55 protein-coding genes, 1 tRNA gene and 1 pseudogene (1 of these 57 running past the window's edge) are annotated in these 54,314 nt (G+C 72.1%); 27 read left to right on the top strand and 30 right to left on the bottom strand.

Translation table 11 applies throughout. The features are described from left to right. Both AV521_RS04420 and AV521_RS49080 read left to right on the top strand, forming a co-directional pair. A protein-coding gene (locus AV521_RS04420) for a phosphotriesterase (protein WP_076084671.1) crosses the window boundary here: on the top strand, window positions 1-866 show its 3' portion. It extends 43 nt beyond the left edge of the window; only the last 866 of its 909 coding nucleotides appear in the window; the start codon falls outside the window, past its left edge; it ends in the stop codon at window positions 864-866. A 141-nt stretch (window positions 867-1,007) separates the two neighbouring features. Further along, window positions 1,008-1,105: transfer RNA gene (locus AV521_RS49080), tRNA-Arg, on the top strand. Window positions 1,106-1,235: 130 nt separating this feature from the next. Here the strand turns inward: AV521_RS49080 and AV521_RS04415 are convergent. Beyond that, complete coding sequence (locus AV521_RS04415) at window positions 1,236-2,705, bottom strand: ketol-acid reductoisomerase (protein WP_076083724.1); 1,470 nt, start codon at window positions 2,703-2,705, stop codon at window positions 1,236-1,238. 88 nt (window positions 2,706-2,793) lie between these two features. On the opposite strand from AV521_RS04415, the gene ilvY reads away from it, so the two are divergent. Next, the gene (ilvY, locus tag AV521_RS04410) at window positions 2,794-3,654 is read left to right on the top strand and encodes an HTH-type transcriptional activator IlvY (protein WP_076083721.1); all 861 of its coding nucleotides are present in this window, start codon (window positions 2,794-2,796) and stop codon (window positions 3,652-3,654) included. Here ilvY and AV521_RS04405 read toward each other — a convergent pair. Genes AV521_RS04405 through AV521_RS04395 form a run of 3 tightly spaced genes read right to left on the bottom strand, consistent with a single transcriptional unit; the run spans window position 3,639 to window position 6,289 of the window. Beyond that, window positions 3,639-4,364 (bottom strand): NUDIX hydrolase, encoded by a 726-nt coding sequence (locus tag AV521_RS04405; protein ID WP_076083718.1) that lies wholly within the window; start codon window positions 4,362-4,364, stop codon window positions 3,639-3,641. The two genes, ilvY and AV521_RS04405, sit on opposite strands and share 16 nt — an antisense overlap. Further along, entirely contained in the window at window positions 4,361-5,596 is a 1,236-nt protein-coding gene (locus AV521_RS04400) for an ROK family protein (RefSeq protein WP_076083715.1), read from the bottom strand. The genes AV521_RS04405 and AV521_RS04400 overlap by 4 nt, the downstream gene beginning before the upstream one ends. A 48-nt stretch (window positions 5,597-5,644) precedes the next feature. Next, window positions 5,645-6,289, bottom strand: a complete 645-nt coding sequence (locus AV521_RS04395; RefSeq protein ID WP_076083712.1) for an alpha-ketoglutarate-dependent dioxygenase AlkB — start codon at window positions 6,287-6,289, stop codon at window positions 5,645-5,647. 80 nt (window positions 6,290-6,369) lie between these two features. Here AV521_RS04395 and AV521_RS04390 point away from each other — a divergent pair, with 80 nt between their 5' ends. After that, window positions 6,370-7,503 (top strand): methyltransferase, encoded by a 1,134-nt coding sequence (locus tag AV521_RS04390; RefSeq protein WP_076083709.1) that lies wholly within the window; start codon window positions 6,370-6,372, stop codon window positions 7,501-7,503. Window positions 7,504-7,620: 117 nt separating this feature from the next. On the opposite strand, the gene AV521_RS04385 is transcribed toward AV521_RS04390, so the two are convergent. Together AV521_RS04385 and AV521_RS04380 are read right to left on the bottom strand one after the other, a co-directional pair. After that, entirely contained in the window at window positions 7,621-8,478 is an 858-nt protein-coding gene (locus AV521_RS04385; RefSeq protein ID WP_076083706.1) for a class II fructose-bisphosphate aldolase, read from the bottom strand. 26 nt (window positions 8,479-8,504) lie between these two features. Further along, the gene (locus AV521_RS04380; protein WP_076083703.1) at window positions 8,505-9,386 is read right to left on the bottom strand and encodes an SIS domain-containing protein; all 882 of its coding nucleotides are present in this window, start codon (window positions 9,384-9,386) and stop codon (window positions 8,505-8,507) included. Window positions 9,387-9,551: 165 nt separating this feature from the next. On the opposite strand from AV521_RS04380, the gene AV521_RS04375 reads away from it, so the two are divergent. Beyond that, entirely contained in the window at window positions 9,552-10,331 is a 780-nt protein-coding gene (locus AV521_RS04375) for a DeoR/GlpR family DNA-binding transcription regulator (protein WP_076083700.1), read from the top strand. A 100-nt stretch (window positions 10,332-10,431) separates the two neighbouring features. On the opposite strand, the gene AV521_RS04370 is transcribed toward AV521_RS04375, so the two are convergent. Further along, window positions 10,432-10,827 (bottom strand): luciferase family protein, encoded by a 396-nt coding sequence (locus AV521_RS04370; protein ID WP_179022835.1) that lies wholly within the window; start codon window positions 10,825-10,827, stop codon window positions 10,432-10,434. Window positions 10,828-11,204: 377 nt separating this feature from the next. Here AV521_RS04370 and AV521_RS04365 point away from each other — a divergent pair, with 377 nt between their 5' ends. Both AV521_RS04365 and AV521_RS04360 read left to right on the top strand, forming a co-directional pair. Beyond that, a complete protein-coding gene (locus tag AV521_RS04365) occupies window positions 11,205-12,404 on the top strand; it encodes an MFS transporter (RefSeq protein WP_076083697.1) in 1,200 nt (399 codons plus the stop codon). A 29-nt stretch (window positions 12,405-12,433) separates the two neighbouring features. Next, window positions 12,434-13,168 (top strand): maleylpyruvate isomerase family mycothiol-dependent enzyme, encoded by a 735-nt coding sequence (locus AV521_RS04360; RefSeq protein ID WP_076083694.1) that lies wholly within the window; start codon window positions 12,434-12,436, stop codon window positions 13,166-13,168. 15 nt (window positions 13,169-13,183) lie between these two features. Here AV521_RS04360 and AV521_RS04355 read toward each other — a convergent pair whose 3' ends face one another. Beyond that, entirely contained in the window at window positions 13,184-13,582 is a 399-nt protein-coding gene (locus AV521_RS04355) for a MarR family winged helix-turn-helix transcriptional regulator (RefSeq protein ID WP_076083691.1), read from the bottom strand. Window positions 13,583-13,667: 85 nt separating this feature from the next. Here AV521_RS04355 and AV521_RS04350 point away from each other — a divergent pair, with 85 nt between their 5' ends. Together AV521_RS04350 and AV521_RS04345 are read left to right on the top strand one after the other, a co-directional pair. Further along, a complete protein-coding gene (locus tag AV521_RS04350; RefSeq protein ID WP_076083688.1) occupies window positions 13,668-15,158 on the top strand; it encodes an MFS transporter in 1,491 nt (496 codons plus the stop codon). Between the two features lie 414 nt (window positions 15,159-15,572). Then, window positions 15,573-15,857: a DUF6332 family protein gene (locus tag AV521_RS04345; RefSeq protein ID WP_076083685.1), complete on the top strand. Its 285-nt coding sequence runs from the start codon at window positions 15,573-15,575 to the stop codon at window positions 15,855-15,857. On the opposite strand, the gene AV521_RS04340 is transcribed toward AV521_RS04345, so the two are convergent. The 3 genes from AV521_RS04340 to AV521_RS04330 form a co-directional block, all read right to left on the bottom strand. After that, a complete protein-coding gene (locus AV521_RS04340) occupies window positions 15,818-16,483 on the bottom strand; it encodes a response regulator transcription factor (RefSeq protein WP_076083682.1) in 666 nt (221 codons plus the stop codon). The two genes, AV521_RS04345 and AV521_RS04340, sit on opposite strands and share 40 nt — an antisense overlap. Next, the gene (locus AV521_RS04335) at window positions 16,480-17,703 is read right to left on the bottom strand and encodes a sensor histidine kinase (protein WP_107480810.1); all 1,224 of its coding nucleotides are present in this window, start codon (window positions 17,701-17,703) and stop codon (window positions 16,480-16,482) included. Before AV521_RS04335 ends, AV521_RS04340 begins: the two co-directional genes overlap by 4 nt. 116 nt (window positions 17,704-17,819) lie before the next feature. Further along, window positions 17,820-18,506 carry a TetR/AcrR family transcriptional regulator gene (locus tag AV521_RS04330; protein ID WP_076083676.1) on the bottom strand — a complete coding sequence of 229 codons (687 nt, stop codon included), beginning with the start codon at window positions 18,504-18,506 and terminating at the stop codon, window positions 17,820-17,822. A 126-nt stretch (window positions 18,507-18,632) separates the two neighbouring features. Between AV521_RS04330 and AV521_RS04325 the strand changes: the two genes are divergently transcribed. Continuing rightward, window positions 18,633-19,094 (top strand): nitroreductase family deazaflavin-dependent oxidoreductase, encoded by a 462-nt coding sequence (locus tag AV521_RS04325; protein ID WP_076084665.1) that lies wholly within the window; start codon window positions 18,633-18,635, stop codon window positions 19,092-19,094. Window positions 19,095-19,128: 34 nt separating this feature from the next. Here AV521_RS04325 and AV521_RS04320 read toward each other — a convergent pair whose 3' ends face one another. Continuing rightward, complete coding sequence (locus AV521_RS04320; protein ID WP_076083673.1) at window positions 19,129-20,370, bottom strand: geranylgeranyl reductase family protein; 1,242 nt, start codon at window positions 20,368-20,370, stop codon at window positions 19,129-19,131. A 131-nt stretch (window positions 20,371-20,501) separates the two neighbouring features. Between AV521_RS04320 and AV521_RS04315 the strand changes: the two genes are divergently transcribed. Both AV521_RS04315 and AV521_RS04310 read left to right on the top strand, forming a co-directional pair. Then, on the top strand, window positions 20,502-21,857 hold the full coding sequence (locus AV521_RS04315) for a dipeptidase (RefSeq protein ID WP_076083670.1): 1,356 nt from the start codon (window positions 20,502-20,504) through the stop codon (window positions 21,855-21,857). Window positions 21,858-21,919: 62 nt separating this feature from the next. Further along, on the top strand, window positions 21,920-22,624 hold the full coding sequence (locus AV521_RS04310) for an MBL fold metallo-hydrolase (protein WP_076083667.1): 705 nt from the start codon (window positions 21,920-21,922) through the stop codon (window positions 22,622-22,624). Window positions 22,625-22,785: 161 nt separating this feature from the next. Here the strand turns inward: AV521_RS04310 and AV521_RS04305 are convergent, their stop codons facing one another. Both AV521_RS04305 and AV521_RS04300 read right to left on the bottom strand, forming a co-directional pair. Then, window positions 22,786-23,829, bottom strand: a complete 1,044-nt coding sequence (locus AV521_RS04305; protein ID WP_076083664.1) for an NUDIX hydrolase — start codon at window positions 23,827-23,829, stop codon at window positions 22,786-22,788. Window positions 23,830-23,971: 142 nt separating this feature from the next. Beyond that, window positions 23,972-24,178: a hypothetical protein gene (locus tag AV521_RS04300; RefSeq protein WP_256725431.1), complete on the bottom strand. Its 207-nt coding sequence runs from the start codon at window positions 24,176-24,178 to the stop codon at window positions 23,972-23,974. 210 nt (window positions 24,179-24,388) lie between these two features. Here AV521_RS04300 and AV521_RS49075 point away from each other — a divergent pair, with 210 nt between their 5' ends. From AV521_RS49075 to AV521_RS04285, 4 genes are all read left to right on the top strand, one after another. Continuing rightward, window positions 24,389-24,532, top strand: coding sequence for a hypothetical protein (locus AV521_RS49075; RefSeq protein ID WP_179022833.1), 144 nt, complete (start codon window positions 24,389-24,391; stop codon window positions 24,530-24,532). Between the two features lie 194 nt (window positions 24,533-24,726). Continuing rightward, the gene (locus AV521_RS04295; protein WP_076083661.1) at window positions 24,727-25,080 is read left to right on the top strand and encodes a hypothetical protein; all 354 of its coding nucleotides are present in this window, start codon (window positions 24,727-24,729) and stop codon (window positions 25,078-25,080) included. Beyond that, entirely contained in the window at window positions 25,077-25,862 is a 786-nt protein-coding gene (locus AV521_RS04290) for a maleylpyruvate isomerase family mycothiol-dependent enzyme (RefSeq protein WP_079249145.1), read from the top strand. Before AV521_RS04295 ends, AV521_RS04290 begins: the two co-directional genes overlap by 4 nt. 260 nt (window positions 25,863-26,122) lie before the next feature. Next, window positions 26,123-28,168, top strand: a complete 2,046-nt coding sequence (locus AV521_RS04285; RefSeq protein ID WP_076083658.1) for an NPCBM/NEW2 domain-containing protein — start codon at window positions 26,123-26,125, stop codon at window positions 28,166-28,168. Between the two features lie 224 nt (window positions 28,169-28,392). Here the strand turns inward: AV521_RS04285 and AV521_RS04280 are convergent, their stop codons facing one another. Then, complete coding sequence (locus AV521_RS04280) at window positions 28,393-29,343, bottom strand: ROK family protein (protein ID WP_076083655.1); 951 nt, start codon at window positions 29,341-29,343, stop codon at window positions 28,393-28,395. Between the two features lie 227 nt (window positions 29,344-29,570). Here AV521_RS04280 and AV521_RS04275 point away from each other — a divergent pair, with 227 nt between their 5' ends. Then, complete coding sequence (locus AV521_RS04275) at window positions 29,571-30,620, top strand: LacI family DNA-binding transcriptional regulator (RefSeq protein ID WP_076083652.1); 1,050 nt, start codon at window positions 29,571-29,573, stop codon at window positions 30,618-30,620. A gap of 7 nt (window positions 30,621-30,627) precedes the next feature. Next, entirely contained in the window at window positions 30,628-31,407 is a 780-nt protein-coding gene (locus AV521_RS04270; protein WP_076083649.1) for a hypothetical protein, read from the top strand. Here the strand turns inward: AV521_RS04270 and AV521_RS04265 are convergent. After that, window positions 31,353-33,239: a serine/threonine-protein kinase gene (locus AV521_RS04265; protein WP_076083646.1), complete on the bottom strand. Its 1,887-nt coding sequence runs from the start codon at window positions 33,237-33,239 to the stop codon at window positions 31,353-31,355. The genes AV521_RS04270 and AV521_RS04265 overlap by 55 nt on opposite strands. Window positions 33,240-33,392: 153 nt before the next feature. Next, window positions 33,393-34,691, bottom strand: coding sequence for an aldolase/citrate lyase family protein (locus AV521_RS04260; RefSeq protein WP_076083643.1), 1,299 nt, complete (start codon window positions 34,689-34,691; stop codon window positions 33,393-33,395). 214 nt (window positions 34,692-34,905) lie between these two features. On the opposite strand from AV521_RS04260, the pseudogene AV521_RS04255 reads away from it, so the two are divergent. Further along, a pseudogene (locus AV521_RS04255) lies at window positions 34,906-35,811 on the top strand (endonuclease/exonuclease/phosphatase family protein). Between the two features lie 64 nt (window positions 35,812-35,875). On the opposite strand, the gene AV521_RS04250 reads toward AV521_RS04255, so the two are convergent. From AV521_RS04250 to AV521_RS04235, 5 genes are all read right to left on the bottom strand, one after another. Continuing rightward, a complete protein-coding gene (locus AV521_RS04250; protein WP_076083640.1) occupies window positions 35,876-36,838 on the bottom strand; it encodes an electron transfer flavoprotein subunit alpha/FixB family protein in 963 nt (320 codons plus the stop codon). Window positions 36,839-36,891: 53 nt separating this feature from the next. Further along, window positions 36,892-37,677, bottom strand: coding sequence for an electron transfer flavoprotein subunit beta/FixA family protein (locus AV521_RS04245; RefSeq protein ID WP_076083637.1), 786 nt, complete (start codon window positions 37,675-37,677; stop codon window positions 36,892-36,894). Window positions 37,678-37,894: 217 nt separating this feature from the next. Beyond that, a complete protein-coding gene (locus AV521_RS04240) occupies window positions 37,895-38,404 on the bottom strand; it encodes a flavin reductase family protein (RefSeq protein WP_076083634.1) in 510 nt (169 codons plus the stop codon). A 44-nt stretch (window positions 38,405-38,448) separates the two neighbouring features. Next, window positions 38,449-38,529 (bottom strand): putative leader peptide, encoded by an 81-nt coding sequence (locus tag AV521_RS52555; protein WP_351020305.1) that lies wholly within the window; start codon window positions 38,527-38,529, stop codon window positions 38,449-38,451. Between the two features lie 71 nt (window positions 38,530-38,600). Continuing rightward, window positions 38,601-39,014, bottom strand: coding sequence for a thioredoxin family protein (locus AV521_RS04235; RefSeq protein ID WP_076084656.1), 414 nt, complete (start codon window positions 39,012-39,014; stop codon window positions 38,601-38,603). A gap of 75 nt (window positions 39,015-39,089) precedes the next feature. Between AV521_RS04235 and AV521_RS04230 the strand changes: the two genes are divergently transcribed. Together AV521_RS04230 and AV521_RS04225 are read left to right on the top strand one after the other, a co-directional pair. After that, window positions 39,090-39,506, top strand: a complete 417-nt coding sequence (locus AV521_RS04230; protein WP_076083631.1) for a DUF4395 domain-containing protein — start codon at window positions 39,090-39,092, stop codon at window positions 39,504-39,506. 189 nt (window positions 39,507-39,695) lie between these two features. Then, a complete protein-coding gene (locus AV521_RS04225) occupies window positions 39,696-40,424 on the top strand; it encodes a 1-acyl-sn-glycerol-3-phosphate acyltransferase (protein WP_076083628.1) in 729 nt (242 codons plus the stop codon). Between the two features lie 577 nt (window positions 40,425-41,001). Here AV521_RS04225 and AV521_RS04215 read toward each other — a convergent pair. Genes AV521_RS04215 through AV521_RS04205 form a run of 3 tightly spaced genes read right to left on the bottom strand, consistent with a single transcriptional unit; the run spans window position 41,002 to window position 43,528 of the window. Beyond that, on the bottom strand, window positions 41,002-42,222 hold the full coding sequence (locus tag AV521_RS04215; RefSeq protein WP_076083621.1) for a beta-ketoacyl synthase: 1,221 nt from the start codon (window positions 42,220-42,222) through the stop codon (window positions 41,002-41,004). After that, window positions 42,219-42,473 carry an acyl carrier protein gene (locus AV521_RS04210; protein WP_076083618.1) on the bottom strand — a complete coding sequence of 85 codons (255 nt, stop codon included), beginning with the start codon at window positions 42,471-42,473 and terminating at the stop codon, window positions 42,219-42,221. The genes AV521_RS04215 and AV521_RS04210 overlap by 4 nt, the downstream gene beginning before the upstream one ends. Before the next feature lie 44 nt (window positions 42,474-42,517). Then, window positions 42,518-43,528, bottom strand: coding sequence for a 3-oxoacyl-ACP synthase III family protein (locus tag AV521_RS04205; RefSeq protein ID WP_076083615.1), 1,011 nt, complete (start codon window positions 43,526-43,528; stop codon window positions 42,518-42,520). Window positions 43,529-43,753: 225 nt separating this feature from the next. Between AV521_RS04205 and AV521_RS04200 the strand changes: the two genes are divergently transcribed. From AV521_RS04200 to AV521_RS04190, 3 genes are read left to right on the top strand one after another with little or no spacing between them, the layout of a single operon-like run. After that, entirely contained in the window at window positions 43,754-44,680 is a 927-nt protein-coding gene (locus tag AV521_RS04200; RefSeq protein WP_076083612.1) for an alpha/beta fold hydrolase, read from the top strand. A 3-nt stretch (window positions 44,681-44,683) separates the two neighbouring features. Beyond that, on the top strand, window positions 44,684-46,366 hold the full coding sequence (locus AV521_RS04195; protein WP_076083609.1) for an AMP-binding protein: 1,683 nt from the start codon (window positions 44,684-44,686) through the stop codon (window positions 46,364-46,366). Then, entirely contained in the window at window positions 46,363-47,340 is a 978-nt protein-coding gene (locus AV521_RS04190; RefSeq protein ID WP_076083606.1) for an NAD-dependent epimerase/dehydratase family protein, read from the top strand. The genes AV521_RS04195 and AV521_RS04190 overlap by 4 nt, the downstream gene beginning before the upstream one ends. On the opposite strand, the gene AV521_RS04185 is transcribed toward AV521_RS04190, so the two are convergent. From AV521_RS04185 to AV521_RS04170, 4 genes are all read right to left on the bottom strand, one after another. After that, window positions 47,283-47,897: a transglutaminase family protein gene (locus tag AV521_RS04185; protein WP_076083603.1), complete on the bottom strand. Its 615-nt coding sequence runs from the start codon at window positions 47,895-47,897 to the stop codon at window positions 47,283-47,285. The genes AV521_RS04190 and AV521_RS04185 overlap by 58 nt on opposite strands. Window positions 47,898-47,976: 79 nt before the next feature. After that, a complete protein-coding gene (locus tag AV521_RS04180) occupies window positions 47,977-49,047 on the bottom strand; it encodes a low specificity L-threonine aldolase (protein ID WP_076083600.1) in 1,071 nt (356 codons plus the stop codon). Further along, window positions 49,044-49,835 carry an SDR family oxidoreductase gene (locus AV521_RS04175; protein WP_076083598.1) on the bottom strand — a complete coding sequence of 264 codons (792 nt, stop codon included), beginning with the start codon at window positions 49,833-49,835 and terminating at the stop codon, window positions 49,044-49,046. The genes AV521_RS04180 and AV521_RS04175 overlap by 4 nt, the downstream gene beginning before the upstream one ends. Then, window positions 49,832-51,229, bottom strand: a complete 1,398-nt coding sequence (locus tag AV521_RS04170; RefSeq protein WP_076083595.1) for a DUF6421 family protein — start codon at window positions 51,227-51,229, stop codon at window positions 49,832-49,834. The genes AV521_RS04175 and AV521_RS04170 overlap by 4 nt, the downstream gene beginning before the upstream one ends. Window positions 51,230-51,666: 437 nt before the next feature. On the opposite strand from AV521_RS04170, the gene AV521_RS04165 reads away from it, so the two are divergent. Beyond that, window positions 51,667-52,350 carry a glycerophosphodiester phosphodiesterase family protein gene (locus tag AV521_RS04165; RefSeq protein ID WP_076083592.1) on the top strand — a complete coding sequence of 228 codons (684 nt, stop codon included), beginning with the start codon at window positions 51,667-51,669 and terminating at the stop codon, window positions 52,348-52,350. A 17-nt stretch (window positions 52,351-52,367) separates the two neighbouring features. Here the strand turns inward: AV521_RS04165 and AV521_RS04160 are convergent, their stop codons facing one another. Further along, window positions 52,368-52,907: a GNAT family N-acetyltransferase gene (locus AV521_RS04160; protein WP_076083589.1), complete on the bottom strand. Its 540-nt coding sequence runs from the start codon at window positions 52,905-52,907 to the stop codon at window positions 52,368-52,370. Window positions 52,908-52,976: 69 nt separating this feature from the next. Here AV521_RS04160 and AV521_RS04155 point away from each other — a divergent pair, with 69 nt between their 5' ends. Together AV521_RS04155 and AV521_RS04150 are read left to right on the top strand one after the other, a co-directional pair. Further along, window positions 52,977-53,369: a VOC family protein gene (locus AV521_RS04155; RefSeq protein ID WP_076083586.1), complete on the top strand. Its 393-nt coding sequence runs from the start codon at window positions 52,977-52,979 to the stop codon at window positions 53,367-53,369. Window positions 53,370-53,414: 45 nt separating this feature from the next. Beyond that, window positions 53,415-54,289 (top strand): IS5 family transposase gene (locus AV521_RS04150; protein WP_371916997.1). Its coding sequence is split into 2 segments (ribosomal slippage): window positions 53,415-53,804 and window positions 53,807-54,289, totalling 873 coding nucleotides; the frame shifts between segments, so codons are not numbered across the junction. The last annotated feature ends 25 nt before the right edge of the window (window positions 54,290-54,314 follow it).

The raw sequence follows: 54,314 nt of genomic DNA, 5'->3' as shown, positions 1-54,314 counted from the left end.
AGCTAGGGGTGTGCGACGCGCACGACCATCTCTTCCTGCGCAGCCGCCAGTTGCCGGGCCAGGAGCTGGACGACGTACCGGCGGCGCGGGACGAGCTGGCCGCGTTCCGGGCGGCGGGCGGAGCGGCCGTCGTGCAGTGGACGCCGTACGGCATGGGACGGCGGGCGGCGGACCTGCCGGAGCTGTCCCGGACCACCGGAGTGCGGCTGGTCTGCGCCACCGGGCTGCACCAAGCCGCCCACTACGAACCGGAGTTGCTCGGTTCGCTGCGCGGCCGGCTGGCCGAGGTGTTCGTGTCCGAGCTGACCGACGGCATCGGTGCGACGGGGGTGCGCGCCGGCCTGATCAAGGTGGCGGGCGGTTTTCACGCGCTCGACGGGCACGCCCGCTGGACCATGACGGCGGCGGCCGAGGCGCACCATGCCACCGGGGCGCCGGTCGCCGTGCACCTGGAGCTGGGCACCGGCGCGCTGGACGTACTCGACCTGCTGTGCGGTGAGTTGGGCGTGCCCGTTGACCGGGTGATCCTGGGCCATCTGAACCGTTTCCCCGACCCGGTCGTACAGCGGGAGGCCGCCGCGTCCGGCTGCTGGCTGGCCTTCGACGGGCCCTCCCGCGCCCAGCACGCCACCGACTGGCGGATGCCGGAAGCGGTGCGGGCCCTGGCGGAGGCGGGGTTCGGCGACCGGCTGCTGCTCGGCGGGGACACCGTGGTCGCCGGGGCCCGGTCGGTGGACGGCGGGCCGGGGATGCCGTACCTGCTGCGCCGGGTGCGGCCCAGGCTGGAAGAGGCGCTGGGCGCGGAGCTGGTGGACCGGGTCCTCAGGGAGCATCCGGGGCGGGCGTTCGCGGCCGACTGGGCGTGAGCGGGCCGTGGCGAGGTCGGTGGCGGCGCAGTATGCGATGGCCCCCCACGGCCGCCGTAAGCCGCGTGTCAGGCCCGTGTCAGTGCGGAGTGGCACCGTATTCCATGTGAACGGCGGCGCGGGAGCGGCGGCCGGGAGCGAGGAGAGGTGCCCGGAGCGGTTGATCGGGGACCAGCGAGTTCGACTCAAGGTCGGGCCCCCAGGGGCCCACGCAGGTTCGAATCCTGCCCTCTCCGCCACCACGCTGTATCGGCGGGCTCGGCCGGGCCGGAAGCCGTACCCGATGAGCGGGCGTACATGGGCTTTCGGCCGGTGCGGCGCGAGGGCGTGCCGGGCGTCGCGACGGGGCGAACGTCGCCTGTTGGGGCACTAGCCCACCGAGATGTCCACCGACGGGCGGAGCTTCACCGCCGCGGCCAGGGCCTCGTGCGCGGGGTGTTCGGTGAACGCCGTCAACAGGGCGGAGGCTGCGGGGAGTTCGGCGGCCGGGTAGGCGATCTGCTCGTATGCGGCCTGGAAGCGCGGGCCCCAGCGGCGGGCGCCGAGGCGGGCCGTGCGGGAGCAGTTGTCGACCATGTGGGCCACATCGCGGGCGTGCATGTACGGCAGCAGGGAGTCGACGGCCTCGATGACCGACTCGTTGACGATCTCGGACCAGGGGTGCCCGCGCTCGGCGAACTCGTCGATCTGGGCGGTCATGGTGGCGACGAAGACGCCCGCGGTGAACGGCTCGACGGGCAGCGGGCGTGCGGCGCGGCGGGCCCGCACCCGCTCGCCCGCCGCCCACATCGGGGAGCCGCCGATCCGGCTCATCGGCCGGGCGCCGAGCCGCTGTTCGGCGAGGATCACGCTGCGCAGCTCGGTGCCGTCGGCGACCTCGTCGTAGATCTCGGCGACGAGTTCGCGGGCCGCGCCGTACGTCGCCGCGTACGCCCGGTCGAAGACCTCCCGCCCCGCCGGGTCGAGGTCGTCGCGCACGGCGCGCAGACCGGACCGCGAGATGGTGCGGGCGATCGGTCCGGTGATGTTCTCGCACGAGCGCTCGTAGGCGGTCACCGCGTCGTCCCCGGCGAGCCGGTACCGGCCGTACAGGCTCTCCACGATGCCGTGCACGGCCCCGAGCAGGATGGCGCGCTCGCCGACGATGTCGGAGCGGTACTCGCTCTCCAGCGTGGTGCGGAAGGTGTACGGCGAGCCGAGCGCGACGGACCAGCCGAGGGCGAGGTCGGTACCCCGGCCGTCGGGGTCGGCGTGCACGGCGAAACTGCTGTTGATCCCGGCGCCGTTGACCTCCGCCCCCTGCTCGTAGAGGCGGCGTACGGAGTCGCCCATGCCCTTGGGGCAGACGGCGATGACGCCGTGGCCGGCCGGGAAGTCGCCGCCGGTCGCGCGCAGATGGCCGAGGAGGAAGCCGTGCGAGAGGCCGATGACGGCGCCGGGCCGGAGCGCGGCGAAGATCTCCTGGTGGTGGGTGGCCAGCGCGGCGTCCGCGAGGAGCAGGAGGACCAGGTCGCTGCCGGCGGCGACGGCGAGCCAGTCGCCGAGGGTCCCGTCCGCTTCGGTGAAGCCGTGGGCGCGGGCGTCGGCGGCGGAGGCCGAGCCGGGACGCAGGCCGACGGCGACCGTGATGCCGCTGCCGGCGAGGGAGTCGCGCAGATTGCGGGCCTGGGCGCGGCCCTGGGGGCCCCAGCCGAGCACGCCGATCCGGCGGACGCCGGCGAAGGCCTTCGGCAGCAGCGCGAAGAGGTGCCGGCCACCGCGCAGGATGGTCTCCGTGCCGCCGGGCACGTCCATGGCTTCGAGGGGGAAGACGCGGGAGGTGTACGTGGTCGAGGTCATGGTCGAGTTGTAGGCTGCGGACGGATGTTGCGGCAAGCGCAAGATGCGCAGCGGAGCGTTGCGCTAGCTGAAAGATAGAGGTCAGCGGGTGCGGGACGACCATCGGGAACTACGGCTTTTCCTCCATCTCGCGCAGTCGCTGAACTTCGGCCGGACGAGCATGGACTGCCATGTCAGCCCGGCGACGCTCACCCGGACCGTGCAGCGGCTGGAGGCGGAGCTGGGGCACCGGCTGTTCGACCGGGGACCGCGCGGGGTGTCCCTGACGGCCGAGGGCCATCGGTTCCGCCATTACGCCGTCGAGGCACTGGAGTTGTGGCGCGCATACCGCGAGGAGCACCCGGATCCCGCCGAACTCACCGGCCAGCTGGCGGTGTTCGCCACGGTGACCGCGTGCCAGGCGCTGCTGCCGGACCTGCTGGCGCCGTTCCGTGCCGCACATCCCCAGGTGCGCCTGGATCTGCGCACCGGCGACGCGGCGGCCGCGCTGGCCCGGCTGGACGAGGGCGAGGTGGACGTGGCCGTGGCGGGTGTTCCGGCGCGGTTGCCGGATCCCCTGGTGAGCCGGACGGTCGCGGTCACCGATCTGGTGCTGGTGACCGCCCGCGACCGACCGGACCCGGGCCTCTCGGGCCCGTTCGTGCTGCCGCACCGGGGGCTGGTGCGCGACGCGGCGGACCGCTGGTTCCGCACCCGTGGCCGGCTGCCGGACGTGGCCTGCGAACCGGACGGACACGAGGGTCTGTTGACGCTGGTCGCCCTCGGCTGCGGCACGGGGCTGGTGCCCCGGCTGGTGCTGGAGAGCAGCGCGGTCCGCGACCGGCTGGCCGTCCTCCCTGCGGATCCGGCGCCGGAGCGGTTCCCGATCGGGTTGTGCGTCCGCAGAGCGGATCTGCGGCGCCCCTTGGTGGCGGCGCTGTGGAGCCTGACGGCTCAGGTTCCGGTGTAACGGCGTACCAGCAGCGGCAGAAGGCCGGCGTGCGGCCCTTCGAGCCGCTCCAGATCGGCGGGTGAGCCGATCAGCTCGACGCGGGTGAACTCGGGTTGGCTGCCGACGGCGGTCTCCGCCCGCACCAGCTGCGCGTATCGGTCGTACAACTCCCGCGCGGGGAGCGGCGGAGCGGTGAACATGACGCCGACGTTGCCGTGCCCGCCCCGGGCGGTGAGCCATGGGGTGAGGGCGTCGGCCTGGGTGTCGGAGCCGATCTCCTCGGCGAGTTCGCGTGCCGCGTGTGCCCGCAGCGCCCCGAGGTCCAACTCCGCGCCGTCCTCAGGCGGTTCGACGGTCCCCCCGGGCAGCTGCCAGCGACCCGGTGCCGCGGTGGAGGGCGCCATCCGGCCCACCAGCAGACGGCCGTCGTCGGCCGGCTGCAGCACGGACACGTACAAGGAGCCGTACACGGGAGCGTCGGGCACCTGGCGCAGGGCCCGGTGCCGGTAGGTGGTCCGGGCCCAGGAGAGCACCAGGCCGTCGGCTCCGTCCCGTGCCAGTCCGGTCACCGCGGCCACCGGTCCGTCGAACAGGGCCGGGTTGGCGTGTACCGCCTCCTCCCACACGCGGTCCATCGCGGCGCGGTGCCGCCCCGAGAGCTCCGGGAGCACCGTCTCGACCAGGCGGATGCGCCCGGCGGGCAGGATCTCCACGGCCGGAGCGGTCACCGCAGAGCCGCCAGCGGATCGTCCAGGACCGGCTGCCAGGCCAGTTCGGCCGCTCCGACGAGGCTGTTGTGGTCGAGGGTGCAGGGCAGGATCGGTACTCCGCCGCTCTGACCCCACAGGCTGCGGTCGGCGACGACGGCGCGCAGCCGGTCGGGGTCGGCGTCCAGAAGGGTGCGGTGCAGGCCGCCGAGGATGATGCGGTCGGGGTTGAGGATGTTGACCAGGCCGGCCAGGCCCAGGCCCAGGCGGTCGATGAGAGCCTCGGCGGCCCGGCGGACGGCCGGGTCGGCGTACTGGGTGCGCAGCAGGTCGTTGGCCTGCTGGAGCAGGGACACCTCGGGACCCGGCTCGCGGCCGGCCTCGACCAGCAGGGCCAGCGGGTCGGCCTCGACGTCCAGACACCCCCGGCTGCCGCAGTAGCAGGGCCGGCCCTCCGGGTTCACGGTGAGATGGCCGACCTCCAGGGCGAGGCCCGAACTGCCGGTGTGCAGGCGGCCGTCCAGCACCAGGGCGCCGCCGACGCCCCGGTGTCCGGTGGCCACGCACAGCAGGTCCCGGGCGCCGCGGCCGGCGCCGTGCCGGTGCTCGGCGAGCGCGGCGAGGTTGACGTCGTTGCCCGCGAAGGCCGGTCCCGTGATGCCGGCCGCGCGCACGCACTCGGCGAAGATCTGCCGGACGGGGGCACCGACGGGCCAGGCCAGGTGCAGCGGGTTGAGGGCCAGGCCGTCGGGTTCGGCCACGGCGGACGGTACGGCGAGTCCGGCGCCGACGCAGCGGCGGCCGGTCGTGCGCAGCAGTTCCGCGCCCGCCTCGACGACCGAGCCGAGCACCTTCGCCGGGTCGGCGTCGACGGTCTCGCAGCCGGGCGAGGTCGCCACGATCCGCCCGCCGAGGCCGACCAGGGCCGCCCGGAAACCGTCGGCGTGGACCTGCGCGGCGAGCGCCACCGGGCCGTTCTCGGCGACCTCCAGGCGGTGCGAGGGCCGGCCCTGGGAGCCGGCCGCGGCGGCCGGCCGGGCGTCCACCCGGATCAGCCCGAGCGCCTCCAGCTCGGCGGCCACCGCGCCCGCGGTCGCCCGGGTGACGCCGAGTTCCGCGGTGAGTACGGCGCGGGTCGGCGCCCGCCCGGTGTGCACCAGCTCCAGTGCGGGTCCGAGGGCGCCGCGCCCTCGGTCCAGCCGCGCTCTGGTGGTCCTCTCCCCCGCTGTCCGGGGCTCCGCCTTGCCGCTCATGAGGGCGAGTCTCCCATGATCCGCAACCGTGGTGGCCTGCGGCGTCGGTTACCGGCCGCTGACCCGCAGGGTGATGTTCAGGCGTCCGGCGAGGCTCAGGCCGGGCGGGGCCGTGCCCGGGTGCACGCGCGGCACGCCGTGGTGGGCGAGCCGGGAGGGCCCGCCGAAGACGAACAGGTCACCGCTGCGCAGCTCCACGTCGGTGTACGGCTTGGTGCGCGTCTCGGTGTTGCCGAAGCGGAAGACGCAGGTGTCGCCGAGGCTGAGGGAGACCACCGGCGCGTCCGCCCGCTCGTCGCTGTCGCGGTGCATGCCCATGCGGGCGTCGCCGTCGTAGAAGTTGATCAGTGCGATGTCGTACGTGTACGGCTGCTGCGGGCCCAGTGCGGCTTCGGCGGCGCGGCGGCCCAGCTCGCCGAGCCAGTCCGGGAACGGCTTCACGGGGGCGCCGTCGCCGTCGACAACGGTGCGGGCGTAGGCGTACGGGTACCAGTGCCAGCCCAGGCAGACCTGCCGGGCGGTCATCGTGCCGCCGCCCGGGGTGCGGACCGTGCGCAGGCCGGCCGGTGGCCGCGCCCACGCGCGGCAGGCGGCGAGCAGGTCGCGCTGCCGGCCGGCGTCCAGCCAGTCCGGGACGTGCACGGCGCCCGGCGCGACCTCCACGCGCTCCCGGGGAAACAGCTCCGCGTCCATACGCTCCATAGTGCCGCAGGCCCGCCCCACCCCCGCTGAGCTGCGGCTCCGCTAGCCTGGGAGGCACGATGAGCGACCGTATGACGACACCGTGGGGCGAGGTCGAGCTGGCCCGCTTCCCCGAGGACCCGCGCGACCGGCTGCGTGCCTGGGACGCCTCCGACGCGTACCTGCTGCGCCATCTGGCCGAGGAGGGGGTGCCGCTCACGGGTGCGGTCGTGGTGCTCGGGGACCGCTGGGGCGCGCTGGTCACGGCGCTCTCGGCGCACCGCCCGACCCAGCTCACCGACTCCTTCCTGAGCCAGGAGGCTACCCGCGCGAATCTGGCGCGGGCCGGCGTCGAGCCCGGCGCCGTGCGGCTGCTGACCACCCAGGATCCGCCGCCGGAGCGGGTGGACGTGCTGCTGGTGCGGGTGCCGAAGAGCCTGGCGCTGCTGGAGGACCAGTTGCTGCGGCTGGCGCCCGCCGTGCACGCGGGTACGGTGGTCGTCGGCACCGGGATGGTGAAGGAGATCCACACCTCCACGCTGGAGCTGTTCGAGCGGATCCTCGGCCCGACTCGCACCTCACTGGCGCGGCAGAAGGCCCGGCTGATCTTCTGCACCCCGGACCAGGCGCTGGAGCGGCCGGCGAACCCGTGGCCGTACAGCTACGCGCTCCCGGACGGGATCGGGGCGGTCTCCGGGCGCACGGTCGTCAACCACGCGGGCGTGTTCTGTGCCGACCGGCTCGACATCGGCACCCGGTTCTTCCTCCGCCACCTGCCCGGGCCGGGCGCGGGCCGCGTGGTGGACCTCGGGTGCGGCAACGGCGTCGTCGGTACGGCGGTGGCGCTGGCGGATCCGTCGGCCGAGGTGCTGTTCGTGGACGAGTCCTTCCAGGCGGTGGCCTCGGCGGAGGCGACGTACAAGGCCAACGGGGTACCCGGGCATGCCGAGTTCCGGGTCGGCGACGGGCTGGCCGGGGTCGCCCCCGGCAGCGTGGACGTGGTCCTGAACAACCCGCCGTTCCACTCCCACCAGGCGACGACGGACGCGACGGCCTGGCGGATGTTCACCGGTGCGAAGCGGGCGCTGCGGCCGGGCGGTGAGCTGTGGGTGATCGGCAACCGGCACCTGGGCTATCACGTGAAGCTGCGGCGGCTGTTCGGGAACAGCGAACTGGTCGCGAGTGACCCGAAGTTCGTGGTCCTGAGGGCCGTCAAGAAGGACTAGGGCCTGTCCGGCCGATCGGGTCGGCAGGGCGGCGGCGACGGGGCCCCCGCGCGAGAAGTCGAGCGTGAGGGCGCGTCGGCGACCGACGGCAACGCCGCAGGGAGTGCCCCCACGGCCCTAAGCCGTCCCGGACAGTACCCCGATGATCCGTCGCACCTCGTGGGCCATCGCCTCCCGGCCCACGCTGAGGTACTTGCGCGAGTCGACGGCCTCCGGATGGGCGGCGAGGAAGTCCCGGATCGCGCCGGTCATGGCCATGTTGAGAGCCGTGCCGACGTTGACCTTGGCGATGCCGCCGGCGACCGCCTCGACCAGTGCGTCGTCCGGCACGCCGGAGGAGCCGTGCAGGACGAGCGGGACGGGCAGTGCGGCGGACAGGCGTTTGAGCAGGCCGTGGTCGAGGGTGGCGGTGCGGGTGGTCATCGCGTGCACACTGCCGACGGCGACGGCGAGCGCGTCGACGCCGGTGCCGGCCACGAAGTCGCGCGCCTGGTCCGGGTCGGTGCGGGCGCCGGGCGCGTGGGCGTCCAGTGGGGGTCTGCCGTCCTTGCCGCCGACCTGGCCCAACTCGGCCTCGATCCACAGCCCTTGGGAGTGGGCCCAGTCGGCGGCGGCCCGGGTCGCGGTGAGGTTGTCGGCGTACGGCAGCCGGGCCGCGTCGTACATCACCGAGCTGAACCCGGCGTCGAGAGCCTGGCGCAGCAGACTGTCGCTCTGCACATGGTCCAGGTGCAACCCGACGGGTACGGTGGCGCGTTCGGCGGCGGCTACGGCCGCGCGGGCCAGCGGCAGCAGCCGGCCGTAGCGGAACTTGACGGCGTTCTCGCTGACCTGGAGGACGACGGGCGAACCGGCCGACTCGGCGCCGGCGATGACGGCCTCGACGTGTTCCAGGGTGATGACGTTGAACGCGGCGACGGCGGATCTGGTGTCGGCGGCTGCGGTGACCAGCTCGCCGGTGGACGCGAGGGGCACGGGAGGTGTCCTTCCGGAGCGTGGGCCTAGGAGGCGAGGATCACGGAGCGGGTGAGGTGGCGCGGCTGATCGGGGTCGAGTCCACGGGCGGCGGCGACGGCGACCGCGAGCCGCTGGACCCGGACGAGTTCGGCGAGCGGGTCGAGCCCGCCGTCGATCCACAACCCGCCGGTCGCGCGCACCTGCTGGGCGAGCCCGTCGGGTGCCGCGCCGAGCATCCAGGTGGCCGTGCCCTCGGTGGTGACGCTGATCGGGCCGTGCCGGTATTCCATCGCCGGATAGGCCTCGGTCCAGGACAGCGAGGCCTCGCGCATCTTCAGCCCGGCCTCGTTGGCGAGCCCGACGGTCCAGCCGCGCCCGAGGAAGGTGAACTGGGTGCAGGCGACCAGCCCTTCGGGAAGAGAAGAGGAGAGGGCCGTGCGCGCGTCGGCGACGACGGAGTCGGTGTGCAGGCCGAGATGGGCGCGCAGGAGGGTGAGGGTGGTGGTGGCGAACCGGGTCTGGACGACGGAGCGTTCGTCGGCGAAGTCCAGCACCACGAGGTCGTCGGCTGCGGACATGACGGGTGTGCCGGGGTCGGCGGTGACGGCCGTGGTGCGGGTCCGTCCCTTCAACTCCTCCAGCAGTTCCAGTACTTCGGTCGTCGTACCGGAGCGGGTGAGGGCGACGACCCGGTCGTACGCGCGCCCGTACGGGAACTCGGAGGCCGCGAACGCGTCGGTCTCACCCTGGCCGGCGCCCTCCCGCAGACCGGCCACGGCCTGTGCCATGAAGTACGAGGTCCCGCACCCCACGATCGCGACCCGCTCCCCGGGCTCCGGCAGCGCGTCCCGGTGCCGTCCCGCCGCTTCGGCCGCCCGCATCCAGCACTCCGGCTGGCTGTTCAGCTCGTCCTCGACATGGGTCATGCCCACACCTTCCCTGGATGATTGTTCCTGCAAGATATAGCGAGCTTTCGAGCACAATCAAGCATTTGAGCGCAGAGTGGGTGCGTTAGGGTCGCCGAGGAATCGGAGAGCGGTCGGCGAGCGACCGGGAAACGACCGCGGAACGGTCGGAAAGCGGAGGTGCGGATGTCCCGGGACGCCCGCTGGAAGGCGCTGCTGGAACTGCTCGTCGAGCGCGGCCGGCTGGAGGTCGAGGAGGCGGCGGCGGAGCTGGAGGTGTCGGCGGCGACGATCCGCCGGGACTTCGACCAGCTCGCCGAGCAGCAGATGCTGGTGCGCACCCGGGGCGGAGCGGTGGTGCACGGGGTGTCGTACGAACTCCCGCTGCGCTACAAGACGGCCCGGCGCGCCTCGGAGAAGCAGCGCATCGCCAAGGCCGTGGCCAAACTCGTCGCCCCCGGGGAGGCGGTGGGGCTGACCGGCGGTACGACCACCACGGAGGTGGCCCGCGCGCTGGCCGTGCGCGGCGATCTGTCCACCGGTTCACCCGCGCTGACCGTTGTCACCAACGCCCTCAACATCGCCAACGAGCTGGCCGTACGGCCCCAGTTCAAGATCGTGGTGACGGGCGGGGTGGCGCGCCCGCAGTCGTACGAACTCATCGGTCCGCTCGCGGACGGGGTGCTCGGACAGATCACGCTCGACGTGGCCGTGCTCGGTGTCGTCGCGTTCGACGTCACGCATGGCGCGGCCGCCCACGACGAGGCGGAGGCCGCGATCAACCGGCTGCTGTGCCAGCGCGCCGAGCGGGTGGTGGTCGCCGCCGACTCCAGCAAGCTGGGCCAGCGGGCGTTCGCCCGCATCTGCGGGGCGGAGCTGGTGGACACGCTCGTGACGGACACGGCGGTGGGGCAGGAGACGGTACGCCGCTTCGAGGAGGCGGGCGTCCGGGTCCTCGCGGTGTGACGGGAGGCCGGCACGGACACGGCCGGCACCCGGTCTCGTAGCAGACGCCCGGCTTCGAGACGGCCCGGGTCGGCCGTCGCGGTCGTCGCGGACGCCCGGCTCAGATACGGCTGAGGTCGGTCTTCACGAACCCCGCGCCACGCTGGTCGTTGCAGCCGGTCGGTGGCCTGTCGAGCGGGTCGGGCCAGGACTGTTGGGCCTGCAGCGCCACGCTCACCAGGGTCAGCAGCAGGTCGACGTCGCTCGCGGCGTCAAGGCGGATGGTCACCCACTGCGAGCCGGGCACGACCCTGATCGCACCCGAGTCCCTGAAGTCCTTGGCGAACCGCCTGATGGCGCGGTTGGTCAGCCGCAGGTCGACATCGCGGTCCGAGTGGAAGTGGGCGATCTCGCCCTGGGCCGAACTCACTGCCTGTCCCAGGCCGCAGCTCGGGACCGCCTGACTCAGATCGGGCCAGGTCGCCAGTTGCGCGAGCGCGCGCGAGGCCAACGTCATGGGGCCATCATGGCCCGCTCACCCGTCGGCAACCAGCTCGTGAACAAGCATTAACCAAGCTGTTTCCCGCCGCAGACCGGGCATGTGCGCCTCGGTGCCACCCGAACAGGACACGCGTCACGCCGTATTGACACCCTCGCCGTCCCGGAAGCGTACAAGTCGGCGCAGGTCATGACCATATCGGCCAACCCGCACACACACGGACCCCGGTCATTGAACGTCCGGAACCAGCCCATCGGACGGGCGAGGACCGATGTCGCCGATGCGGTGACGGCGGGGAGCTGCCTCACCCCGGCCCCATTCCCTTGCCCCACCCGCACATCCCCGCCTAGCCTGAATTTGTGCCGCAAATAAACAAACTCCGATCGCACAGTGTCGTGCCGGACGCCGGCCGTGAACTCACCCGCCTCCGCATCGCGCTCACCGCCTTCTTCGCCCTGGACGGCTTCATCTTCGCGGGCTGGGTGGTCCGGATCCCCGCGATCAAGCAGCAGACCGACGCCTCCGCCAGCGATCTGGGGCTGGCCCTGCTCGGTGTCTCCGCCGGTGCCGTCGTCACCATGACCCTCATCGGGCGGCTCTGCCGTCGCTACGGCAGCCATCCGGTCACGGTGGTGTGCGCGGTGGCGCTCTCCCTCAGCGTCAGCCTGCCCCCGCTCACCCACTCCGCGCCCGCCCTCGGCGCCGTGCTCCTCGTCTTCGGCGCCGCCTACGGCGGTATCAACGTCGCCTTCAACAGCGCCGCCGTCGATCTGGTGACCGCGTTGCGGCGGCCGGTCATGCCCACGTTCCATGCCGCGTTCAGCCTCGGCGGCATGATCGGTGCCGGCCTCGGCGGGGTGGTCGCCGGCGCGCTCTCCCCCACCCGGCATCTGTTCGGCCTCACCCTGATCGGGCTGCTCGTCACGGCCGTCGCCGGACGCACCCTGCTGCGACAGGAGCCACCCGCGCCCGGCGGCCTGCCCGTGTCCTCGCCCATGGAGGCGGACCGCGGCACACCGCGGCGGACCGGCGGCCGCGGGCTGGTCGCCGTCTTCGGGCTGATCGCGCTGTGCACCGCCTACGGCGAGGGCGCGATGGCCGACTGGGGCGCGCTCCATCTCCAGCAGGACCTCGCGGCGTCGTCCGGCGTGGCGGCGGCCGGGTACTCGTGTTTCGCGCTGGCCATGACCGTGGGCCGGGCGACCGGCACGACCCTCCTGGAACGGCTCGGCCGGGCCCGTACGGTGATCGCCGGCGGCACCGTCGCGGCGGCGGGCATGCTGCTCGGTTCACTGGCGCCCTCCGTGTGGGCCGCGCTGACCGGCTTCGCCGTCACCGGGCTCGGGCTCGCCAACCTCTTCCCCGTCGCCGTGGAGCGGGCCGGCTCACTGACCGGCCCGTCCGGCGTGGCCGTGGCTTCGACCCTGGGCTACGGCGGCATGCTCCTCGGACCGCCCGCGATCGGGTTCATGGCCGACTGGTTCTCCCTGCCGGCCGCACTCACCAGCGTGGCGGCGCTGGCCGCCGTCGCCGCGGTCATCGGGGTGACCACACGGCGGACAATGGGCAGTTGCCCCGGACAGGGCGCACCTTAGTCCGCACTCCATCCGGCAGACTCACCCCCATGGACACTGCCGACTTCCTTCAGACCCTGGACCGCGAGGGCCGGCTGCTCGCCGCGGCCGCCGAAGCCGCGGGGACCGACAACAAGGTGCCCACCTGCCCGGAGTGGCAGGTGCGGGACCTGCTGCGGCACATCGGCGCGGTGCACCGCTGGGCCGCCGGCTTCGTCGCCGACGGACTCACCGCGCCGCGCCCCCTGGACGACGCGCCGGACCTGAACGGCGCCGAGCTGGTGGACTGGTACCGGGACAGTCACCGCCTGCTGGTCGACACCCTGGCCGCCGCACCCGCCGACGTGGAGTGCTGGGCCTTCCTTCCGGCGCCCAGCCCGCTGGCGTTCTGGGCCCGCAGGCAGGCACACGAGACGACCGTCCACCGCTACGACGCGGAGGCGGCACGCGGCGGTACGGCATCCCCGGTCGCGCCGGACTTCGCAGTGGACGGCATCGACGAACTGCTGCGTGGCTTCCACGCCCGCTCCAGGAGCCGCCTGCGTACGGAGGAGCCGCGGGTGCTGCGGGTGCGCGCACTGAACGCGGGGGCGGACGCGGTGTGGACCGTACGGCTCACGGCCGAGCCGCCGGTGACCGTACGGGAGGAGGGCGGGGAGGCCGAGGCCGAACTGTCCGGTCCCGCCGAGGAGTTGTATCTCGCCCTGTGGAACCGAAGGCCCGTGCCGAGCGTGTCCGGCGACCGCCCCCTCGCCGCACTGTGGCAGGAGAAGAGCGCCATCTGACACTCTGACACCCGGTCAGTCGGCGTCGGCCAGCATCCGGGCCAGCACCGCGCGCTGCACGGGCCGCACCTCGCCGTGCAGCGCGCGCCCCTTCGCCGTGAGCGCCACCCGCACCCCGCGCCGGTCCTCGGCGCACATGGCGCGCTCGACCAGGCCGTCCTTCTCCAGACGGCCGATCAACCGGGACAGCGCGCTCTGACTGAGGTGGACGCGCTCGGAGATCTCCTGCACGCGGAAGGCGCAGCCACCGTCCGCCACCGCACCCTCGGCGAGGAGGTCGAGGACCTCGAAGTCACTGGCGCACAGGCCGTGTCCGTGCAGCTCACGGTCCAGCTCGCACTGGGTGCGGGCATGCAGCGCGAGGATGTCCCGCCACTGCTCCACGAGCGCCTGCTCGGCCCTGTTCGACGCCATGGGCGCACCGTAGCAGAGAAGCAGGATTATTGCATCGGAATTAAATGAGTTTGCATCCAATGCATGCGCATGTAGTCTCCTCGGTATGACCTCTCCGCTCAACCCCTCCGCGCCCCCGTCCCCGGCGGTTCGCTGGACCCCCCGGCTGTGGGGCACCCTGCTGGTGCTCTGCGCGGCGATGTTCCTGGACGCGCTGGACGTGTCGATGGTCGGCGTCGCGCTGCCGTCCATCGGCTCGGACCTGCACCTGTCCACGTCGACGCTGCAATGGATCGTCAGCGGCTACATCCTGGGCTACGGCGGCCTGCTCCTCCTCGGCGGCCGCACCGCCGACCTGCTCGGCCGGCGTCAGGTGTTCCTCGTCGCCCTCGGGGTCTTCGCGCTCGCCTCGCTGCTCGGCGGGCTCGTGGACTCGGGTCCGCTGCTGATCGCCAGCCGCTTCATCAAGGGCCTGAGCGCGGCCTTCACGGCGCCGGCCGGCCTGTCGATCATCACCACGACGTTCCCGGAGGGCCCGCTGCGCAACCGCGCGCTCTCCATCTACACGACCTGCGCGGCCACCGGCTTCTCCATGGGCCTGGTGCTCTCGGGCCTGCTCACCGAGGCCAGCTGGCGCTTCACCATGCTGCTGCCCGCGCCGATCGCGCTGGTCGCGCTTCTCGCAGGCCTGCGGCTGCTGCCGCGCAGCGCCCGCGAGGAGAGCCACGACGGCTACGACATCCCCGGCGCCGTCCTCGGTACCGCCTCGATGCTGCTGCTGGTCTTCACCGTCGTCCAGGCCCCCGAGGCCGGCTGGGCCTCGGCCCGCACCCTGCTGTCCTTCGTCGCCGCCGCGGCGCTGCTGACCGCGTTCGTCCTGGTCGAGCGGCGCTCGCCGAGTCCACTGATCCGGCTCGGCGTGCTGCGCTCCGGCAGTCAGGTCCGCGCCCAGTTCGGCGCGATCGCCTTCTTCGGCTCGTACGTCGGCTTCCAGTTCCTGACGACGCTGTACATGCAGTCCCTGCTCGGCTGGTCGGCGCTGCACACAGCGCTCGCGTTCCTCCCGGCGGGCGCGCTGGTGGCGGTGTCCTCCACCAAAGTCGGCGCGATCGTCGACCGGTTCGGCACACCCCGGCTGATCGCGACCGGCTTCGCCTTCATGGTCCTCGGGTACGCGCTGTTCCTGCGTGTCGATCTGGACCCCGTGTACGCGGCCGTGATCCTGCCGTCCATGCTGCTGATCGGCGCGGCGTGCGCGCTGGTCTTCCCGTCGCTCAACATCCAGGCCACCAACGGGGTCGAGGACCACGAGCAGGGCATGGTGTCCGGGCTGCTCAACACCTCGGTGCAGGTGGGCGGGGCGATCTTCCTGGCGGTGGTCACGGCCGTGGTGACGGCCGGCGCTCCCGCGCACGCCACCCCGCAGGCCGTGCTCGACAGCTACCGGCCGGGCTTCATGGTCGTCACGGGCATCGCGGCGACCGGCCTGCTGATCACCCTCACCGGCCTGCGCGGCCGTCGCACCCAGCCGTCCGTCGTCGTCGCCAGGTCCACCGTGAAGGAGGCGGAAGCGGAGCGCGTGGCGGTCCGTGACTAGTGCCCCGGCAGGCAACGTCTGCCCGTCAAGGAGCGGTGTCCGGTGCGTGCTCTCGGTGTGCCGGCCGGAGGCCGTACCCCATGGGCTGGGCGTACGTGGGCTTTCGGCCGGTGCGAGAGGGCGGGCCGGGCGTCGCGACGGGGCGAACGTCGCCTGTTGGGGCACTAGGTCGGGGCACCAGGGCCTGTCCGGCGGATCAGGTCGCAGGACATCGGCGGCGCCTCTTCAGCGCGTCGACAACCGACGACCACGACGGCTGGGGGTGCCCCCGCGCCCTTGAGGCAGTGGGAGAGGGCGTGCCGGGCGTCGCGTCTGCGACAGGATCCGCAGGCCAGGCCCTACGGGGGAAGCCTCCGAGTGTGCGCCCGGCGGGGCTTGTTGCTCCGCCGGGCGCGCTTCTGTGAAGCTGGGGGAATGTACGCATCCGGGGGACGCCGTACCAGAGCTCAGCAGGACGCGGCGACAGTGGAGATCGGTTATGCCCTGGTGAGCGCGACCTTCGCGGCGGCGGTGCTGTTCGGAGCCGTGGCCGGGCCCGCGCTCCTCTTCGATCTGCCGCATCCGCTGTCCAGGACCCTGCTGCGGCTCGGCATGGTGGTGGCACCGATCGTGTTCGTGGTCCGGGTGGTCAGTGTGCTGGTGCGCTTCCGGCAGGCCGCTCAGCCCAGCCAGCCGGGCCGTACCAACCCCGACTCGTAGGCCAGCACGACGAGTTGGGCGCGGTCCCGGGCGCCCAGCTTCACCATCGTGCGGCTCACATGGGTCTTGGCCGTGAGCGGGCTGACCACCAGCCGGCGGGCGATCTCCTCGTTGGACAGGCCGATGCCGACCAGCGCCATCACTTCCCGCTCCCGCTCGGTGAGCCGGCCGAGGGCGTCCGCCGCCGCGGGTTCCTTGGAGCGCGCCGCGAACTCGGCGATCAGCCGGCGGGTGACGCCCGGCGAGAGCAGCGCGTCACCCTGCACCACCGCCCGTACAGCGCGCAGGAGTTCGTCCGGCTCGGTGTCCTTGACCAGGAAGCCGGAGGCGCCGGAGCGGATCGCCTCGAAGACGTACTCGTCCAGCTCGAAGGTGGTGAGCATGACCACCTTCACGTCCTGCAGCTCCGCGTCGCCGGTGATACGCCGGGTCGCGGCGAGCCCGTCCAGCAGGGGCATACGGATGTCCATCAGGACGACGTCCGGCCGCAGTTCGCGCACCAGGCGCAGTGCCTCACCGCCGTCGGCAGCCTCTCCGGCCACCTCGATGTCCGGCTGCGCGTCGAGCAACGCCCTGAAACCGGCCCGCACCAACGACTGGTCGTCGGCGAGCAGTACGCGGATCACTGGTCCTCCCTGAGGTGCGACGGCAGTACGGCGACCACCCGGAAACCGCCGTCGGAGCGCGGGCCCGCCTCGATGGTGCCACCGAGCGCGGCCGCCCGCTCCCGCATGCCGGCCAGCCCGTTCCCGCTGCCCCCGGCATCGGCGCCGGTGGCCGGCCCGTCGTCGTCGATGCGCAGCCGCAGCGCGTCGCCGTCGTGGGTGAACCGCACGCGCGCGTGCCGTGATCCGGAGTGCCGTACGACGTTGGTCAGGGCCTCCTGCACGATACGGAAGGCGGCGAGGTCGGCACCGGGCGGCAACTGCGGTGGCTCGCCCTCGATCTGCACGGTCAGTCCGGCCGCGGCCGCCTGCTCCACCAGCTCCGGCAGCCGGTCCAGGCCGGGGGCGGGGGCGCGCGGTGCGGCGCCGGACGTGCGCAGGGTGTCCAGGACCTGGCGTACCTCGCCGAGCGCCTCCTTGCTGGCGGCCTTGATGGTGGTGAGCGCGGCCCGCGCCTGCTCGGGATCGCTGTCGAGCAGCGCGAGCCCCATGCCGGCCTGGACGTTGATGACAGAGATGCTGTGCGCGAGGACGTCATGCAACTCGCGGGCGATCCGCAGCCGTTCCTCGTCTGCGCGGCGCCGCGCCGCCTGTGCCCGCTCGGCGCGCTCCCGAGCCCACTGTTCGCGCCGTATCCGGGCCAGTTCGGACAGGGCGACGATGGCCAGCACCCAGGTGGCGACGACGATCTCCTGGGTGAGGCCCGCGCCCTTGTCCCCCGAGGGCGGCAGCCAGCGGTAGAGCCAGAGGGTGATCAGGGTGTGCCCGGCCCACAGCAGGCCGAGGGAGGCCCAGGCGGCCCACCGGTGCCCGGCGACGACGGCGCTGAAGCAGCCGACGACGACGGTCAGGAGGACCGGCCCGTAGGGGTAGCCCGCGGCCAGGTAGCCGAGGGTCACCGTGGTGGTGCCGAAGGCCACAGCCACCGGGTACCGGTGCCGCCACAGCAGCAGGACCGAGGCGGCGAGCAGCAGCACGCGCGCGTACGGGTCGAGCGGCACGCGGAGGGGCTGGCTGTGCGCGGCGAAGTTGGTGCCGATCAGGACGAACGCGGTGAGCAGCACGGTCGAGCGCCAGGGCAGGCGGCGGGCGCGGGGCGGCTCCGCCGCGTCGTCGTCCGGGACGCCGCGCCACGGAGGCCCGTACCGCCACCCGTGCGAGGGGGCGCGCTGCTCTTCCATGACCGCCACGCTAGACGCCTGCGTCACACGACGGCGTCAGCCGGACGAGGTGATCACTCGTACTCCCCGGGAAGTACGACGCCCAGGAGGGGCCGAGTGCACCGCGCGCCCCGCGTCTACCTCAGGCCCACGCTGTGCGCCAGCCCCGTCACCGCGTGGCGGAAGAACGTCTCCCGGTCGTCCACCACGTTGTTGAACTGGCCGAACAGCTCGAAACCCACCAGCCCGAACAGCTGCGCCCAGGCCGCCACCAGCGCCACGGCCACCTCGGGAGGCAGGTCGGGGGCGAACGCGGCAACCATGCGCTCGCCCTCGGGCCGGAGTTCGGCGGGCAGGGGCAGGTCAGCGAGGCCGGGGCCCTCGTGGGCGTCGCGCACGATGCCGATGAGGACCAGTCCGACCCGGGCCGCGGCCCTGATCGTGGTCTCGGGGGCGGAGTAGCCGGGCACGGGCGAGCCGTAGATCAGGGCGTACTCGTGGGGATGCGCGAGCGCCCAGCCGCGCACCGCCTCGCACACGGCCGTCCAGCGGTCCACCGGAGCTGCCCCTGAACCTGCGTCGCGGGCCTTCTCCGCGGCCTCGCCGAGGGAGTCGTAGGCATCGATGATCAGGGCGGTCAGCAGCTCGTCGCGACTGGGGAAGTAGCGGTACAGGGCCGAGGAGACCATGCCCAGCTCGCGGGCGACGGCCCGCAGCGAGAGCTTCGCCGCGCCTTCCTCTGCCAGCTGTCTGCGGGCCGCTTCCTTGATGGCGGCGGTGACTTCGATCCTGGCCCGTGCACGGGCGCCCTGTGGGGTGCTCATACCAGCAGTCTGCCACGAACGAGAGCGGTGCACACAAGGGAGAGCATCGCTCTTGCATTCTCGGGCCGGCCTGCCCCACACTGGAGTCGAGCGAGAGCACCGCTCTCCCAAAGTGTGGGGGTCACCATGTCGTCGTCTTCTTCTTCGCCGTACTACCTCAAGGGCAGCCCGATGAACGTCCGGCTGAACAGCGTCATCGGCTGGCTCGCCCGGCACGGTCTGAGCCTCGCGGGCTCCGCGGAGATGTCCGTGCGGGGCCGCAAGAGCGGTCAGATGCAGCGCATCCCGGTCAACCCGCACTCCTTCGACGGTGGGCAGTACCTGGTCTCGGCGCGCGGCCACTCGCAGTGGGTGCGGAACATGCGGGTTGCCGGCGGCGGCGAACTGCGTGTCGGACGCAAGGTGCGCACCTTCACCGCGGTGGAGCTTCCCGACGCCGAGAAGCTCCCCGTGCTGCGGACCTACCTGGAGAAGTGGGGCTGGGAGGTCAACCAGTACTTCGACGGGGTGACCGCCAAGTCCTCCGACGAGGAGATCACCGCCTGCGCCGGCGACCACCCGGTCTTCCGGATCACCGTCACGGACTGAACCGTCATGGACCGAACCGTCATGGACGGACCGGTCAAGGACTGACGGGTTCCTCCGCCGGGACGGCCTGCCCCCGGTCCAGCGCGGTCAGGGCGCGCTGGGCGATCGGGCGGGAGCGGACGATCTCGCCCAGCGAGGTCGAGCCCTGTGTGATGTCCCGGAACGCCTTCCATGCCGGGCGGAAGCCGGTGAGGGCAGCGTGGAAGAGGCCGGGACGCTTCTCGAACACGGTCAGCAGGCGCTTGCCGACGCTCATCTCGACGCCGAGCCCGGCCTTGATCGCGAACGCGTAGTTCAGGGCCTGGCGGCGGGTGTCCACCGCGTCGTGCGCCTCGGCGATGCGGACCGCCCACTCCCCCGCGAGCCGGCCCGAGCGCAGCGCGAAGGAGATGCCCTCACGCGTCCACGGCTCCAGCAGCCCGGCCGCGTCACCGCAGACCAGCACCCGGCCCCGGGACAGCGGGGAGTCATCCGCGCGGCAGCGGGTGAGATGACCGGAGGAGATGGCGGGCTCGAAGCCGGACAGGCCGAGGCGGGCGATGAAGTCCTCCAAGTACCGCTTGGTGGCGGCGCCTTCACCGCGTGCGGAGATCACGCCGACCGTCAGCGTGTCGCCCTTCGGGAACACCCAGCCGTAACTGCCCGGCATCGGGCCCCAGTCGATGAGGACCCGTCCCTTCCAGTCCTCGGCGACCGACTCCGGGACCGGGATCTCCGCCTCCAGGCCGAGGTCCACCTGGGCCGGCTTCACACCGACATGCGCCCCTATACGGCTGGCGCTGCCGTCGGCGCCGACGACCGCGCGGGCCAGCACCGTCTCGCCGCCCTGCAGGACGAGGGCGACCGTGCGCCGGTCGGGGACCGCCGAGCCGTGCTGCTCGACCCGCTGGACCGTGACGCCCGTACGCAGCTCGGCGCCCGCCTTCTGGGCGTGCTCGACCAGCTGCTGGTCGAACTCGGGCCGGTTGATCAGCCCGAACAGCATCTGCTTGGAGCGGCGCGTGCGGGTGAAGCGGCCGTTGTGCGAGAACGTGACCGCGTGCACCCGGTCGCGGAAGGGCAGCTCGAAGCCGGGGGGCAGCGCATCGCGCGAGGGGCCGATGATGCCGCCGCCGCAGGTCTTGTAGCGGGGCAACTCGGCTTTCTCCAGCAACAGCACACGCCGTCCCGCGACCGCGGCCGCATAGGCGGCCGAGGCCCCCGCGGGTCCCGCGCCCACCACGACGACGTCCCACACCCGCTGCACGTCGTCCGCCGAAGAGTTCTCGCCGCTCACGATGGTCTACTGCTCCGATCCAGCCGCTGCCGTAGTGTCCCTCGCATCCTACGGCGGCCGTCGTCGCAGGCCACTGTGGGAGTATCGGGGGTATCACCCCGTACAACGTCGCACCCACGAGGAGCGTGCCCATGTCGTCGAATCCGGTCGCCGAGACCGTCGCCTCTCTGCTGCCACGGGCCCAGGCGGAGCTGGCCGAACTGGTCGCCTTCAAGTCGGTGGCGGACTTCGCGCAGTTCCCGAAGAGCGAGAGCGAGGCCGCCGCGCGTTGGATCGCCGACGCCCTGCGCGCCGAGGGTTTCGCCGACGTGGCCCTGCTGGACACCCCTGACGGCACCCAGTCCGTCTACGGCTACCTGCCGGGCCCCGAGGGGGCTAAAACGGTTCTCCTCTACGCGCACTACGACGTGCAGCCGCCGCTGGACGAGGCGGGCTGGACCACCCCGCCGTTCGAGCTGACCGAGCGCGACGGCCGCTGGTACGGCCGCGGGAGCGCCGACTGCAAGGGCGGCGTCCTCATGCACCTGCTCGCGCTGCGCGCCCTGAAGGCGAACGGCGGCGTCCCGGTGCACGTCAAGGTGATCGTCGAGGGCTCGGAGGAGCAGGGCACGGGCGGCCTGGAGCGGTACGCCGAGCAGCACCCGGAGCTGCTGGCCGCGGACACCATCGTGATCGGCGACGCGGGTAACTTCCGCGTCGGCCTGCCGACGGTGACCACCACCCTGCGCGGCATGACCCTGGTCCGGGTGGCCGTCGACACGCTCGCGGGCAATCTGCACTCCGGCCAGTTCGGCGGCGCCGCCCCGGACGCGCTGGCCGCGCTGATCCGTGTGCTGGACTCGCTGCGCGCCGAGGACGGTTCGACCACGGTCGACGGGCTCGACGCGACGGCGGCGTGGGACGGCCTGGAGTACACCGAGGAGCAGTTCCGTTCGGACGCCAGGGTGCTGGACGGCGTGGAGCTGATCGGTGACGGCTCGGTCGCCGACCGGATCTGGGCCCGCCCGGCGGTCACCGTGCTCGGCATCGACTGCCCGCCGGTCATCGGCGCCACCCCGTCCGTGCAGTCGAGCGCCCGCGCCCTGATCAGCCTGCGGGTGCCGCCGGGCGTGGACGCCGCGGAGGCGACCAAGCTGCTCCAGGCGCACGTCGAGGCGCACACCCCCTGGGGTGCCCGGGTCACCAGCGAGCAGATCGGGCAGGGCCAGCCCTTCCGCGCCGACCCCTCCAGCCCGGCGTACCAGGCGATGGCCGACGCGATGGCGGTCGCCTACCCCGGCGAGACCATGCAGTACGCCGGGCAGGGCGGCTCCATCCCGCTGTGCAACACCCTCGCCGGCCTCTACCCGCAGGCCGAGATCCTGCTCATCGGTCTGAGCGAGCCGGAGGCGCAGATCCACGCGGTCGACGAGAGCGTGTCCCCCGAGGAACTGGAACGCCTCTCGGTCGCCGAGGCGCTGTTCCTGCGCAACTACGCCGCGGGCTGAGCCCTTCTGCCGACGGCAGAGCGCCCTCGCCCACGGGTGGGGGCGCTGCCTACGGTCGGGGCATGGACGTCATCGAACTGCTCCCCCGTCTGCACCTCCTCCGTTTCCCCGTGGGCCAGGCCTATCTCTGGCGCGATGACGACGCGTTGACACTGATCGACGCGGGCACGACCGGCGCCAGCCGTGCGATCGCCGACTTGGTCAGGGGCATGGGGTACGTGCCCGGGGACGTGGGGCGGATCGTGCTGACCCACTTCCACGAGGACCACGTGGGCGGCGCGGGCGAGTTCGCCGCACTCAGCGGTGCCGAGGTGCTGGCACACGAACTGGACACGCCGTTCATCCGTGGTGAACTCCCCGGCCCGCCACCGCGTTTCGAGGAGTGGGAGCTACCGGTCCACGCGGCGGCGGCGCGGCACCTGCCCGCGGGCACACCGGTGCCGCCGGCCGCGGTCACCACCGTGTCCGACGGCGATGTCCTGGACTTCGGCGGCGGCGCCCGCGTCGTCCACGTGCCCGGGCACACGGACGGCAGCATCGCCCTGTTCCTGCCCGCGCAGAGCGTGCTGTTCACCGGGGACACGGTGGCGGCCTCTCCGGTCGACGGCACGGTGATCCCGGGCGTGTTCAACCTCGACGGAGCCCAACTCCGCGCTTCGCTCGACCGGTTGGCCGAGCTGGACGCGGACGTCGCGTGCTTCGGCCACGGAGACGCGGTGGTAGGCGGCGCGGCCGCCGCGCTGCGCAAGGCGGCGAGTACTCGCTGAGCACGGGGGACGTCTTCCGGCCACGGCCGGCCGCCGTGTGCGGGCGACCCGGCTGAGCATGCGGCGCGGCCTTCAGCCACCGTCTCCTCGCGCACGCCGGAAGACTCGGCTGAGCAAAGGGCACGTATCCAGCCGCCGCCGGAGGGCGCATCCCGGACCGATCAGCCGACCGGTACCCCGGCCTCCAGATACAGGGCGGTTCCCCGCTCGCGGGCCCGCAGGGCCCAGCGCAGGCGCTCGTAGCGGACCGGTGGCAGCATGCCGGCGGCCTCCTGCTCGGTGGCGAAGCGCCAGGCGCGCAGTTCCGGGCCGGGCAGCACAACCCGGGACGCCTCGCCGGACTCCAGCCGGCCGCCGTCGAACAGCAGCCGCAGCCCGCCGAACCCGGGCGGCACCGGCCGTTCCCAGTCGACGACGAGCAGGCGGGGCACCTCTCTCAGCCGTATTCCGATCTCCTCTGCGACCTCGCGCATTCCGGCGCGGGCCGGTGCCTCGCCACGTTCCACCACTCCGCCGGGGAACTCCCAGCCGGGCTTGTAGGTGGGGTCCACGAGCAGCACCCGGTCGTGCTCGTCGAACAGCAGCACGCCGGCGGCGAGGGTCTCGGCGGTCGGCTCGGGGGTCTGCACGATGTCACAGGGGGGCACGGCACCGCTGCCCACGGCGTCGGCGATGCGGACGGCGGTGGCGTACGGCGTGAGGGCGCTGGTGTCCACGAGATGGGCGTCGGCGGTGAGCCAGGAGGCGAGGGCGGCGCGGTACGGCTCGATGTGGTCGTAGGCCCACTGCCGCTGGCGTATCTCGCCGTCGGGCAGGTCCGGCGGGATCTCCCGCCCGGCTATCCGCTCGCGCAGGATCGTTTCAGCCGGAGCGAGCAGCAGATGGTGCACCGGAATCCTGCGGGCGGCGAGGCCGCCGAAGATCTCGTCGCGGTACTCCTGGCGGAGCAGGGTCATGGGCACCACGAGGGTCCCGCCCAGCTCGGCGAGGAGCGCGGCCGCCGTGTCGACCACGAGTCGGCGCCAGATCGGCAGGTCCTGGAAGTCGCCGACCTCGGCGAGGCGCTTGGCCGGCAGCAGCTGCGTGAGCCCTCCGCCGATGACCTCGGGGTCGAAGAGCGTGCTGTTCGGGATCAGTTCGATCAGTTCCCGTGCGGTGGTGGTCTTCCCCGCACCGAACGCGCCGTTGATCCAGACGACGGTCACGGACTCCCCCTCTTCTGTTGGCCCCCTGAGGCTTGCCCGCTTCACCCTGCCACGGAAACCCCGCCCCGGTGAGGGCGCCGGAAGGGCGATGCCGGTGCCCCTGAGGCGGGGACACCGGCACCTGCGCCACGAGCCGTCGGAGCTACTTCTCCCTGTTGCCGGTGTCGTCGTAGCCGAAGCTGTCCAGGGTGACCGGGTGGCCTCCGGTCGAGTCGAGGGCCTTCGAAACGTCGAGACCGTCCAGGGACATCCCGGTGGGGCTCTTGTCCGCCGCGTGGGATGGGGTGACGGCGGCCACGACGAATCCGGTGGCCAGGGTGGCGATGGCGAGCATGCTGCGCTTCTTCATGGGCTGACCAACTGCGGATCCGGCCAGGGGTCACGCGGATACCGGCAAGCGGTCGATGCGGGCCGTCGTCCCGATGGGAGGGCGCATGGAGACGTCCGACGGTCATATCCACGTCAAGGCGCGGGGCGACGCGGCGGCCCCGCGCAACGTCCTCGCCGCCGCGTTCGGTCTGGTCGGCACCCGCTCCGCCGAGGCGGGCACGGGCTGCGGGTGCCCCGTGCCTTCGTCTCGCGGCACCCCGAGCGCGTCACGTGCCTGCCGTGCCGCGAGCACGCCCGCGACCAGCACCAGCGGCTCGCCGACGGACTCGACCACCTGGCCGGCCTGCCCGGACCGCTCGCCGATCGGGCCTGATCGGGCCCGGGCGGAGCGGGCGGAGCGGGCGGAGCGGGCGGCCGCCCATCACCACGAGCCGGCACGGCGGTTCGCGGCGCCGTGCGGCGCCGGCCGTGCCGTAATCGGCTGGCACGCGCCCGCACGGCGCCGGTATCGTCCGGCATCCCGCCCTGCCCTCTTTCGAGGCAGCACCCGACCAGAAATGCGCCGTCATGACCAGCCCACCCCCCACCACGACCCTCTGGCGCCCCACCGGCCCCAAGGAACTGGAGCTGGTCCGCGCTCTCGACTGGCGGGCCTGGCCACCCCGGCTCCCGGAGCAGCCGATCTTCTACCCGGTCCTCAACGAGGACTACGCGATCCGGATCGCCCGGGACTGGAACGTCCGGTACGACGGCGCCGGCTTCGTGACCCGCTTCGAGGTCGACACCGAGTTCCTCGCCCGCTATCCGGTACAGCGGGCGGGTGGCGAGACGATCCTGGAACTGTGGGTACCGGCCGAGGAGTTGGACGAGTTCAACGCTCATATCGTCGGCCGTATCGAGGTCGTACGGGAGTTCCGGTGAACGGGCCCACAGCCTTCGGCGCCGCGGACGATCACCTCGCAGGGCATCGCATCGAGGACGTCGTGCGCTCCGGTGACCGGCTGGTCCGGGCGGCGGCCGGGCTGTCCGACGCCGGGTTGCGCGCCCCGTCGGAGCTGCCCGGCTGGACGCGCGGGCATGTACTCGCCCACGTCGCCCGCAGCGTCGACGCCTATGTGTGGCTGCTGCGGCTCGCGCGCACCGGCCGGGAACCGGGCCCGCGCGCGGACGCGGCGACGCTGTCGGCCGCCGTCGAGCGGGACGCGGCGCTGCCCGCGGACCGGCTCGTGGCCAGGCTGAGGGAGAGCCTGGACCGGTTCGCGGCGCAGGCGCATACGACGCCCGCCCCCGTCTGGGACCGCCTGGTCCCGGCGCTGGCCGGCTGGCTCCACCCGGCCCGGTACCTGCTGCTGCGCTGCCTGAGGGAACTGGAGACCCACCATCTCGACCTGGGCCTGGGACAGGGCACCGACCAGTGGCCGGACGCGTATGTCGCCTGGGCGCTGGACGACACCCTCGCCACACTGCGCGCCCAGGGCTTTCCGCTCGCCTCGGTGGAGGCGGAGGATCTCGGCCGGCACTGGTCGGTGGCGGCCCAGGGCCCCTCGGTCGCCGGGGCCGGGCACCAGCTGCTCGGTTGGCTCAGCGGACGGACTCCGGCCGACGCGCTGACCACCGACCCTCCGGGACACCACCTGCCCCGCCCACCCGCATGGCCCCAGCCTCCGCTGCCCGGTTGGGGGCGCGTCGACGACGGGGCGTGAGCCGGGAAGCGGACACATCCGCAGCCTGGGGAAGGCACCCATCCGAAGCTTCGGAAGCCAACACATCCGAACGCTCCATCACACCGGCGGGTGAAATCTCCCGCCCGTCAAGGCTTCTGACGGGATATCGAACAGTCCGGACACACCTCTTCCAACACAGTCCGACACGTCCTACCGTAAACGCGCACAGCTGACACACATGACGCCCAGGCGGAGCCATGTCGTCATCCACCCGTTCGCGAGTCGGAGGAACGTCAACGATGCGTCACCCTCACACCCGCACAACCCGCCGAAGAGTGGTCGAAGCGTTCACCGCGGGACTGCTGTGCGCGGCGGGCCTGGCCGCCCCCGCACACGCCTCCCCCACGCACGTGCCCCCCGCCCAGGCCCCGGCAGCCTCCGCCGGCCGCGCGCCGGCCGACGGCCTCGCCCTCACCCCGCCGATGGGCTTCAACAACTGGAACTCCACCCACTGCGGCGCCGACTTCAACGAGAGCATGGTCAAGGGCATCGCCGACCTCTTCGTGGCGAAGGGCCTGAAGGACGCCGGCTATCAGTACGTCAACCTGGACGACTGCTGGGCGCTGCCGCACCGCGACGCCGACGGCAAGCTGGTGCCCGACCCGGCCCGTTTCCCGAACGGCATCAAGGCCGTCGCCGACTACGTCCACTCCAAGGGACTCAAACTCGGCATCTACACCAGCGCCGGCACCAAGACCTGCAACAGCGCGGGGTTCCCGGGCGCGCTCGGCCACGAGTACAGCGACGCCCGGCAGTTCGCCGACTGGGGCGTGGACTACCTGAAGTATGACAACTGCAACAACCAGGGCGTCGACGCCAGGCAGCGCTACACGACCATGCGCGACGCGCTCAAGGCGACCGGGCGGCCCATCGTCTACAGCATCTGCGAATGGGGCGAGAACAAGCCCTGGGAGTGGGCGGCGGGCGTCGGTCATCTGTGGCGCACCACCGGTGACATCAGCGACAACTGGGGCTCGATGCTGTCGATCCTCAAGCAGAACCTGCCGCTCGCGCCGTACGCCGGGCCCGGCCACTGGAACGACCCCGACATGCTGGAGGTCGGCAACGGCGGCATGACGGACACCGAGTACCGCTCGCACTTCTCCCTCTGGTCGGTCATGTCCGCGCCGCTGCTCATCGGCACCGACCTGCGCAAGGCCTCCCAGGCGACCTTCGGCATCCTGGACAACAAGGACGTCATCGCCGTCGACCAGGACCCGCTGGGCAAGCAGGGCACGGTCGTCTCCGCCACAGGCGGACGCTGGGTGATCGCCAAGGAGATGAAGGACGGCAGCCGGGCGGTCGCCCTGTTCAACGAGTCAGGCGCCGCCCAGCGGATCGCCACCAGCGCGGCCGCCGCAGGCCTTCCCGTCGCCCCCGCCTACACCCTGCGCGACCTGTGGCAGCACCGCAGCTACAACACCGCGGGCACCATCGCGGCCACTGTCCCGGCCCATGGCACGGCTTTGCTGCGCGTCTCGGCCGACCCGCACTGGGCGGCCAACCCGCCCGCCACCGAACTGGGCCTGGGCGGCGGCCCGTTGCTGGAGGCCGCCGCCCCGACGCCGCTGACCAGCACCGTCACCGACCTCGGCCGCACCCCCGCGCGGGGGGTGTCCGTGTCCCTGACCGGCCCCGAGGGGTGGACCGTACGGCCCACCTCGGCGACCACGGCGACCGGCCTCGCCACCGGCCGGAGCCTGCGCACGGGCTGGAGCGTCACCGCCCCGGCCGGAACCCCCACCGGCTCCTACGGCCTCACGCTCCAGGCGCGTTACCGCTCTCCGGCCGGACAGCGCGTCACCAGCACCCTCCCGCTGACCGCGTCGGTCGTGGTACGGCCGCCCGCCGGGACGTCGTATCTCAGCGACCTGAACTGGCTGTCGGCGACGAATGGTTGGGGGCCGGTGGAACGCGACACCAGCAACGGGGAGAGCGACGCGGGCGACGGCCACCCGATCACCATCGGCGGCACGGTGTACACCAAGGGCCTCGGAGTCCACGCACCCAGCGACGTCTCCTTCTACACCGGCAGGACCTGCCGGAAGGTCACTGCCGACGTCGGCGTCGACGACGAGAAGGACCCCAGGGGCACCGTCACGTTCGAGATCTGGGCGGACGGCACGAAGGTCGCCTCGACCGGCGTCCTGACCAACGCGATGCCCGCCCAGCCGGTCTCCGCCGACATCACCGGCGCCCAGGTCATCCGCCTTGTCGTCACCGACGCGGGAGACGGCAACGACTCCGACCACGCGGACTGGGCGAACGCCATGCTGGCCTGCTGACCGCGCCCACCCACCAGGGCGGCCAGACCGTACGCGGCCGCGGGTGCGTGGGGCTGTACGCGCCCACGCATCCGCAGCCGCACATCGATACGGCCCCGCGCCCCTCGGGGAACCGCGGTGCCGTCGGCCTGCAAAGCACCGCCGGCGCTGCGGGGGTGGGCACTGGGGGTACCCCCTCTGGGGGAGGCGCCTCCCGGCGCGCAGCGCCCTACCGACCTCCCGGCTCAGACCCCCGCCGTCGCGTCCGGCCGCCGTGCCAGCGCGGCTGCTGCCGCCCCCACCAAACCCGCGTCCGTACCCATCTGCGCGGGCACGACCGTAAGCCGCCGGACGAAGGACAGCGTCGCGTAGTCGGTGAGTGCCTTGCGCAGCGGTGTGAAGAGGATGTCGCCCGCCTTGCCGACGCCCCCGCCGATCACCGCGATGTCGATCTCGACCAGGGTCGCGGTGGCCGCGATCCCGGCGGCCAGCGCCTGGGCCGCCCGCTCGAAGGACGCCACCGCGACCGGGTCGCCCTCACGGGCGGCGGCGGCCACCGCGGCGGCCGAGGTGTCGCCGTCGGGGCCGGGACGCCAGCCCTGTTCCAGGGCCCGGCGGGCGATGTTCGGCCCGCTCGCGATCCGCTCCACGCAGCCGCGCGAACCGCACGGGCACGGGTCGCCGTCGAGGTCGACGCTGATGTGCCCGATGTGCCCGGCGTTGCCGGTCGGACCGGGATGCAGCCGGCCGTTCAGGACCAGGCCGCCGCCCACGCCGGTCGACACCACCATGCACAGCGCGTTGTCGTGGCCGCGGGCGGCGCCCTGCCAGTGCTCGGCGGCCGTGATCGCGACCCCGTCGCCGATCAGCTCGACCGGAAGACCACCGGTGACCGCGCGTACCCGCTCGACCAGCGGGAAGTCGCGCCAGCCCGGCACGTTCACGGGGCTCACGGTGCCCGCAGAGGCGTCCACCGGGCCGGCGCTGCCGATGCCGATGGCGCGGGCGTGTCCCCACAGCGGTGCCCCGGCGAGCTCGCCGAGCACCTCCTCGACGGCCCGCATGACCGTTTCGCCGTCCTGCTGGGCGGGCGTGCCGCGCTGGGCCCGCGTCAGGATCCGTCCGTCGTCGTCCACCAGCGCGCCGGCAATCTTGGTACCGCCGATGTCCAGGGCCGCCACGAGGTCGGTGTGCATCAGAGTCAGATCTCCCCGTTGAAGCTTGAAAACCAAAGGAGGGGCAGGCCGGTCGAGCGGTGGGGGCGCAGGCCGACAGACAGCGGTGGACAGTGTCTCGCGCATCTGACAACGTTGTCCAGGCTCTATGCTCGACGCCACATCCTCATACAATCCACGGGTCGGCGCACCACCCCGCACACACCGATTCCGCGGACCAGACGGACAACAGGACAGGACCCCGCATCGTGCCCGAGACGACCCGCCGCGCAGACAGCCTTCCCGGCACCCGTTACGGCAACCGCCCGACGATGAAGGACGTGGCGGCGCGGGCCGGTGTCGGTCTGAAGACGGTCTCCCGGGTGGTCAACGGCGAGCCCGGCGTCACCCCGGACACCGAGCGCCGGGTGCAGGAGGCGATCGACGCACTGGGCTTCCGCCGCAACGACAGCGCCCGGGTGCTGCGCAAGGGCCGTACGGCGAGCATCGGCCTGGTCCTGGAGGACCTCGCCGACCCCTTCTACGGCCCGCTCAGCCGCGCCGTGGAAGAGGTGGCCCGGGCCCATGGCGCCCTGCTGATCAACGGCTCCAGCGCCGAGGACCCGGAGCGCGAGCAGGAGCTGGCGCTGGCCTTGTGCGCCCGCCGGGTGGACGGCCTGGTGGTGATCCCGGCCGGGGACGACCATCGCTATCTCGAACCGGAGATCAGGGCCGGGGTGGCGACCGTCTTCGTGGACCGTCCGGCCGGGCGGATCGACGCCGACGTGGTGCTGTCGGACAACTTCGGCGGGGCGCGGGACGGCGTCGCCCATCTGATCGCGCACGGCCACCGCCGGATCGGTTTCATCGGCGACATGCCCCGCATCCACACCGCCGCCGAGCGGCTGCGCGGCTACCGGGCGGCCATGGAGGACGCCGGGATACCGGTCGAGGACGCCTGGATGTCCCTCGGACAGACGAATCCGGAGCGGGTGCGCCGGGCGGCGGAGGAGATGCTCTCCGGGCCCGCCCCGGTCACCGCGATCTTCACGGGCAACAACCGGGTGACGGTCACCGTGATCCGGGTCCTGGCCGAGCAGACCCGCCCCGTCGCGCTCGTCGGCTTCGACGACTTCGAGCTGGCCGATCTGCTCCAGCCGGGCGTCACGGTCGTCGCCCAGGACTCGGCCGCCCTCGGCCGTACCGCCGCCGAGCGCCTGTTCCGTCAGCTGGACGGCGGGCTCGTGACACCGGTGCGCATCGAACTGCCCACCCGGCTGATCACACGCGGCTCGGGCGAGCTGCCGCCGGCCGACTGAGCCGCCCATGACCGGCCGCACTCTGGAGGAACTCGGCCTCGCCGAGGTTCCCCGTGACCATCCGCTGACCTATCCCGGCGCCTGGCCCGCCGAGTCCGGGCTGCTGCACGGCGACCGGATGCTCCCGCTGGACCGCCTGGTGTACGACGACCGGGCGCCGGTGCTGGCCGTCGGCTCCAACGCCTGTCCCGGCCAACTCCGGTACAAGATGACGAAGTTCGGGATCGACTCCCCCCTGCCGATGGTGCGGTCACGGGTGTCCGGGCTGGATGTGGGCGTCTCGGCGCACGTCAGCATCTTCGGGTATGTCTCCGCGTCCCCGGTCAAAGCCCCGCGCGCGTTAAGCGAGTTGTTCGTCCTCTGGCTGGACCGGCGTCAGCTGGAGGTGATCGACGCCAGCGAGCCCAACTTCTGGCGGGCCTGGCTGCCCGCGCCGCAGGTGCGGATCGAGCTGCCGGACGCTTCCGCGCTCACCGGGGCGTACGCCTACGTCAACCGGCACGGGGTGCTGCACAACGGGGTCGGTGTGCCGCGCCGCCATCCCGGCGACCAGCACGTCCTGATCTCCGAACTCCTCGCGCGATCGGCTCGGTTGCGGGAGCTGTTCGGGGTGACTCCGGAGGAGTTCTGTGTGCGGGCACGCCGTGACGCCGATCTGTGCGCGCGGGGTACACGGCTGTTCGCCGAGCAGAAGTGGGTGACGGAGTCGGGTTTCGAGCCGTACGCCGACGGTCAGCAGACCGGGAGTCCGGGCACCGGGGCGTCGTTGTTCCCGCCCTTGAGGTAGACGTCGCTGACGTAGACACCGGTGTTGCCGCTGTCGTCGTCGGTCTTCGCCCACCACACGTTCGTCCAGCGCCCGTAGGTCTCCCGGCGCCCCAGATTCGCCTGGCAGTAGAAGTAGTCGGTGCCCGCTTTCAGGGTTCCGGCCGGGGCGCCGGAGGCCGTGTAGGACGTGGCGCTGCGCCAGACCTGGCAGTTGTACTTGCCGCCGCCGACGGACCCACAGGCCGGTGCCGGACTGGAGGTGTGCCCCGTGCCGCCGGTTCCGGTCGGGGTGTCCGAGGGCTCGGCCGACGTGGAAACGGGGGCTGAGGCGGAGGCACTGGAGGACGGCTTGGCGTCACCGGCCCCGCTCGCCTGCCCGGTGGGCTCGGCGCTCTTCCCGCCGGCCCGGCGCGGGTGTCCGGGCTGGGTGGACCACTCGGTGCCGGCCCGTCTCGTGGCGGCGTCCGCGCTGTGGGAGACGGCCTGCCCGGAGTCCGCCCTCGGCGCACCCTGATCGCGCACCAGGGCCACGGTGACTCCGGCCACGGCGAGCACGACGGCGACGGCAGCGGCGGCGAGCAGAGCCCGGCCCTTGCGGCGAGGCGAACCCGATGTCGTGCTCATGGGCCCGGTGGGGGCACCGGACGCGACTGACGGGGTCGGTCCGGTGGGGGTGCCGGGCGGGAATGCGGGCGTCGGTCCGGTGGGAGCGCCGGTGTGCGGGGCGGGGCTCTCCGGGTGGGAGGACACCGGTTCCATCGGCACACCGGCCTGCGGAGCGGGAGCGTGCGCACCGGCCGGCGGAGCCGGATCCTGTGCACCGGCCTGCGGAGCGGGACCATGAACGGCCGTCGGAGCGCCCGTGCCCGGGTCCGCCGGTCCGAATCCCGGTGGCGTGGGCGGCGTGCCGCGTTCCGGCGGTTCGGGCGCCCGTGGCGACGTAGCGCGCAGAGTGGTCGTCGGGGTGTCCGGGGTTCTCGACCGCACCACCTCGCGCAGCGCCTCGCTGGCCTCCTCGGCGTCCGGGCGGGCGTCCGGGCGCTTGTCCATCAGGCGCCGCAGCACCGGTGCCAGCGGGCCCGCGCGGCGCGGCTCGGGCAGGGGCTCGGAGACGATCGCGGTGAGCGTCGAGTAGGTGGACGTACGGCGGAACGGCGAGGCGCCCTCGACGGCCGCGTACAGCGTGGCACCGAGTGCCCAGACGTCGGCGGGCGGTCCCGGCTCGGCGCCCTGGGCGCGCTCGGGGGCCAGATAGTCCAGCGAGCCGACGAGTTCGCCGCTGCGGGTGAGGCGGGTGGCCGAACCGTCGCCCGGGTCGTCCATGGTGGCGATGCCGAAGTCGGTCAGGACGACCCGGCCGGAGCGGTCGAGGAGGATGTTGCCGGGTTTGACGTCGCGGTGCAGGACGCCGGCGCGGTGGGCGGCGGCGAGCGCGTCGGTCACGGCCGCGCCGATGCGTGCCGCCTCGTACGGGTCGAGGGTGCCGCGCTCGCGGAGGATGCCGTCGAGGGAGGGTCCGTCGATCAGTTCCATGACGATCAGCGGGCGCCCGTCGACCTCGGCGACGTCGTGCACGGCGACGACGCCGGGGTGGCGGACCCGGGCGGCGGCCCGGGCCTCGCGCTGCATGCGCAGCCGCAGGTCGGACAGTTCCGGTCCGGCCGCGTCGGTGTAGGTGCGCAGTTCCTTGACGGCGACCTCGCGGCCGAGGACCTCGTCCACCGCCCGCCAGACCACGCCCATGCCACCGCGCCCGAGGCATGCGGTGACGCGGTAGCGACCTGCCAGCAGCCGGCCGACCCCGTCGTCCGTGTTCCCGGACTCCTCCGGTCCCTGCTCCCCCGAAGACACCGCCGCCCCGTTCCTGTGTCGTCCTCTGTCGCGTCCGCGTGGTCGATGCGTGACGTCCAGCGTACGGGCCGACGGCGACGGCTCAAGCCGCCGGCCGAGGCTGTGACAGGTTCTCCACCTCGCGTCCGCTACTTCGCGAAGGCGCAGCGTCCGCTACTTCGCGGAGGCCGTCAGGTCGCCGCGCCGCGGCGCCGCGAAGCCCTCCAGGTCGGCGCGGGTCAGGCCGGTGAGGCGGGCGACCTCGGCGATGTCGAGGGCGCCGCAGTCCAGGCCGCGCAGCAGATAGCCGCTGAGGGCCTTGGCGGTGGCGGGCTCGTCCATGACGTCGCCGCCCGCGTGGTTGGCGTAGCGGGCGAGGCGGGCCGCCGCCTGCTCGAAGCCCTCGCGGTAGAAGGCGAAGACGGCCGCGTAGCGGGTCGGGATGTGCCCGGGGTGCATGTCCCAGCCCTGGTAGTAGGCGCGGGCGAGGGCGCGGCGGGTGAGGCCGTAGTGCAGGCGCCAGGCGTCGTGGACCTTCTCGGTCGGGCCGACGGGCAGCACGTTCGTCGAGCCGTCGGACACCCGGACACCGGTACCGGCCGCCGCGACCTGCATGATCGCCTTGGCGTGGTCGGCTGCCGGGTGGTCGCTGGCCTGGTAGGCGGCGGAGACACCGAGGCAGGCGCTGTAGTCGAAGGTGCCGTAGTGCAGCCCGGTGGCGCGGCCCTCGGCGGCCTGGATCATCCGGGCGACTGCGGCGGTGCCGTCGGTGGCGAGGATGGACTGGCTGGTCTCGATCTGGATCTCGAAGCCGAGCCGGCCGGCGTCCAGGCCGTGCACCTTCTCGAAGGCCTCCAGGAGGCGTGCGAAGGCAGTGACCTGCTCGGGGTAGGTCACCTTGGGCAGGGTGAGGACCAGGCCCCCGGGCAGGCCGCCCGACTCGATCAGGCCGGTGAGGAAGACGTCGAGGGTGCGGATGCCGCGGTCGCGTACCGCCGCCTCCATGCACTTCGTGCGGATGCCCATGTACGGCGCCGCCGTGCCGTTCCGGTACGCCTGCGCGATCAGCCGGGCCGCGCGGGCCGCCGTCGCGTCCTCCTCGGCGTCGGGGTGGGCGCCGTAGCCGTCCTCGAAGTCGACGCGCAGGTCTTCGATGGGCTCGCGTTCCAGCTTGGCGCGGACGCGGGAGTAGACCGGCTCGGCCAGTTCGTCGGACAGGCCGAGGACCGCGGCGAACGAGGCCGCGTCGGGGGCGTGCTCGTCGAGTGCGGCGAGGGCCTGGTCGCCCCAGGAGCGGATGGTGTCGGCGGCGAAGGCGTCACCGGGGACGTAGACGGTGTGGACGGGCTGCCGGGTGCCCGGGTCCCCGGGGTAGCAGCGCTCCAGCTCCGCGTCGACCGGTGCGAGGGAGGCGCTGATCTCCTCGTTGACGGCGCCCGCGAGGCTTGTCGCCACCTTCTCCTGCTGACCCATCCCACACCCTCCAATATTTCCGCACTACGGAATCAACAATCCGTATAGCGAAGTTATCTGCCAACCTTCCCGCTGGTCAACACCGCATTCCGTTCACTCCGCCCGGCCAACCCGGCGTGTTCACGTCGCTCTGGCACGGTCCGGGGCCGCACCGGCCCTACCGTCGCAGCGCATCCGCAACGACTCGTCCGAAGCCGCCGCAGAAGGAGCGCCCGTGCCGAACCGCAGCCGCGTCACCCGCCGCATGGGCCTGAAGACCGTGTCAGCGGTCACGATCCCCCTGTCCCTGTCCAGTACAGCACTCACCGTCGGCCACACCCCGGCCGGTGAACCGCCGAGCGGTCCGCTCCGCGTCATGTCGTACAACCTCCGCTACGCGAGCACCGCCGAACCCCACAGCTGGGCCGTCCGCAGACCCGTGATGCGCGCCCTGCTGCGGCGCGAGCGGTGCCATGTCATCGGCACGCAGGAAGGCCTCTACCAGCAGCTCCGCGACATCGAGGCCGGCCTCGGCGGCCGCTACGGCTGGATCGGCACCGGGCGCGCCGGCGGCAGCCGCGACGAGTTCATGGCCCTCTTCCACGACACCCGCCGGCTCGCCCCGCAGGAGTACGACCACTTCTGGCTCTCCGGCACTCCGGACGTGATCGGGTAGAACACCTGGGGCGGAGGCTCCGTCCGGATGGTGACCTGGGTCCGGTTCCGGGATCTGCTCGACGGCGGCCGCGAGTTCTACGTCCTGAACACGCACCTCGACAACCTCAGCCAGAACGCACGCGCGCGTGCCGCCGTCCTGATCTCCCAGCGCATCGCCGCACTCGACCGCTCACTCCCGCTCCTCGTCACCGGCGACTTCAACGCCGCCGCCCACAAGAACCCGGTCTACGGCGCCATGCTGCGCGCCGGCCTGATCGACACCTGGGACACGGCGGCCGAGCGCAGCCGGCTGTACGGGACCTTCCACGGCTACGAGCCGCTGACCCCCGACGGCGACCGCATCGACTGGATCCTCGCCACCCCAGGCGTCACGACGCACCAGGCGTCGGTCAACACCTTCTCGCTGAACGGCCAGTTCCCGAGCGACCACCTGCCGGTGCAGGCGTCCCTGACACTGGGATGAGACGAGGCGAGGCCCCCGTGACCGACGGCGCGGTCGCGGGGGCCTCGTACAGCGAAGGCGGGGATCAGCCCTTGCGGGACTTGATCTCCTCGGTCAGCTGCGGGACGACGTCGAAGAGGTCGCCGACGACGCCGTAGTCGACCAGCTCGAAGATCGGGGCCTCGGCGTCCTTGTTGACGGCCACGATGGTCTTCGAGGTCTGCATACCGGCGCGGTGCTGGATCGCGCCGGAGATGCCGTTGGCGATGTACAGCTGCGGCGAGACCGACTTACCGGTCTGGCCGACCTGGTTGGTGTGCGGGTACCAGCCGGCGTCGACGGCGGCACGCGAGGCACCGACGGCCGCACCGAGGGAGTCGGCGAGCGCCTCGATGATCGCGAAGTTCTCGGCGCCGTTCACACCGCGGCCACCGGAGACCACGATCGCGGCCTCGGTCAGCTCCGGGCGGCCCGTCGACTCACGGGGGGTGCGGGAGGTGACCTTGGTGCCGGTCGCCTGGTCCGAGAAGGTCACGGCGAGGGCCTCGACCGCACCGGCGGCCGGGGCGGCCTCCACGGCGGCCGAATTCGGCTTGACCGTGATGACCGGGGTGCCCCTGATGACACGGGACTTGGTGGTGAAGGACGCGGCGAACACCGACTGGGTGGCCACCGGGCCCTCGTCGCCGGCCTCCAGGTCGACGGCGTCGGTGATGATGCCGGAGCCGATGCGCAGCGCCAGGCGGGCGGCGATCTCCTTGCCCTCGGCGGAGGACGGGACCAGCACGGCGGCCGGGGAGACGGCCTCGTAGGCGGCCTGCAGGGCGTCGACCTTCGGCACGACCAGGTAGTCGGCGTACTCGGACGCGTCGTGGGTGAGGACCTTCACCGCGCCGTGCTCGGCGAGCGTGGCGGCGGTGTCGGCGGCGCCGTTGCCCAGCGCGACGGCGACGGGCTCGCCGATGCGGCGGGCCAGGGTCAGCAGCTCCAGGGTGGGCTTGCGGACGGCACCGTCCACGTGGTCGACATAGACGAGGACTTCAGCCATGGGATTGCTCTCCTGCGTAACGAAGTTGAGGGGCGGTCAGCGGGGGCGAACCCTTAGATGAACTTCTGGCTCGCGAGGAACTCAGCGAGCTGCTTGCCGCCCTCGCCCTCGTCCTTGACGATGGTGCCGGCCGTGCGGGCCGGACGCTCGTTGGCCTCGTCGACCTTGGTGAACGCACCCTCCAGGCCAACCTCCTCGGCCTCGATGTCCAGGTCGGACAGGTCCCAGGACTCCACCGGCTTCTTCTTGGCGGCCATGATGCCCTTGAAGGACGGGTAACGCGCCTCGCCCGACTGGTCGGTGACGGAGACGAGGGCCGGGAGGGAGGCCTCCAACTGCTCGCTGGCGGCGTCGCCGTCGCGGCGGCCCTTGACCGTGCCGTCCTCGACCGAGACCTCGGAGAGCAGGGTGACCTGCGGGACACCGAGACGCTCGGCCACGAGGGCCGGGACGATACCGCCGGTGCCGTCGGTGGAGGCCATGCCGGAGATCACCAGGTCGTAACCGGCCTTCTCGATCGCCTTGGCCAGCACCAGGGACGTGCCGATGGCGTCGGTGCCGTGCAGGTCGTCGTCCTCGACGTGGATGGCCTTGTCGGCACCCATGGAGAGGGCCTTGCGGAGCGCGTCCTTGGCGTCCTCGGGGCCGACCGTCAGCACGGTGACCTCGGCGTCGTCCGCCTCCTCCTTGATCTGCAGCGCCTGCTCGACCGCATACTCGTCCAGCTCGGAGAGCAGACCGTCCACGTCGTCGCGGTCGACGGTCAGGTCATCGGCGAAGTGCCGGTCGCCAGTGGCGTCGGGCACGTACTTCACAGTGACAACGATCCTCAAGCTCACGCCGGCTCTCCTACTGCATCGTCTATTTCGGGCTGCCTCTTGCAGGCAGCATAGGCGCCTCAAGCGGCCGATCCCGGTCGGGGCGTCCGCACGCTCCGACCGAAATATTACTCGCCAGTACACCCATTCGGTGTCCGCTAAGCAAGCGCTTTGAACTGTGACCTTCGCAACGCAGCGTAACCGGAACTCGACGGGCCCGCGGGGGACGGACGCGTGATCAGTCCCGCAGGCCGTTGAAGCGGCCCTGGTGGTACAGGAGCGGGCGGCCGGAACCGGAGGGGTCGCCCAGGACGACCTCGGCGAGCACGATCCGGTGATCACCGGCCGGGACACGGCCGACGATCCGGCAGACCAGCCAGGCGAGCACGCCATCGAGCACCGGTACGCCTTCCGGGCCCTCGCGCCAGGCGGTCGGCGCGCCGAAGCGGTCGGCGCCGCTGCGGGCGAAGGTGGCGGCCAGCTCGCTCTGGTGCTCACCGAGGATGTGGACGCCTATGTGGTCGGTCTCGGCCATCGCGGGCCAGCTGGAAGCGCCCGTTCCGATGCCGAAGGAGACGATCGGAGGTTCGGCGGAGACGGAGGTGAGGGAGGTGGCGGTGAAGCCGACCGGACCGGAGTCACCGCATGCGGTGATCACCGCCACACCGGCGGCGTGCCGGCGGAAGGTGGAGCGCAACAGGTCGGGGGAGGCGAGCTGAACGGTGCCGAGGTCGGGCGAGGCCGTCATCGAGTGGTCCTTCTGCTGGAGGTCGCGAGCTGGGCCGTCGGTGCTCAACAGTCCGGACAGGTGGCGCTCGCGGTGCGGGCGAGGTCGACGTGGACCCGCCCGTGGAGAAGGAGTTCGATCGGCATAGGGTCAGGCTGACGATAGGTGGCACGCACAGTCAAGTACGTTCCGCGATCCGGGAGATACGTCACCGCACTCACACGGCCTCCCCCAGCGCCGCGATGACATCGGCCTTGCGGGGCTGTCCGGTGGCGCGCCGCACCACCCGCCCGTCGGCGTCGAGCACCAGCGCGGTGGGCGTCTTGAGGATCTCCAGACGGCGTACGAGGTCCAGGTGGGCCTCGGCGTCGATCTCGACGTGGGTCACCCCGGGCACCAGGCCGGCGACCTCGCCGAGCACACGCCGGGTGGCCCGGCAGGGCGCACAGAAGGCACTGGAGAACTGGACCAGCGTGGCCCGCTCACCGAGTTCGCCGCCCAGTTCGGCCGCGCCCAGCCGCTTGCCGTCGTCCCGCCCGCGCACCCGCACTCTCCCGCTCCGCCGCTTGTACAGCACTCCGGCGGCGCTCGCCACGACGAGCACCGCCACGCACACCACCAGTCCGGTCATCATCTGCACAAGCATTCACGAGACTGCAAAGATTCCCGCCTCCCGCAGGAGTTTCCGTTGCGGAATGCTTGGTTCATGGACATCGATGTGAGGGGGCCGCGGTTCGGGGCGGCCGTGACGACGGTGGTTCTGGCCGCCGCCCTGAGCCTGCAGAACGGCTGGCTGCTGGGCTGGCAGACGCTGGTGTTCGCGCTCGGCGCGGCCGCGGGTGTGCAGCGGTCGCCGTACGGCTGGGTGTTCCGCACCGCCGTACGGCCGCGGCTCGGACCGCCGCGGGAGTTCGAGGCGCCGGAACCACCGAGGTTCGCGCAGGCGGTGGGGCTGGTGTTCGCCGGGCTCGGTCTTGTCGGGTTCACCGTGGGGCCGCAGTGGCTCGGACTGGCCGCGACCGGGGCGGCGCTCGCAGCCGCCTTCCTGAACGCGGCGTTCGGGTACTGCCTGGGGTGCGAGATGTTCCTTCTACTGAAGAGGGCCTCGGTACGGGCGGAGTAAAGGTGCTTTAAAGATCCAAGGTGGGATGGCGGCCGACGTGACGAGGATCTCGCCACTCCGGGGCACCAGGACTGGCTACCCGTCCGTTCTTCGGGCACGATCTGCGAGACGCCGTAAACCTACGGCTGCGTAACTTTCCCGCCGGGAGCCCCCCTTTCCCGAGCAGAGCAGGAAGGGTCCGTCCCGCCCATGGCAGAGCTGGTCTACCGTCCCGTCATCGGTTTCGCCAAGACGTTGTTCAAGGTCTGGGACCTGAAGATCGACTGCCAGGGGTCGGAGAACATCCCGCGCTCGGGCGGCGCCGTGCTCGTCAGCAATCACATCAGCTATCTGGACTTCGTCTTCAACGGCCTGGCGGCCCTGCCGCAGAAGCGCCTGGTGCGCTTCATGGCGAAGGAGTCCGTCTTCCGGCACCGCATCTCCGGTCCGCTGATGCGCGGCATGAAGCACATCCCGGTGGACCGCAAGCAGGGCGAGGCGGCCTATGCGCACGCGCTGGACTCGCTGCGTTCGGGCGAAGTGGTCGGGGTCTTCCCGGAGGCCACCATCTCGCAGTCGTTCACGCTGAAGAGCTTCAAGTCCGGTGCGGCCCGCCTCGCCCAGGACGCCGGCGTCCCGCTGATCCCGATGGCGGTGTGGGGCACCCAGCGGCTGTGGACGAAGGGCCACCCCCGCAACCTGAAGCGCAACCACCTGCCCATCACCATGCGGGTCGGCGAGGCGGTCGAGGCACCCCGCGACCAGTACGCGGGCGCGATCACCCGCCGGCTGCGCGGGGCCGTCCAGGAAGTACTGGAGGTCGCGCAGCGCGCCTACCCGGGCCGGCCCAAGGGCCTTGAGGACTCCTGGTGGCTGCCGGCCCATCTGGGCGGCACGGCGCCCACGATGGAGCAGCTGCGCGCGGCCGAGGCCCTGTGACCTGCGGTGCTTTAGCAGTTTGAGGCCCTGAGCCGTTCGTTCGGCTGCGGACCGGTTCGTGGGGAGGGGTGCGGCCGTCTTCGGGGCGGAGGCCCGCTGTTGCTTTTCGCGCGGTTCCCCGCGCCCCTGGGGAGTCGCAGAGCTGCCGGCTTCACGGCGACGCCACGTTGGTGGTGCGGATGACCGACTGCGCCGGGCGGACGACCAGGACGGCGTGTTCCTCGACGCCTTCCAGTGAGAGGCCTCGCAGGATGCTGGTCAGCGCCCACGTCGGTCTTAGCGACGGCCGCACGAGGCACGACGCGTACGAGACGGCCGTCCCCCTGTGCGTCAACTCCGCCTCCCGGCACGTGGGTTGCGGGGCCGGGCAGCTGGGGGCACCGAAGGGAGACGCCGCACCGCGACGTCCGCGGTGCGGACCGGCCCGACGGCCGAGTCGAGCTTCCATGCCTGTGCAGCCGGGCGAACCGCCCACCGAAGCCGACGGTGTCCTGCCCGTCCTGCCGCGTTCACACCGGCGGGCTCTTCGATGTCGTCTTGTCCGGAGACGGTGCGGAGGAACATCCGGGGGGCGCGCTCAGGGAGCGGTGAGGGCGAGGACGACGTTGTGGCCGCCGAAGCCGAAGGAGTGGCTGACGGCGGTGCGCAGGTCCTGCTGGCGGGGTCGCTTGGTGACACAGTCGATGTCGAACTCGGGCGCGGGTGCCTGGAGGTTGGCGATCGGTGGGATGCGGTGGTGCTGGAGGGTGAGGACCGTCAGCGCCGCTTCGATCGCCCCGGACGCGCCGAGGGTGTGCCCGAGCACGCCCTTGGCGGCGGTGACGCTCGGGCGGTGCGGCAGGACTCGGGCGATCAGCGCGGCCTCGGCGGCGTCGTTGAGCGGTGTCGAGGTGCCGTGCGCATTGACGTGATCCACGTCGTCCGGGGCGAGCCCGGCCTCGGCGAGCGCGGTGCGCAGGGCGGCCTCGGCACCATGGGCGTCCTCGGGCAGTGCCGTCGGGTGGTGGGCGTCGGACGTGCTGCCGCAGCCCGCGAGCAGGGCGCGGGGGCGCACACCGCGGGCGGTGGCGTCGGCGGTGCGCTCCAGCACCAGGATCCCGGCGCCTTCCGCCATGACGAAGCCGTCCCGGTCGGCGGCGAACGGGCGGGAGGCCGCGGCCCGGTCGGACCGTACGGAGAGGGCACCCATACGCCAGAAGCCGATGGTGCACACACGGCTGACCGCGGCTTCCACGCCTCCCGTGACCGCGATGTCACACAGGCCGCCGACGAGCAGGTCCCGGGCCGTGGCGATGGCACTGGCACCGGAGGCGCAGGCGGTGGCGGGGCTGAGCCCGGGCCCGCGCGACCGGAGGTCGATGGAGACCTCACCCGTGCCGAGGTTCGGGATGATCATCGGAATGGCGAGGGGTGACGTCAGGTCGGCTCCGCGCTGTTCGAGGCGCGCGTACTGCTCCTCCAGCTTCTCCAACCCGCCCATGCCGCAGCCGATGACCGTGGCGACCCTGGCCCCGTCCCAGCTGGCGGGGTCGAGCCCGGCGTCGCGGACCGCCTCCCGGGCCGCCAGCACGGCGAGCTTCGCGAAGCGGCCCATGCGCCAGGCCTTGCGTCCGACCCGCCGGTCCAGATCCTGCTCCGCGAGCGGGACCCGGCAGGAGAAGTCGACGGGCAGTCCGGCGAGGGCGGGGTCCGGGGCGGCGGTGGCCTGCCCCGCGCACACGCCGGTCCATGTGTCGTCGACGCCGATCCCGGCGGGTGTGACCAGTCCCAGGCCGGTGACGGCGATCGAGGCCGTCACGGGGCCGTCACCGTGGCCGAAGTGCGCAAAGTGTCCACGTACTCGGTGACTTCGGCGAGTGTGGTGGTCCGGGTGGCGTGCTCGCTGTCGATCTTCACTCCGAGTCTCTCGTCCAGGATCAGCGCGAACTCGGCCAGTGCGAGGGAGTCCAGTTCGAGCTGCTCCAGAGTGGCCTCGGGGCCGAGTTCGGCTTCCGGAACGAGGAAACTGCCGGTCAGTACGGAGCGGATGGTGTCGTAGGTGTCGGTCATGGCCTTTTCCTCGGGGTCGCGATCGTCGGGACTGCGGATGTGTGTCAGGGGCTCCACTCCAGAAGGACCAGCCCGCCGGAGGCTCCGCTGGCCAGCCCGAAGAGGCCGACCAGGTCGCCCGGACGTAACCGCCCCTGCTCCGCGGCTTCCGTGAGTTGCAGGGGAAGGCCGGCGGTGGCGACGTTGCCGTAGGCCGTGAAGACGGGTACGGCCTTGTCCTCGGGTACGCCGAGGGAGTCGAGGATGGTGCGGGTGAAGGCGACGGACGGCTGGTGCACGCACACGAGGTCCAGGTCTCCCGGCTTGCGGCCGGCCGCGTGGAGCACGTCGAACGCGCCGGCTTCCAGGCCCGGGAAGGAGGCGGCGAGGGCCGCGGAGTCGAACCGGACCGCAGGGGCGTCGGCACTTTGCCGGAAGTACGGGTTGGTGACGGTGGCGGCCTGCCAGCCCGAGGAGTTGGCGCTGAACGCGGCGGCGAGGATCCCGGGCCGGTCGCTCGCCTCCACGAGCAGGGCGGCGCCGAGGTCACCCAGTGTCAACGCGGGCAGCAGCAGCGCCAGTTCCAGGCGGTCGCGGACCGGGAGCGCGGACAGTCGGCTGCCGCGCTCCCCCGTGGTCACGAGCACGCGTGCGTAACGACCCGCGCGGATCAAGGAGTCGGCGATCTCCAGCGCGTTCAGGACGCCGTTGCAGGCGTTCTGCACGTCGAAGACCGGTGCGGTGACACCGAGTTTGTGCGCCACGACATGTGCGGTGGCCGGTTCCTCGACGTCCTCGCTCGCGGAGGCGAAGATCAGCAGGTCGACGGCGTCCGGGGCCAGGCCGGCCCGCTCCAGGGCGCGGCGGCCGGCCGCGGCGGCCAGGTCGGAGGGCCAGGTGCCGGGCGGGGCGACGCGGCACTCCTCGAAGCCGTACATCTGCCTCAGCAGGCCGGGCATGAGTCGTACGCCGGGGTTCCGGGAGCGGACCTCGTCCTCGATCTCCGTGCCGGTCCGACGGTCGGCGGGCACATGGACGGCGACCCGACGGATCGTGCTGTAGCGGGGGTTGGTCATGGCAGTCGTGTCGTCTCCGCGGCATACCGCAGTCGTTGCGGCATACCGCAGTCGTCGTCGAGTGCCGCCCGGCGGCGGCTCGGGCCGCCAGTGAAGTGAGGAAAGCGGCGCACCGCAAACGGATGCCGGTCCCCATGCGGCCATTGGAGTGATCATGGTCGAGGGCTTCATACGGTGGAGTTACGTGCGACAGGGAGAGGATCTCGCGGGGCCGACAATGCTCCGGTGTCACTGACCGAGGCCGAACTTCCCCCTACCGACTACGACTTCACCCCCCACTGGTTCGCACACGAGGGTGTGCGGCAGCACTACCTCGACGAGGGGGCGGGTGCGCCGGTGCTGATGCTGCACGGCAACCCCAGCTGGAGTTACATGTGGCGGGGCCTGGTGCGGGAGTTGCGCGCCGGCCACCGGTGCGTCGTCCCCGACCACATCGGTATGGGCCTGTCCGACCGCCCCGGACAGTCCGCCTACCCCTACACCGCGTCCCGTCGCCTGGCGGATCTGGAGCGACTGGTGGAGCACCTGGTGGCCGAACGCGGCCTGCCGGACCGGGGCTGGACCCTGATCGGGCACGACTGGGGCGGTGTCATCGGCATGGCCTGGGCACGCCGCCGGCCCGATTGGCTGTCCCGCATCGTCATGCTCAACTCAGCGGCCTTCCCGTTGCCGGCCGGTGCCCGGCTGCCGTGGTACCTCCGTCTGATCCGTGGCGGGGGCCGCACGCCGGCCTGGTTCGTGCACCGCACCAACGCCTTCGTCCTGGCCGCCTCCCGCCTCGGGGTGACCTCGCCGCTGCCCGCGCCCGTGCGCCGTGCCTATGCGGCCCCCTATCGCGGCAGGCACCGGCGGCTGGCGGTCGTGCGGTTCATCCAGGACATCCCGCTGGCCCCCACCGACCCGGCGTGGCCGCTGATCGACGTGGGCCCGGTCGAGGCACCGGCGTTGACGTCACTGCCGATACTGGTGTGCTGGGGCGGCCGGGACCCGGTCTTCGACCACCGCTTCCTCGCCGAGTGGATGCGCCGCTTCCCCTCCGCCGAGGTGCGGCTGTTCCCACGCGCCGGGCACTTCGTCCAGGAGGACGCCCGCGACGAAGTCATCGCGTGCGTACGGGACTTCCTGGGCTGCCACCAGGGAAGGCAGAGCTGAGCCATGTCCGTCTCCGCCACCGCCGCGGCCGGGACGCAGGCCGGGCTGCTGGGCAGGCTGGCGTACTGGAAGCAGGCCCAGCCCACCGCCGTCGCACTCGACACGTTCTGCGGCCGGCGCCGGGAACGGATCACCTATGCCGGCCTGTACGGCCGGTGCCGGCGGACCGCGGACGCGCTGGCGGCCGCGGGCATCGGGCCGGGCACCCGCGCGGTGGTGCTGACCCGCCGCCCACTGGACCTGCTCACCACGGTGTACGCGCTGTCCGCGCTCGGCGCCTGCGCCGTACTGATCGACCCCGGCCTGCCCCGTGCGGCCCTGCACCGGTGCCTGCGCGAGGCCGCCCCGCAGGCGTTCGTGGCGGAGCCGCTCGCCCAGGTGGCACGGGTGCTGTACGGCTGGGCACGACCCAGTGTGCACACGGTGCTCTGCACCGGGTCGGGTCCCGGGCCCTGGCCGACGATCGCCGCACTCTCCCGCACGGCACCACGCGCCGCTCTCGGCGCCACCGGCGACAGCACGGCGCTGATCGCCTACACGTCCGGTTCCACGGGCACTCCGAAGGGCGCGGTCTACAGCAACGAACAGCTGGTGCGCCAGTGCGGCGCCACGGGAGGCGTGCTCGGAGCGCGGCCGGGAGACGTGGCGGTCGTCGGCTTCCTGCCCTTCGCCCTGGGCGGCCCGGCGCTCGGCGTCACCGTCGTCATTCCCCGGATGGACTTCCGCAGGCCGGGCCGGGCCCGCCGTGACGACCTGCTGCGCGCGGCAGCGCAGACGCGTGCGGCCTGTGTGCTCGGCTCCCCGGCGCTCATGACCGTTCTCGCCGGGGACGGCCACCGGGAACCGGCCCTCGCCACCGTGCGGTCGGTCGCCACCTTCGGGGCCCCGCTGGAGTACGGCCTGCTGGACCGCCTCACCGGCACCCTGCCGGACCAGGCGGTGATCCGGAGCGTCTACGGCGCCACCGAGAGCCTTCCGGTGAGCGCGATCGACGGCCCGGCCCTGCGTTCCGTGCGCGCCGCGTCCGAACGAGGCGGTGGCCGGTGCGTGGGCCGGGTGGTGCCGGCCATGTCGGTGCGCGTCATCCCGGCCGGAGCCGGACCGATCGCCCGCTGGTCCGAGGTCGAGCCGCTGCCCGCACACGCCGTCGGCGAGATCACGGTGCGCGGCCCCCTGGTCAGCCGCGGCTACTACGGCCGCCCGCGGGCCGACGCCGAGGCGAAGATCCCCGACGGGGCGTATGTCTGGCACCGCACCGGCGACCTGGGCCGCACGGACGACGAGGGCAACCTCTGGTACTGCGGACGCAAGGCCCACGCCGTTCCCGGCCCCGACGGCCCCCTGTACACCGAGTGCGTCGAACCGGCATGCAACGCGGTCGACGGTGTCCGGCGCACCGCGCTGGTCGACGCCGGCCGCGAGCAACAGGCCGTGCCCGCGCTGTGCGTGGAAGCCGACGGGCAGCGGCGCGGCGCCGAGCGCGGCCGGATCGTCGCGGACCTGCGTCGCGCCCTCGCAGCGCTGGAAGGTGGCGCTCAGGTCCGGGCGATCCTCTTCCACCCCGGATTCCCGGTCGACATCCGGCACAACGCGAAGATCGAGAGAGACGTGCTCGGCCGGTGGGCGCGGCGTCGTCTGGCGGCGGGCACCACTACCGCGAAGGCGGAGGAGGAGGACCGCGGATGAAGATCCTGGTGACGGGTGGCAGCGGATTCCTCGGTGCCGAGATCTGCCGGCGTCTCGCGGCCCGCGGGCACCAGGTGCGTTCCCTGCAACGCGGCCACCGGGCGCCGCCGCCGAGCGGGACCGAGGCCGTGCGGGGCGACATCCGCGACCCCACGGCGGTCGCGGGCGCCGTACGCGGGTGCGACGCGGTCGTCCACACGGCGGCGCTGGCCGACGTCTGGGGGCCGCGGCACGACTTCGCCTCCGTCAACATCGCGGGGACGCTGGCCGTCCTCGACGCCTGCCGACGCCATGGTGTGCCCCGGCTGGTGAACTCCTCCAGCGCCAGTGTGGTCTTCGCCGGCGGTGACCTGGAAGGCGTCGACGAGTCCGCCCCGTACCCCAGCCGGTTCCTCGCCCCTTATCCCTGGTCCAAGGCCCGTGCCGAGCAGCTGGTCCTGGCCGCCAACGGCTCCCGGCTGGCCACCGTGTCCCTGCGCCCCCATCTGATCTGGGGCGACGGCGACCCGCATCTGCTGCCCGGACTGCGTGCCGCGGTCCGGCGGGGGAGACTCCTGCTGCCCGGAACGGGTTCCAATCGCGTGGACACCGTCCACGTCGGTGACGCCGCCGAGGCACACGTGCTGGCGGTGGAGAGACTGACCGCGAACTCCCCTCTGGCAGGCGCCCGTTACTTCGTCACCCAGGGCCGGCCGTGCACCCTCGCCGCCACCGTCCGGGGCCTGCTCGCGTACGACGGCAGCAGCGTGGAGGTGCGCGGTGTCCCCGCTTCCGCATCGCTCGCCGTCGCCACGCTCCTCGAAGCCGTGGGAAAGGCGACACACAGGCGACGTCGTCCCCTGCTGACGCGCTTCCTCGTGGCCGAACTGATCCGCGCCCATTGGTTCGACATCGCAGCGGCGCGCCGCGACCTCGGCTACACCCCCGCCGGCCACTCGTGGTCAAGCGCATCGGGGAGCGTCTTCCAGAGGTAGGGCCGGTCCGGGGCCGCTTTCAGGGCGTCGAGGACGACCGGGTGCGGTGCGGCGTACAGCAGCGGATAGTCCACTTCCCCGGCCGCGGGGTCGGGGATCCAGGCGAGGTACTCGCCGTCGAGGGAGAACCGGGCGTCCGCTCCCGGCTTGTTTCCGCGCGGGTCCTGTCGGTGCCAGGCGCCGTGGAAGCGTACGGCGACCAGACCGTGCACGGCATGGCCGCCGTCGTCGTGCGCCAGCCGTTGGTAGCACAGGGCGGTGGGGATGTCCTCGGCGCGCAGCAGGGCGGCCAGCGCGTGGGACTTGGCATAGCAGATGCCGGTGCCCAGGGCCAGCACGTCGGAGGCGCGCCAGGTGACGCGCGGGTCACCGGAGTCCTGGGAGTGCGGGATGGTGTCCCGTACGAAGTCGAAGGCGGCCCGCGCATAGGCATACGAGTCGGCCGCCCCTGCGGCCAGCCGCGCGGCCGTCTCGCGGACCACGGGATGGTGATGGTCGATGGCCTCGTCGGCGGCCAAGTACGCGGAAAGATCGGCGGTGTTCTGGATCAGCTCCATGCCCGCAGAGCATAGGAATGCGATCACCTGCCAGTCAATGACTTTTCGAGCGACCGCATACCTATGCATCTCCGCTGGGCTAGCGTGCCATCTCCTCCTTGAGCGCGGCCACGAAGGTGTCGACGTCCTCCTCCGTGGTGTCGAAGGAGCACATCCAGCGCACCACCCCGGCCGCCTCGTCCCAGAAGTAGAAGCGGAAGCGCTGCTGCAGGCGCTCGCTCACGTCGTGCGGAAGCCTGGCGAACACGCCGTTGGCCTGCACCGGGTAGAGGATCTCCACGCCGTGCACCGCGCGTACGCCCTCGGCGAGCCGCTGGGCCATCTCGTTGGCGTGCCGGGCGTTGCGCAGCCACAGGTCCTTCGCCAGCAGCGCCTCCAACTGCACCGACACGAAACGCATCTTGGAGGCCAGCTGCATGGACATCTTGCGCAGATGCTTCATCTGCCGCACCGCGTGCTGGTTGATGACGACGACGGCCTCGCCGAAGACCGCGCCGTTCTTCGTGCCGCCCAGCGAGAGGATGTCGACACCGACCGCGTTGGTGAACGTCCGCATCGGCACGTTCAGGGAGGCGGCCGCGTTGGCTATCCGGGAGCCGTCCAGGTGCACCTTCATGCCGCGGGCGTGGGCGTGCTCGCAGATCGCGCGGATCTCCTCGGGCGTGTAGAGCGTGCCCAGCTCCGTGCTCTGGGTGATCGAGACGACCTGCGGCATCGCGCGGTGCTCGTCCTCCCAGCCCCAGGCCTGCCGGTCGATCAGCTCGGGGGTGAGCTTGCCGTCCGGCGTGGGCACGGTGAGCAGCTTCAGGCCGCCCATGCGCTCGGGCGCACCGCCCTCGTCGACGTTGATGTGCGCGCTCTCGGCGCAGATCACCGCGCCCCAGCGGTCGGTGACCGCCTGGAGCGCGACGACGTTCGCGCCGGTGCCGTTGAAGACCGGGAAGGCCTCCGCCGTGGCCCCGAAATGACCGCGGATGATCCGCTGGAGGTTCTCGGTGTACTCGTCCTCGCCGTAGGCCACCTGATGGCCGCCGTTGGCCAGGGCCAGGGCGGCCAGCACCTCGGGGTGGGCTCCGGCGTAGTTGTCGCTTGCGAAACCGCGGACCTGCGGGTCGTGGTGGCGACGCGCGTCGGTCTTGGGAGGGTTCACGGCTTCTCGGTCAGCCACAGGCGGTTTCCGTTCACTTCGGCGGCGGGCTTGCTCCAGACGCCCTCGATGGCCTCGGCGAGGTCCTTGACGTCCGTGAAGCCCGCGAACTTCGCGTTGGGGCGTTCGGCGCGCATGGCGTCGTGCACCAGCGCCTTCACCACCAGGATGGCAGCCGCCGAGCGCGGCCCCTCCTCACCCCCGGCCTTGCGGAAACCGTCCGCCATCGCGAGCGTCCAGGCCTCGGCGGCGGCCTTGGCCGCCGAGTACGCAGCGTTGCCCGCGGTGGGCTTCGAGGCGCCGGCCGCGCTGATGAGCAGGTAGCGGCCGCGGTCGCTGCGCTGCAGGCCGTCGAAGAAGGCCAGGGAGGTGTGCTGGACGGTGCGGATCAGCAGCTTCTCCAGCAGCTCCCAGTCGGCGAGGTCCGTCCCGGCGAAGTTCGCGCCTCCGCGCCAGCCGCCGACCAGATGGACCAGGCCGTCGATCCGGCCGTGGTCCTTCTCGATGCGGGCCGCCCAGTCACGGGTGGACTGCAGGTCGAGCAGATCGACGGTCTCCCCGGTGACCGTGGCACCACCGCGGGCGTAGCGGGCCGCGTCCACGGCCTCCGCCAGGCGCTCGGGGTTGTTGTCGGCACCGACGACGACCGCTCCGGCCTCGGCGAGCCGGACCAGCGCGGCGTGTCCGGCGGGTCCGCCCGCGCCGGCCACCGCGATCACCGCACCACTGAGAGACCCGTTGTTCCCCACGTTCTTCCCCTCTTGACAGGTGTTCTGGACGCGGTCGCTCACGCGGCGACCGGCTCGGCGCTGTCCGCCGTGATGCCCTTGGTGGAGGCGATCACATGCTTCAGCTTCTTGGACAGGGCCTCGTAGAACATGCTCAGCGGAAACTCGTCCGGAAGCACGTCGTCCACGAGCTTGCGCGGCGGCTGGGTCAGATCGAGGGCGTCCGGGCCCTTGGCCCAGCGGGAACCGGGGTGCGGGGCGAGGTAGGTCGCGACCAGCTCGTAGCCGGCGAACCAGTGCACCAGCTTCGGGCGGTCGATGCCGTCCTTGTACAGCTTCTCGATCTCGGCGCACAGCTGGTTGGTGACCTGCGGGGCGCGCTCCCAGTCGATGGCGAGCTTGTTGTCGGTCCAGCGCAACACGTCGTGCCGGTGCAGATAGGCGAAGAGCAGCTGGCCGCCGAGCCCGTCGTAGTTGCGGACGCGGTCGCCGGTGACCGGGAAGCGGAACATCCGGTCGAAGAGCACCGCGTACTGCACGTCACGGGCCTGCGGGACGCCGTCCGACTGCAGCTTCACGGCCTCCTTGAAGGCGGTGAGGTCGCAGCGCAGCTCCTCCAGGCCGTACATCCAGAACGGCTGGCGCTGCTTGATCATGAACGGGTCGAACGGCAGGTCACCGTGGCTGTGGGTGCGGTCGTGGACCATGTCCCACAGCACGAAGGCCTCTTCGCAGCGCTTCTGGTCGTGGACCATCGCGGCGATGTCCTCGGGCAGCTCCAGGCCCAGGATGTCGACGGCGGCGTCGGTCACCCGGCGGAAGCGGGCGGCCTCGCGGTCACAGAAGATGCCACCCCAGGAGAAACGTTCCGGCGCTTCGCGTACGGCGATCGTCTCCGGGAACAGGACCGCGGAGTTGGTGTCGTAGCCGGAGGTGAAGTCCTCGAACGTGATGCCGCAGAACAGCGGGTTGTCGTAGCGGGTGCGCTCCAGCTCGGCCAGCCACTGGGGCCAGACCATGCGCAGTACGACCGCCTCCAGGTTGCGGTCCGGGTTGCCGTTCTGCGTGTACATCGGGAAGACGACCAGGTGCTGCAGGCCGTCCGCGCGCTGTGCGGCGGGCTGGAAGGCCAGCAGGGAGTCCAGGAAGTCCGGTACCTGGAAGCCGCCCTCGGCCCAGCCGTGCAGATCCTTCACCAGGGCCCGGTGGTAGGCCTCGTCGTGCGGGAGCAACGGGGAGAGCTGCTCGACCGCGTCGACGACACGGCGTACGGCGGCCTCGACGTCCGCCTTCGCCGGAGCGCCCTCGGCCTCGAAGTCGATCGATCCGTCCTTCGACTGCCATGGCCGGATCTGCTCCACGGCATCCTTGAGGACGGCCCAGGCCGGGCGCTCGATCACCCTGGCCGAAGAACGAATCCGTTCCCCCGTAGCCGCCTGCACAAGAATTTCCGTCATGTCCCATCCTCCACGGGAGAACCTCTCGTATGGACACCGTATGCATACCCGGTTTCCGCCATCAAGAGGCTGAGCGGGAAATTATGCGGTTCAGCTCCTTGGTCACCGATGTTTTTTCTGCCGTACACCGTGACGACGCTCACTTTCGTCGTCAGCGACCGGCTCTGGCGTGGTGCTTCGCAGCGCGGTCACGCGCTCTTCGCAGGACGGTCACGCTCGTCCGCCGCGGAGTGGTCAAAGGAGCGGGGACTCGCCCACGACAGGGTGACGTGGGGGCGGATACCGGCCAGCTGAGAGCCCGCCACGCCCCGGATGCCTCATGCACGTGCGGGTTCATCGTGGGTCCCGGCCACTAGGCTGCGACTCTGCCCGCGCGGACGACGGCGTCCGCCCGTCCCGCGCGTGCCGAGCCGCCGTCGACGGAAGCGAGTCGAACCTTGAACTTTCTTACCATCGGTCACCGCGGGGTCATGGGTGTCGAGCCCGAGAACACCCTTCGTTCCTTCGTCGCCGCGCAGGACGCCGGCCTCGACGTCATCGAACTCGATCTGCATCTGAGCAAGGACGGCGCCCTGGTCGTCATGCATGACGCCGAGGTGGACCGTACGACCGACGGCACCGGGCCGATCGCCGACAAGACCCTCGCCGAGCTGCGGGCTCTGGACGCGGGCCGCGGGGAGCGGGTGCCGGTGTTCGAGGAGGTGCTGGAGGCGGTCCGCACCCCGGTGCAGGCCGAGATCAAGGATGTGGCGGCGGCCCGGGCGCTGGCGTCCGTGATGCACGAGCGCGACCTGGTCTCACGCGTGGAGGTGGCCTCGTTCCACGACGAGGCGCTCGCCGAGATCGCCCGGCTGGTCCCGGGCGTGCGCACGGCGCTGATCGCGGAGCAGTACGACAAGGACGTGGTGGAGCGCGCGGTCGCCGTGGGCGCGGCGACCGTCTGCCTCGACATCCGCCGGCTCACCCTGGAGGTCGTCGAACACGCGCGTGCGTCCCGGCTGCGGATCATCGGCTGGGTCGTCAACACGCAGGATCATCTGCGGCTGGTGCGCGCCCTGGAGCTGGACGGCGCGACGACCGACTTCCCGGAGATCAAGCGCACGGCGCGCTTCACCGCGTAGGGATCAGGCGGAAGCCCTCAGGGGAGCTTCTTGACCAGCAGCTCGAACTGCAGGTCGTCGCGCCGCGGGATGCCGAAGCGCTCATCGCCGTACGGGAAGGGCGACATCTGTCCCGTACGGCGGTAGCCGCGGCGCTCGTACCAGGCGATCAGGTCGTCCCGTACGGAGATCACCGTCATCTGCATCTCGGTGACACCCCAGGTCTCGCGCACCAGGCGCTCGGCCTCGGCCATGATCTGCTTGCCGAGGCCGACGCCCTGCAGGGTGGGGCTGACCGCGAACATGCCGAAGTAGGCGTGGTCACCGCGGTGTTCGAGCTGGCAGCAGGCGACGATCCGGCCGTCCTGTTCCACCGTCAGCACTCGGCTGTCGGGCGACTTGATCACCTCCCGCACACCCTCGGGGTCCGTCCGCCGGCCGTCCAGGATGTCCGCCTCGGTGGTCCACCCGGCCCGGCTGGCGTCCCCGCGGTAGGCCGACTCGATCAGCGCGACCAGCGCGTCGACGTCGGCGTCGGTGGCGTCCCGGAAGATGGGTCCGGTGGCGGGTGTCTCCATGGAGCGTTCTCCGATCTCGGCGTGGCTCGGCCAGGGTCGAGGGTAACCCTGCCATTAGGCTCCGCCTGCATGGTGCACGTACTCAGCAGCCGGACACTGTTCTCCCCCACCGACCCCGAGCGCTCCCGGGCCTTCTACGGCGAGCAGCTGGGCCTGTCCGTCTACCGCGAGTTCGGTGCGGGGCCCGAGCGTGGGACGGTCTACTTCCTCGGCGGCGGCTTCCTGGAGCTCTCCGGACGGTCCGCGAGCCCGCCGTCGTCCGAGATCCGGCTGTGGCTGCAAGTGGACGACGTGACGGCCGCGCACGAGGAGCTGCGGGCGAAGGGCGTCGACATCGTCCGGCCCCCGGTGAAGGAGCCGTGGGGCCTGATCGAGATGTGGATCACCGACCCGGACGGCATCCGCATCGCGCTGGTGGAGGTCCCCGCGGACCATCCGATGCGGTACCGGCCGGGGATCTAGGGCGTGTTTCAGAAGTGGATCAAGGTCGTGCGATGATCACGTCTCGTGGCTCGGGGAGATCTGACAGAAAGGCAGTGGGCGTTGCTGGAGCCGCTGTTGCCGAAGGGCATCAAGTCCGGACGCCCGCCAGTGCACACCAAGCGGCAGCTGATCAACGGGATACGGTTCCGCACTCGGACGGGCATACCGTGGCGGGACCTGCCCGAGCGGTACGGGCCATGGGAGACGGTGTACGGGCTGTTCCGCCGCTGGCAGAGGGACGGCACCTGGCACCGCATCCTCGAACAGCTCCAGGCCCGGGCCGACGCGAAGGGCCTGATCGCCTGGGATGTCTCGGTGGACTCCACCATCGCCCGCGCCCACCAGCATGCGGCGGGCGCCCGCAAAAGGGGGATCTCCAGGTCGAGCCGCCCGGCGGGGTTTTCACTGAGCCCGACGACCACGGGCTCGGACGCTCCCGGGGCGGACTGACCACCAAGCTGCACCTGGCGGTCGAACAGGGCCAGAAGCCGATGTCGCTGGTGATCACGGCCGGCCAGCGCGGGGACTCCCCGCAGTTCCAGGTTGTCCTCTGCCGCATCCGCGTGCCCCGGCTCGGGACCGGCCGGCCTCGCACCCGGCCGGACAAGGTCCGCGCCGACAAAGCGTACGGCTCCCGAGCGAACCGCGCCTACCTGCGCCGACGAGGGATCCGCTGCACCATCCCGGAGAAGCGCGACCAGATCGCCAACCGCAAGAAGCGCGGCTCTCACGGCGGCCGGCCGCCGAAGTTCGACCCGGCCGACTACAAAGAGCGCCACGCAGTGGAGTGCGGGATCAATCGCCTCAAACGCCACCGCGCGGTCGCCACGAGATACGACAAGCTCGCCGTCCGCTACGAAGCGACCGTGCTGGTCGCGGCCATCAATGAGTGGCTGTGACCAGCACTCTCGAAACACGCCCTAG

The organism is Streptomyces sp. IMTB 2501, assembly GCF_001953885.1.
In the GTDB taxonomy this organism is placed as follows: domain Bacteria; phylum Actinomycetota; class Actinomycetes; order Streptomycetales; family Streptomycetaceae; genus Streptomyces.
This window is presented reverse-complemented; position numbering and strand designations above follow the sequence as displayed.

Excerpts from the sequence above, each read along its gene's own strand:
- AV521_RS04415 (WP_076083724.1), bottom strand. The coding sequence starts at position 2,705 with ATGACCTCGACCACGTACACCTCCCGCGTCTTCCCCCTCGAAGCCATG.
- AV521_RS04400 (WP_076083715.1), bottom strand. The coding sequence starts at position 5,596 with ATGAGCGGCAAGGCGGAGCCCCGGACAGCGGGGGAGAGGACCACCAGA.
- AV521_RS04395 (WP_076083712.1), bottom strand. The coding sequence starts at position 6,289 with ATGGACGCGGAGCTGTTTCCCCGGGAGCGCGTGGAGGTCGCGCCGGGC.
- AV521_RS04390 (WP_076083709.1), top strand. The coding sequence starts at position 6,370 with ATGACGACACCGTGGGGCGAGGTCGAGCTGGCCCGCTTCCCCGAGGAC.
- AV521_RS04380 (WP_076083703.1), bottom strand. The coding sequence starts at position 9,386 with ATGACCCATGTCGAGGACGAGCTGAACAGCCAGCCGGAGTGCTGGATG.
- AV521_RS04375 (WP_076083700.1), top strand. The coding sequence starts at position 9,552 with ATGTCCCGGGACGCCCGCTGGAAGGCGCTGCTGGAACTGCTCGTCGAG.
- AV521_RS04370 (WP_179022835.1), bottom strand. The coding sequence starts at position 10,827 with ATGACGTTGGCCTCGCGCGCGCTCGCGCAACTGGCGACCTGGCCCGAT.
- AV521_RS04360 (WP_076083694.1), top strand. The coding sequence starts at position 12,434 with ATGGACACTGCCGACTTCCTTCAGACCCTGGACCGCGAGGGCCGGCTG.
- AV521_RS04355 (WP_076083691.1), bottom strand. The coding sequence starts at position 13,582 with ATGGCGTCGAACAGGGCCGAGCAGGCGCTCGTGGAGCAGTGGCGGGAC.
- AV521_RS04350 (WP_076083688.1), top strand. The coding sequence starts at position 13,668 with ATGACCTCTCCGCTCAACCCCTCCGCGCCCCCGTCCCCGGCGGTTCGC.
- AV521_RS04345 (WP_076083685.1), top strand. The coding sequence starts at position 15,573 with ATGTACGCATCCGGGGGACGCCGTACCAGAGCTCAGCAGGACGCGGCG.
- AV521_RS04335 (WP_107480810.1), bottom strand. The coding sequence starts at position 17,703 with ATGGAAGAGCAGCGCGCCCCCTCGCACGGGTGGCGGTACGGGCCTCCG.
- AV521_RS04330 (WP_076083676.1), bottom strand. The coding sequence starts at position 18,506 with ATGAGCACCCCACAGGGCGCCCGTGCACGGGCCAGGATCGAAGTCACC.
- AV521_RS04325 (WP_076084665.1), top strand. The coding sequence starts at position 18,633 with ATGTCGTCGTCTTCTTCTTCGCCGTACTACCTCAAGGGCAGCCCGATG.
- AV521_RS04315 (WP_076083670.1), top strand. The coding sequence starts at position 20,502 with ATGTCGTCGAATCCGGTCGCCGAGACCGTCGCCTCTCTGCTGCCACGG.
- AV521_RS04310 (WP_076083667.1), top strand. The coding sequence starts at position 21,920 with ATGGACGTCATCGAACTGCTCCCCCGTCTGCACCTCCTCCGTTTCCCC.
- AV521_RS04300 (WP_256725431.1), bottom strand. The coding sequence starts at position 24,178 with ATGAAGAAGCGCAGCATGCTCGCCATCGCCACCCTGGCCACCGGATTC.
- AV521_RS04295 (WP_076083661.1), top strand. The coding sequence starts at position 24,727 with ATGACCAGCCCACCCCCCACCACGACCCTCTGGCGCCCCACCGGCCCC.
- AV521_RS04285 (WP_076083658.1), top strand. The coding sequence starts at position 26,123 with ATGCGTCACCCTCACACCCGCACAACCCGCCGAAGAGTGGTCGAAGCG.
- AV521_RS04280 (WP_076083655.1), bottom strand. The coding sequence starts at position 29,343 with ATGCACACCGACCTCGTGGCGGCCCTGGACATCGGCGGTACCAAGATT.
- AV521_RS04270 (WP_076083649.1), top strand. The coding sequence starts at position 30,628 with ATGACCGGCCGCACTCTGGAGGAACTCGGCCTCGCCGAGGTTCCCCGT.
- AV521_RS04260 (WP_076083643.1), bottom strand. The coding sequence starts at position 34,691 with ATGGGTCAGCAGGAGAAGGTGGCGACAAGCCTCGCGGGCGCCGTCAAC.
- AV521_RS04250 (WP_076083640.1), bottom strand. The coding sequence starts at position 36,838 with ATGGCTGAAGTCCTCGTCTATGTCGACCACGTGGACGGTGCCGTCCGC.
- AV521_RS04240 (WP_076083634.1), bottom strand. The coding sequence starts at position 38,404 with ATGACGGCCTCGCCCGACCTCGGCACCGTTCAGCTCGCCTCCCCCGAC.
- AV521_RS52555 (WP_351020305.1), bottom strand. The coding sequence starts at position 38,529 with ATGCCGATCGAACTCCTTCTCCACGGGCGGGTCCACGTCGACCTCGCC.
- AV521_RS04235 (WP_076084656.1), bottom strand. The coding sequence starts at position 39,014 with ATGACCGGACTGGTGGTGTGCGTGGCGGTGCTCGTCGTGGCGAGCGCC.
- AV521_RS04230 (WP_076083631.1), top strand. The coding sequence starts at position 39,090 with ATGGACATCGATGTGAGGGGGCCGCGGTTCGGGGCGGCCGTGACGACG.
- AV521_RS04225 (WP_076083628.1), top strand. The coding sequence starts at position 39,696 with ATGGCAGAGCTGGTCTACCGTCCCGTCATCGGTTTCGCCAAGACGTTG.
- AV521_RS04210 (WP_076083618.1), bottom strand. The coding sequence starts at position 42,473 with ATGACCGACACCTACGACACCATCCGCTCCGTACTGACCGGCAGTTTC.
- AV521_RS04205 (WP_076083615.1), bottom strand. The coding sequence starts at position 43,528 with ATGACCAACCCCCGCTACAGCACGATCCGTCGGGTCGCCGTCCATGTG.
- AV521_RS04195 (WP_076083609.1), top strand. The coding sequence starts at position 44,684 with ATGTCCGTCTCCGCCACCGCCGCGGCCGGGACGCAGGCCGGGCTGCTG.
- AV521_RS04190 (WP_076083606.1), top strand. The coding sequence starts at position 46,363 with ATGAAGATCCTGGTGACGGGTGGCAGCGGATTCCTCGGTGCCGAGATC.
- AV521_RS04185 (WP_076083603.1), bottom strand. The coding sequence starts at position 47,897 with ATGGAGCTGATCCAGAACACCGCCGATCTTTCCGCGTACTTGGCCGCC.
- AV521_RS04170 (WP_076083595.1), bottom strand. The coding sequence starts at position 51,229 with ATGACGGAAATTCTTGTGCAGGCGGCTACGGGGGAACGGATTCGTTCT.
- AV521_RS04160 (WP_076083589.1), bottom strand. The coding sequence starts at position 52,907 with ATGGAGACACCCGCCACCGGACCCATCTTCCGGGACGCCACCGACGCC.
- AV521_RS04155 (WP_076083586.1), top strand. The coding sequence starts at position 52,977 with ATGGTGCACGTACTCAGCAGCCGGACACTGTTCTCCCCCACCGACCCC.